The organism is Rugamonas rubra, from assembly GCF_900114705.1.
Classification (GTDB): domain Bacteria; phylum Pseudomonadota; class Gammaproteobacteria; order Burkholderiales; family Burkholderiaceae_D; genus Rugamonas; species Rugamonas rubra.
In genome coordinates this window covers 111415-169085 of record NZ_FOTW01000007.1, presented here as the reverse complement: position 1 = coordinate 169085, position 57671 = coordinate 111415, and the positions used below count along the sequence as shown (strand labels likewise).

At 66.8% G+C, this 57671-nt stretch carries 45 protein-coding genes and 1 tRNA gene (2 of these 46 only partly in view); 28 read left to right on the top strand and 18 right to left on the bottom strand.

The window, feature by feature from the left end:
• The 4 genes from BM252_RS07090 to BM252_RS07075 all read left to right on the top strand — a co-directional run.
• Positions 1-1735, top strand: partial view of a TonB-dependent receptor plug domain-containing protein gene (locus tag BM252_RS07090; RefSeq protein WP_093385556.1) — the 3' portion only. It extends 590 nt beyond the left edge of the window; the window shows 1735 of its 2325 coding nt (coding positions 591-2325); the start codon falls outside the window, past its left edge; it ends in the stop codon at positions 1733-1735.
• A gap of 259 nt (positions 1736-1994) precedes the next feature.
• The gene (locus tag BM252_RS07085) at positions 1995-4019 is read left to right on the top strand and encodes a M13 family metallopeptidase (RefSeq protein ID WP_174900447.1); all 2025 of its coding nucleotides are present in this window, start codon (positions 1995-1997) and stop codon (positions 4017-4019) included.
• Positions 4020-4160: 141 nt separating this feature from the next.
• Entirely contained in the window at positions 4161-6239 is a 2079-nt protein-coding gene (locus tag BM252_RS07080) for a M13 family metallopeptidase (RefSeq protein ID WP_093385551.1), read from the top strand.
• A 111-nt stretch (positions 6240-6350) separates the two neighbouring features.
• Complete coding sequence (locus BM252_RS07075) at positions 6351-8423, top strand: M13 family metallopeptidase (protein WP_093385548.1); 2073 nt, start codon at positions 6351-6353, stop codon at positions 8421-8423.
• Between the two features lie 340 nt (positions 8424-8763).
• Here the strand turns inward: BM252_RS07075 and BM252_RS07070 are convergent, their stop codons facing one another.
• Positions 8764-9309 carry a c-type cytochrome gene (locus tag BM252_RS07070; RefSeq protein WP_093385545.1) on the bottom strand — a complete coding sequence of 182 codons (546 nt, stop codon included), beginning with the start codon at positions 9307-9309 and terminating at the stop codon, positions 8764-8766.
• Between the two features lie 199 nt (positions 9310-9508).
• Between BM252_RS07070 and BM252_RS07065 the strand changes: the two genes are divergently transcribed.
• Positions 9509-9584 (top strand) — tRNA-Arg (locus tag BM252_RS07065).
• A 197-nt stretch (positions 9585-9781) separates the two neighbouring features.
• Here the strand turns inward: BM252_RS07065 and BM252_RS07060 are convergent.
• From BM252_RS07060 to BM252_RS07055, 3 genes are all read right to left on the bottom strand, one after another.
• A complete protein-coding gene (locus tag BM252_RS07060) occupies positions 9782-10078 on the bottom strand; it encodes a helix-turn-helix domain-containing protein (protein ID WP_093385543.1) in 297 nt (98 codons plus the stop codon).
• A gap of 65 nt (positions 10079-10143) precedes the next feature.
• Positions 10144-10572, bottom strand: a complete 429-nt coding sequence (locus BM252_RS29945; protein ID WP_139236328.1) for a hypothetical protein — start codon at positions 10570-10572, stop codon at positions 10144-10146.
• 322 nt (positions 10573-10894) lie between these two features.
• Positions 10895-11488, bottom strand: a complete 594-nt coding sequence (locus BM252_RS07055; protein ID WP_139236326.1) for a DUF1444 domain-containing protein — start codon at positions 11486-11488, stop codon at positions 10895-10897.
• Between the two features lie 281 nt (positions 11489-11769).
• Here BM252_RS07055 and BM252_RS07050 point away from each other — a divergent pair, with 281 nt between their 5' ends.
• Both BM252_RS07050 and BM252_RS07045 read left to right on the top strand, forming a co-directional pair.
• Positions 11770-13704: a hypothetical protein gene (locus BM252_RS07050; RefSeq protein ID WP_093385538.1), complete on the top strand. Its 1935-nt coding sequence runs from the start codon at positions 11770-11772 to the stop codon at positions 13702-13704.
• On the top strand, positions 13701-15341 hold the full coding sequence (locus BM252_RS07045) for a PEP/pyruvate-binding domain-containing protein (protein WP_245774140.1): 1641 nt from the start codon (positions 13701-13703) through the stop codon (positions 15339-15341). Before BM252_RS07050 ends, BM252_RS07045 begins: the two co-directional genes overlap by 4 nt.
• A 57-nt stretch (positions 15342-15398) precedes the next feature.
• Here the strand turns inward: BM252_RS07045 and soxR are convergent, their stop codons facing one another.
• Positions 15399-15869 carry a redox-sensitive transcriptional activator SoxR gene (gene soxR / locus BM252_RS07040; protein ID WP_093385536.1) on the bottom strand — a complete coding sequence of 157 codons (471 nt, stop codon included), beginning with the start codon at positions 15867-15869 and terminating at the stop codon, positions 15399-15401.
• 93 nt (positions 15870-15962) lie between these two features.
• On the opposite strand from soxR, the gene BM252_RS07035 reads away from it, so the two are divergent.
• On the top strand, positions 15963-16313 hold the full coding sequence (locus tag BM252_RS07035; protein WP_093385533.1) for a hypothetical protein: 351 nt from the start codon (positions 15963-15965) through the stop codon (positions 16311-16313).
• Positions 16314-16329: 16 nt separating this feature from the next.
• Here the strand turns inward: BM252_RS07035 and BM252_RS07030 are convergent, their stop codons facing one another.
• From BM252_RS07030 to BM252_RS07010, 5 genes are all read right to left on the bottom strand, one after another.
• Positions 16330-17502 carry a hypothetical protein gene (locus tag BM252_RS07030; RefSeq protein ID WP_093385531.1) on the bottom strand — a complete coding sequence of 391 codons (1173 nt, stop codon included), beginning with the start codon at positions 17500-17502 and terminating at the stop codon, positions 16330-16332.
• A 138-nt stretch (positions 17503-17640) separates the two neighbouring features.
• Positions 17641-18663 carry an aromatic ring-hydroxylating dioxygenase subunit alpha gene (locus tag BM252_RS07025; protein WP_093385528.1) on the bottom strand — a complete coding sequence of 341 codons (1023 nt, stop codon included), beginning with the start codon at positions 18661-18663 and terminating at the stop codon, positions 17641-17643.
• Positions 18664-18782: 119 nt separating this feature from the next.
• Positions 18783-19868, bottom strand: a complete 1086-nt coding sequence (locus tag BM252_RS07020) for a BMP family ABC transporter substrate-binding protein (RefSeq protein WP_093385526.1) — start codon at positions 19866-19868, stop codon at positions 18783-18785.
• 49 nt (positions 19869-19917) lie between these two features.
• Positions 19918-20775, bottom strand: a complete 858-nt coding sequence (locus BM252_RS07015; protein ID WP_093385523.1) for an outer envelope protein — start codon at positions 20773-20775, stop codon at positions 19918-19920.
• Between the two features lie 299 nt (positions 20776-21074).
• Positions 21075-21878, bottom strand: a complete 804-nt coding sequence (locus tag BM252_RS07010) for a GntR family transcriptional regulator (RefSeq protein ID WP_093385521.1) — start codon at positions 21876-21878, stop codon at positions 21075-21077.
• A 337-nt stretch (positions 21879-22215) separates the two neighbouring features.
• Here BM252_RS07010 and BM252_RS07005 point away from each other — a divergent pair, with 337 nt between their 5' ends.
• From BM252_RS07005 to BM252_RS06985, 5 genes are all read left to right on the top strand, one after another.
• Positions 22216-23835 (top strand): ABC transporter ATP-binding protein, encoded by a 1620-nt coding sequence (locus BM252_RS07005; protein ID WP_093385518.1) that lies wholly within the window; start codon positions 22216-22218, stop codon positions 23833-23835.
• The gene (locus BM252_RS07000) at positions 23822-24946 is read left to right on the top strand and encodes an ABC transporter permease (protein WP_093385515.1); all 1125 of its coding nucleotides are present in this window, start codon (positions 23822-23824) and stop codon (positions 24944-24946) included. The genes BM252_RS07005 and BM252_RS07000 overlap by 14 nt, the downstream gene beginning before the upstream one ends.
• Entirely contained in the window at positions 24943-25866 is a 924-nt protein-coding gene (locus tag BM252_RS06995; protein WP_093385512.1) for an ABC transporter permease, read from the top strand. Before BM252_RS07000 ends, BM252_RS06995 begins: the two co-directional genes overlap by 4 nt.
• A gap of 243 nt (positions 25867-26109) precedes the next feature.
• Positions 26110-27819 carry a methyl-accepting chemotaxis protein gene (locus tag BM252_RS06990; RefSeq protein ID WP_093385509.1) on the top strand — a complete coding sequence of 570 codons (1710 nt, stop codon included), beginning with the start codon at positions 26110-26112 and terminating at the stop codon, positions 27817-27819.
• A gap of 93 nt (positions 27820-27912) precedes the next feature.
• Positions 27913-28206 carry a 2Fe-2S iron-sulfur cluster-binding protein gene (locus BM252_RS06985; RefSeq protein ID WP_093385927.1) on the top strand — a complete coding sequence of 98 codons (294 nt, stop codon included), beginning with the start codon at positions 27913-27915 and terminating at the stop codon, positions 28204-28206.
• A gap of 110 nt (positions 28207-28316) precedes the next feature.
• On the opposite strand, the gene BM252_RS06980 is transcribed toward BM252_RS06985, so the two are convergent.
• Positions 28317-28619 (bottom strand): hypothetical protein, encoded by a 303-nt coding sequence (locus tag BM252_RS06980; protein WP_093385930.1) that lies wholly within the window; start codon positions 28617-28619, stop codon positions 28317-28319.
• A gap of 155 nt (positions 28620-28774) precedes the next feature.
• Between BM252_RS06980 and BM252_RS06975 the strand changes: the two genes are divergently transcribed.
• Positions 28775-29044, top strand: coding sequence for a ubiquitin family protein (locus BM252_RS06975; RefSeq protein ID WP_093385507.1), 270 nt, complete (start codon positions 28775-28777; stop codon positions 29042-29044).
• A 1-nt stretch (position 29045) separates the two neighbouring features.
• Positions 29046-30134, top strand: a complete 1089-nt coding sequence (locus BM252_RS06970; protein ID WP_093385504.1) for a sialidase — start codon at positions 29046-29048, stop codon at positions 30132-30134.
• A gap of 130 nt (positions 30135-30264) precedes the next feature.
• Here the strand turns inward: BM252_RS06970 and BM252_RS06965 are convergent, their stop codons facing one another.
• Positions 30265-30897 carry a TetR/AcrR family transcriptional regulator gene (locus BM252_RS06965; RefSeq protein ID WP_093385502.1) on the bottom strand — a complete coding sequence of 211 codons (633 nt, stop codon included), beginning with the start codon at positions 30895-30897 and terminating at the stop codon, positions 30265-30267.
• 143 nt (positions 30898-31040) lie between these two features.
• On the opposite strand from BM252_RS06965, the gene BM252_RS06960 reads away from it, so the two are divergent.
• The gene (locus BM252_RS06960) at positions 31041-32066 is read left to right on the top strand and encodes an MBL fold metallo-hydrolase (RefSeq protein WP_093385499.1); all 1026 of its coding nucleotides are present in this window, start codon (positions 31041-31043) and stop codon (positions 32064-32066) included.
• Between the two features lie 84 nt (positions 32067-32150).
• Here BM252_RS06960 and BM252_RS06955 read toward each other — a convergent pair whose 3' ends face one another.
• The gene (locus BM252_RS06955) at positions 32151-32429 is read right to left on the bottom strand and encodes a hypothetical protein (RefSeq protein ID WP_245774138.1); all 279 of its coding nucleotides are present in this window, start codon (positions 32427-32429) and stop codon (positions 32151-32153) included.
• A 299-nt stretch (positions 32430-32728) separates the two neighbouring features.
• Positions 32729-35236: a TonB-dependent receptor gene (locus tag BM252_RS06950; RefSeq protein WP_245774137.1), complete on the bottom strand. Its 2508-nt coding sequence runs from the start codon at positions 35234-35236 to the stop codon at positions 32729-32731.
• 256 nt (positions 35237-35492) lie between these two features.
• Here BM252_RS06950 and BM252_RS06945 point away from each other — a divergent pair, with 256 nt between their 5' ends.
• The 6 genes from BM252_RS06945 to BM252_RS06920 all read left to right on the top strand — a co-directional run bounded on the left by BM252_RS06945 (position 35493) and on the right by BM252_RS06920 (position 43384).
• On the top strand, positions 35493-36500 hold the full coding sequence (locus BM252_RS06945) for a LacI family DNA-binding transcriptional regulator (protein WP_093385497.1): 1008 nt from the start codon (positions 35493-35495) through the stop codon (positions 36498-36500).
• 130 nt (positions 36501-36630) lie between these two features.
• The gene (locus BM252_RS06940; protein ID WP_245774136.1) at positions 36631-38964 is read left to right on the top strand and encodes a glycoside hydrolase family 65 protein; all 2334 of its coding nucleotides are present in this window, start codon (positions 36631-36633) and stop codon (positions 38962-38964) included.
• Between the two features lie 10 nt (positions 38965-38974).
• The gene (gene pgmB, locus BM252_RS06935; RefSeq protein WP_093385492.1) at positions 38975-39658 is read left to right on the top strand and encodes a beta-phosphoglucomutase; all 684 of its coding nucleotides are present in this window, start codon (positions 38975-38977) and stop codon (positions 39656-39658) included.
• 173 nt (positions 39659-39831) lie between these two features.
• Positions 39832-41100, top strand: coding sequence for an MFS transporter (locus BM252_RS06930; RefSeq protein ID WP_093385489.1), 1269 nt, complete (start codon positions 39832-39834; stop codon positions 41098-41100).
• 10 nt (positions 41101-41110) lie between these two features.
• Complete coding sequence (locus BM252_RS06925; protein ID WP_093385486.1) at positions 41111-42121, top strand: substrate-binding domain-containing protein; 1011 nt, start codon at positions 41111-41113, stop codon at positions 42119-42121.
• Between the two features lie 81 nt (positions 42122-42202).
• A complete protein-coding gene (locus tag BM252_RS06920) occupies positions 42203-43384 on the top strand; it encodes an ATP-binding protein (protein ID WP_093385484.1) in 1182 nt (393 codons plus the stop codon).
• 142 nt (positions 43385-43526) lie between these two features.
• Here BM252_RS06920 and icmF read toward each other — a convergent pair whose 3' ends face one another.
• Both icmF and BM252_RS06910 read right to left on the bottom strand, forming a co-directional pair.
• Positions 43527-46832 carry a fused isobutyryl-CoA mutase/GTPase IcmF gene (gene icmF / locus BM252_RS06915; protein ID WP_093385482.1) on the bottom strand — a complete coding sequence of 1102 codons (3306 nt, stop codon included), beginning with the start codon at positions 46830-46832 and terminating at the stop codon, positions 43527-43529.
• A gap of 191 nt (positions 46833-47023) precedes the next feature.
• Positions 47024-50608, bottom strand: coding sequence for an indolepyruvate ferredoxin oxidoreductase family protein (locus BM252_RS06910; protein ID WP_093385479.1), 3585 nt, complete (start codon positions 50606-50608; stop codon positions 47024-47026).
• A gap of 374 nt (positions 50609-50982) precedes the next feature.
• Between BM252_RS06910 and BM252_RS06905 the strand changes: the two genes are divergently transcribed.
• Complete coding sequence (locus tag BM252_RS06905) at positions 50983-51258, top strand: hypothetical protein (RefSeq protein WP_093385477.1); 276 nt, start codon at positions 50983-50985, stop codon at positions 51256-51258.
• A 4-nt stretch (positions 51259-51262) separates the two neighbouring features.
• Positions 51263-51787 (top strand): helix-turn-helix transcriptional regulator, encoded by a 525-nt coding sequence (locus BM252_RS06900; protein ID WP_093385474.1) that lies wholly within the window; start codon positions 51263-51265, stop codon positions 51785-51787.
• Positions 51788-51814: 27 nt separating this feature from the next.
• Here BM252_RS06900 and BM252_RS06895 read toward each other — a convergent pair whose 3' ends face one another.
• On the bottom strand, positions 51815-52750 hold the full coding sequence (locus BM252_RS06895) for a LysR substrate-binding domain-containing protein (protein ID WP_093385471.1): 936 nt from the start codon (positions 52748-52750) through the stop codon (positions 51815-51817).
• 140 nt (positions 52751-52890) lie between these two features.
• On the opposite strand from BM252_RS06895, the gene BM252_RS06890 reads away from it, so the two are divergent.
• The gene (locus BM252_RS06890; protein ID WP_093385468.1) at positions 52891-54111 is read left to right on the top strand and encodes an HD-GYP domain-containing protein; all 1221 of its coding nucleotides are present in this window, start codon (positions 52891-52893) and stop codon (positions 54109-54111) included.
• Positions 54112-54132: 21 nt separating this feature from the next.
• Here BM252_RS06890 and BM252_RS06885 read toward each other — a convergent pair whose 3' ends face one another.
• Entirely contained in the window at positions 54133-55176 is a 1044-nt protein-coding gene (locus tag BM252_RS06885; protein ID WP_093385465.1) for a GGDEF domain-containing protein, read from the bottom strand.
• Between the two features lie 523 nt (positions 55177-55699).
• On the opposite strand from BM252_RS06885, the gene BM252_RS06880 reads away from it, so the two are divergent.
• The 3 genes from BM252_RS06880 to BM252_RS06870 form a co-directional block, all read left to right on the top strand.
• Positions 55700-55894, top strand: coding sequence for a Flp family type IVb pilin (locus BM252_RS06880; protein ID WP_093385463.1), 195 nt, complete (start codon positions 55700-55702; stop codon positions 55892-55894).
• A gap of 63 nt (positions 55895-55957) precedes the next feature.
• Positions 55958-56488: an A24 family peptidase gene (locus BM252_RS06875; protein WP_093385460.1), complete on the top strand. Its 531-nt coding sequence runs from the start codon at positions 55958-55960 to the stop codon at positions 56486-56488.
• Between the two features lie 110 nt (positions 56489-56598).
• Positions 56599-57671: the 5' portion of an ATP-binding protein gene (locus BM252_RS06870; protein WP_245774135.1), read on the top strand. The gene runs 307 nt beyond the window's last position; 1073 of the gene's 1380 nt are visible here — the first part of the coding sequence; its start codon is at positions 56599-56601; the stop codon falls past the right edge of the window.

Below are 57671 nucleotides of genomic sequence, written 5' to 3'. Positions count from 1 at the left end.
CGGCTACCAGCAGAAGGACTACCAGCTCAAGCTGACCGACTCGATCGAGCAGGGCCGCCACGCCCCCAACGTCTCGCTGACCGCGCCGCTGAAGGTCGGCGCGGCGACGCTGCTGCTGTCCGGCTCGATCTTCGAGAACCGCCAGCACGACCAGGGCCAAACCTACAACCTCGACAGCGACGCCGCCGGCGTCGCCCACAAGGAGCAGACGCTGCGCGACGAAAGCGGCCGCACCGGGCGCGGCATCCACTTCACGCCGCGCCTGTCCTACAAGTTCGACAACGGCGACACGCTGAACTTCCAACCCTTCCTGATGAGCCTGCGCAGCGACGGCCACAGCAGCAGCGCGCTGAGCCAGGGCGGCGCCGTGCCGCCGGCCTGGTTGCGCCCGCCGGAGTACAGCCTGGCGCACAGCGACGCGCACAGCAGCATGAGCTTCCTGCGCGGCTTCGGCAACTGGATCCACAAGTTCGAGGGCGCCGCCAAGCTGGACGTCAAGTTCGGCTTCGGCACCGGCCACAGCAGCAACGACTCGCTGCGCCAGCAGTACGACGCCAGCGGCGTGCTGCTCGAGCGCTTCCAGGACAGCGACAGCACGCGCGACCGCAGCTTCAGCACCGGCGGCAAATACACCGCGCCGCTCGGCCGCGACCATTCGCTGGCGGCCGGCTGGGACGTCGAAAGCGCCCACCGCAGCCAGACCAAAACCTCGCTCGACAAGAACGGCCTGCCGCAGTTTTCCGACTCCGGCGACAACCTCAGCGCCGACACCCGCCGCCTGGCCGTGTTCGCCCAGGACGAGTGGGACATCACGTCGCAGTGGGCCGCCTACTTCGGCCTGCGCTGGGAGGGCATCCGCACCACCAGCAGCCGCGCCGGCGGCGACGTCAGCAACAGCAGCAGCGTGTTCAGCCCGCTGCTGCACGGTGTCTGGCGCATTCCCGGCCACGAAAAAGACCAGCTGCGCGCCAGCCTGACCAAGAGCTACAAGGCGGCCAGCGTGCAGGACCTGATCGCGCTGCCGGCGCTGTCGCACTGGATCGGCGACCCGACCCGGCCCGACCGCATGGGCAACCCGGACCTGAAACCCGAGCTGGCCACCGGCCTCGACCTGGCCTACGAGCACTACCTGGGCCGCAGCGGCATCGTCAGCGTCAGCGGCTTCGTGCGCGACATCGACAACCTGATCCGCCGCAGCCTGAGCCAGCAGCAGATGGCCGACGGCCTGCACTGGGTGTCGCGGCCGGAGAACGTCGGCCACGCCCGCACCAGCGGCGTCGAACTGGAGGCCAAGTTCCAGCTGGCCGATTTGTTCGAGGACGCGCCGGCGCTCGACTTGCGCGCCAACTATAGCCGCTTCTGGTCGCGCGTCGACGGCATCCCCGGCCCCAACAACCGGCTCGACCAGCAGGCCAAGCAGACCGCCAACCTGGGCCTGGACTACCGCATGAAGGGCCTGCCGCTGACCCTGGGCGGCAGCTTCAACTGGACCCCGGCGACTACCGTGCAGACCAGCGCTACCCAGGTGGTCGACAGCGGCCGCAAGCGCGCCGTGGACCTGTACGGCCTGTGGAAGTTCAACGGCCAGACCCAGTTGCGCGTCTCGGTCAACAACCTGCTGGCCGAGGACTCGCTGGGCGGCAACGTGGTCACCACCAACGGCCTGAGCCAGCTGGCCAACACCGAAAACCAGACCTTCCGCGTCTGGAGCGTCAAGCTCGAAACCAAGTTCTAAGCCGCCGTCCCGGCGGCCGCGGCGCCGCAAGAAAACCCACAGGCGAAATCGAGGGTCAGACCCTAGGGTCTGACCCTGGGGGCCGCCCCCGCCCCGCCGCCACCGAGGCCGGCCGCGCCGGCGGCCTCGGCAAATTTGCCCACCCCGCCGCTGGCGCGCCCGCGCCCACCATGCTACAGTCGCAAACCATTCCCGGGGCCGGCCGACCGTCCGCCCCTGTTACCATGCCCCATAAGGACATCCAGTGAAACGACATCTGATGAGCACCCTCACCCTCGGCCTGCTGACGGCCTTCGCCCACGCGGCCGAACCGAGCACCCCGGCGCTGTCGTCCGGCATCGAGACGCAGTACATCGACCCGGCCGTGCGCGCCCAGGACGACTTTTTCCTGCACCTGAACGGCCAATGGCTGAAAAGCGCCGAGATCCCGGCCGACAAGTCCAGCTGGGGCTCCTTCGCCAAGCTGCGCGACGACACGCTGCCGCAACTGCGCGCCATCGTCGAGGCGGCCCAGCAGGACAAGAACAAGAAGGCCGGCAGCGACGCGCAGAAGATCGGCGACTTGTACGCCAGCTTCATGGACGAGAAAAAACTCGACAGCATGGGCATCAAGCCGCTCACCGGCGAACTGAGCGCGATCCGCTCGCTGAAGGACAAGAAGGGCCTGCCGGCCTTGATCGCCCACCTGGCGCAGATCGGCGTGCCCGGCCCCTACGGCGTCTACGTCAGCCAGGACGCGCGCGAGTCGACCAAGTACGCCGTCGGCATCAGCCAGGGCGGCCTGGGCCTGCCCGACCGCGACTACTACCTGAAGAAGGACGACGCCAAGCTGGTCGCCGTGCTGGCCAAGTACCAGGCCCACGTCGAGACCATGCTCAAGCTGGCCGGCGACAAGAACGCCGCCGCCAGCGCCCAGGCCGTCGTCGCGCTGGAGACCGCGCTGGCCGAGGTGCAGTGGACCAAGGTGGAGAACCGCGACCCGGTCAAGCGCTACAACAAGATGGCGATCGACAAGCTGGCCGAGCTGGCCCCCGGCTACGACTGGAAGCACGCGCTGGCCGCCGCCGGCGTGGCCAGCAAGACCGACTACGTGATCGTCAACCAGCCCAGCTACCTGGCCGCGCTCGACAAGCTGATGGCGCAGACCGAGCTGTCCAGCTGGAAGGCCTACCTGGAGTGGAAGCTGGTGCGCGACGCCGCGCCCTACCTGTCGAAACCCTTCGCCGACGCCAACTTCGCCTTCTACGGCACCGTCGTCTCCGGCGTCACCGAGCAGGAGCCGCGCTGGAAGCGCGGCGTGCACCTGGTCGAGTCGGTGCTGGGCGAAAGCCTGGGCAAGCTCTACGTGGCGCAGCACTTCCCGCCCGCGCGCAAGGCGCGCATGGAGGCGCTGGTGAAGAACCTGCTGGCGTCCTACCAGCAGAGCATCGACACGCTCGACTGGATGAGCGCGGAAACCAAGAAGGAGGCCCAGGCCAAGCTGGCCAAGTTCACCCCGAAGATCGGCTACCCGAACAAGTGGCGCGACTACTCGCGCCTGGCGATCAGCCGCGGCGACCTGGCCGGCAACACGCTGCGCGCCGCGCACTTCGAGTACCGGCGCATGGTCGACAAGCTGGGCAAGCCGGTCGACCGCGAGGAGTGGGGCATGACGCCGCAAACCGTCAACGCCTACTACAACTCGGGCAAGAACGAGATCGTCTTCCCGGCCGCGATTTTGCAGCCGCCGTTCTTTGACGCGCGCGCCGACGACGCCGTCAACTACGGCGCCATCGGCGCCGTCATCGGCCACGAGATCAGCCACGGCTTCGACGACAAGGGCAGCCAGTCCGACGGCGACGGCAACCTGCGCGACTGGTGGAGCAAGGCCGACCGCGCCAACTTCAAGGCCAAGACCGACGCCCTGGTCAAACAGTACAACGGCTACAGCCCGCTGCCCGGCTACCACGTCAACGGCGAGCTGACCCTGGGCGAGAACATCGCCGACAACTCCGGCATCGCCATCGCCTACAAGGCCTACAAGCTGTCGCTGGGCGGCAAGGCGGCGCCGGTGATCGACGGCCTGACGGGCGACCAGCGCTTCTACATGGGCTTCGGCCAGGTCTGGCGCAGCAAGATGCGCGAGCAGCAGCAGATCGTGCAGATCAAGACCGACCCGCACTCGCCCGGCCAGTTCCGCGCCAACGGCACGATGATGAACCAGAACGGCTTCTACGAGGCCTTCGACGTCAAACGGGGCGACAAGATGTACCTGGCGCCCGAACAGCGCGTCATCATCTGGTGATCGCCGGAACCGGTAGATAGCAAAAACCAACAAAAAAGCCACCTAGCGTGGCTTTTTTGTTATTCCTGCGTTTCAGCCATGATAAAGTCGCCGCGTTGGCGAGGACTTGTCCACTTGCCATTCATCCGGGAGAGAAGAAAAGTGAAAGCACATCTATTGAGCGCCCTGACGCTGGCCCTGCTGGCCGGCGCCGTCGGCGCGGCCGACGCGGCCGACACCCCCGCCGCCGCCATCGGCACGCCGGCCGCCGCCGCGCCGCGCTCCGGCATCGCCATCGAGAACATGGACCCGGCGGTGCGGGCGCAGGACGACTTCTTCGTCAGCCTGAACGGCAAGTGGCTGGCCCACACGGCGATTCCGTCCGACCGCTCCAGCTGGGGCGCCTTCGAGAAGCTCGACGACGACACCAAGCCGCAGCTGCGCGCCATCATCGAGCGCGCCGCCGCCGAGGCCGGCGGCCACGCCGCGTCCGGCTCGGACGCCCAGCGCATCGGCGACTTCTACGCCAGCTTCATGGACGAGGCCCGCCTCGAGCGGCTCGGCCTGGAGCCGCTCAAGGAGGAGCTCGAGCGCATCGACGCGGTGCAGGACAGGCGCGACCTGCCGGCCCTGATCGCCCACTTCAACCGCTACGGCATGGGCGCGCCCTACGCCTTCGGCGTCCACCAGGACAACAAGGACTCGACCAAGTACGTCGCCGACATCGGCCAGTCCGGCCTCGGCCTGCCCGACCGCGACTACTACCTGAAGAAGGACGACGCCAAGCTGGCCAAGATCCTCGCCCAGTACGAACGCCACATCGAAAAAATGCTGACGCTGGCCGACAACGCCACGCCGGCCGCCGACGCCAAGGCCATCGTCGCGCTGGAGACGGCGCTGGCCCGGGCGCAGTGGACCCAGGTGCAGCTGCGCGACCCGGTCAAGGCCTACAACAAGGTCGCGCTCGACAAGCTGAACGCGCTCACCCCCGGCCACGACTGGGCCGGCTACCTGGCCGACACCGGCCTGGCCGGCAAGGTCGACTACGTCATCGTCGCCCAGCCCAGCTACCTGAAGGGCGTCGCCGCGCTGCTGGCGAAGACCCCGCTGGCCGTCTGGAAGGCCTACTTCCAGTGGCATCTGCTGCACGACAGCGCGCCCTACCTGAGCAAGGCCTTCGTCGACGAGAACTTCGCCATGTTCCACACCGCGCTGCGCGAGGTGAGCGAGATGGAGCCGCGCTGGAAGCGCGGCGTCAACGCCACCGACGGCGCGCTCGGCGAGAGCCTGGGCAAGCTGTACGTCGAGGCGCACTTCCCGGCCGAGCGCAAGGCGCGCATGGAGGCGCTGGTGAAGAACCTGCTGGCGGCCTACCAGGGCAGCATCGCCACGCTCGACTGGATGAGCCCGGCGACCAAGAAGCAGGCCCAGGCCAAGCTGGCCAAGTTCACCACCAAGATCGGCTACCCGAGCAAATGGCGCGACTACGCCGAGCTGGAGGTGCGCCGCGACGACCTGCTGGGCAACGCCATGCGCTCCGCCGAGTTCGCCTACCAGCACGAGTTGGCCAAGCTGGGCAAGCCGATCGACCGCGCCGAGTGGGGCATGACGCCGCAGACGGTGAACGCCTACTACAACCCGGAGATGAACGAGATCGTCTTCCCGGCCGCCATCCTGCAGCCGCCGTTCTTCGACGCCGAGGCCGACGACGCCGTCAACTACGGCGGCATCGGCGCGGTGATCGGCCACGAGATCAGCCACGGCTTCGACGACCAGGGCGCCCAGTACGACGGCGACGGCAACCTGCGCGACTGGTGGAGCAAGGCCGACCACCAGCAGTTCGCCGCCAAGAGCCAGATGCTGGTCAAGCAGTACAGCGCCTTCAGCCCGGTCAAGGGCTACTTCGTCAACGGCGAGCTGACCCTGGGCGAGAACATCGCCGACAACTCCGGCATCGCCATCGCCTACAAGGCCTACAAGTTGTCGCTGGGCGGCAAGGCGGCGCCGGTGATCGACGGGCTGACCGGCGACCAGCGCTTCTACATGGGCTTCGCCCAGGTTTGGCGCAGCAAGGTCCGCGAGGCCCAGCAGATCGTCTACCTGAAGAGCGACCCGCACGCGCCGGACCAGTTCCGCGCCAACGGCACGGTGCGCAACCAGCCGGGCTTCTACGACGCCTTCGGCGTCAAGCCGGGCGACAAGATGTACCTGCCGCCGAAGGAGCGGGTGCAGATGTGGTAGCGCCGGCCCGAGGCGCCGGCTGCCACGGCGGCGCCAATATGCTACAGTGCCAGACGGGCCAAAAGTCCAAGGTTTCATACCTTTTTCGTTATAAACAATGGGGATAATTCTGTGAATCGTTACTTGTTAAGTGCCTTAACCCTCAGCCTGATCGCAGGCTACGCCGGTGCCGCCGACCAGGCCGCCGCTCCCGCACCGGTCAGCGCCAACGCCGCCGGCGCCAAGATGGTGTCGGGCATCGCCACCGAATACATCGAGCCGTCCGTGCGCGCGCAGGACGACTTCTTCACCCACCTGAATGGCAAGTGGCTGGCCAACACCGAGATCCCGGCCGACAAGTCGAGCTGGGGCTCCTTCGCCAAGCTGCGCGACGACGTCCAGCCGCAGCTGCGCGCCATCATCGAGGGCGCCGCCAACGCGCCGTCCAAGACCGCCGGCTCCGACGCCCAGCGCATCGGCGACTTCTACGCCAGCTTCATGGACGAGGCCCGCCTCGAACAGCTCGGCCTGACGCCGTTGAACGGCGAACTGGCCAAGGTGGCCGCGCTGAGCGACAAGAAGCAGATCCCGGCGCTGATCGCCCGCTTCAACCAGCTGGGCTTTGGCGCGCCGTACAGCTACGGCGTGCACCAGGACAACAAGGATTCGACCAAGTACGTCGCCGACCTGTACCAGGACGGCCTGGGCCTGCCCGACCGCGACTACTACCTGAAAAAGGACGACGCCAAAATGGCCGACGCGCTGGCCAAGTACCAGCTGCACGTGGCCAAGATGCTGACCCTGGCCGGCGACGCCAACGCCGCCGCCTCGGCCAAGGCCATCGTCGCGCTGGAAACCGAGCTGGCCAAGATCCAGTGGAGCAAGGTCGAACTGCGCGACCCGGTCAAGGCCTACAACAAGGTCGACGTCGCCAAGCTGGGCGAGCTGACCCCGGGCTACGACTGGGCCGCCTACCTGAAGGACACCGGCGTCGCCGGCAAGGTCGGCTACGTGATCGTCAGCCAGCCGAGCTACTTCAAGGGCTTCAACGAGGTGCTGGCCGCCACGCCGCTCGACAGCTGGAAGGCCTACTTCCAATGGCAGGCGATCCGCGCCAGCGCGCCCTACCTGTCGAAGGCCTTCGTCGAAGAGAACTTCGCCTTCTACGGCACCGTGCTGAGCGGCGTGACCGAAATGCGGCCACGTTGGAAGCGCGGCGTCAGCGTCACCGAGGGCGCGCTGGGCGAGAGCGTCGGCAAGCTGTACGTCGAAGCCCACTTCCCGGCCGAGCGCAAGGCGCGCATGGAAGCGCTGGTGAAGAACCTGCTGGCCTCGTACAAGACCAGCATCGACAAGCTCGACTGGATGAGCCCGGTCACCAAGAAGCAGGCGCAAGCCAAGCTGGCCAAGTTCACCACCAAGATCGCCTACCCGAACCACTGGCGCGACTACTCGAAGCTGGAAGTGTCCAAGGACGACCTGCTGGGCAACGTGCTGCGTTCGCACCAGTTCGACTACAACAAGGAACTCAACAAGCTGGGTAAACCGATCGACCGCGAAGAGTGGGGCATGACGCCGCAAACGGTGAACGCCTACTACAACCCGGAGATGAACGAGATCGTTTTCCCGGCCTCGATCCTGCAGGCGCCGTTCTTCGACGCCAACGCCGATGACGCGGTCAACTACGGCGCCATCGGCGGCGTGATCGGCCACGAGATCAGCCACGGCTTCGACGACCAGGGCGCCCAGTACGACGGCGACGGCAACCTGCGCGACTGGTGGACCAAGTCGGACCACAAGAACTTCGAGAAGAAGACCAAGATGCTGGTCAAGCAGTACGGCGAGTTCAGCCCGCTGCCGGGCTACAAGGTCAACGGCGAGCTGACCCTGGGCGAGAACATTGCCGACAACTCCGGCGTGGCGATCGCCTACAAGGCCTACAAGCTGTCGCTGAAGGGCAAACCGGCGCCGGTGATCGACGGTTTGACCGGCGACCAGCGCTTCTTCATGGGCTTCGCCCAGGTATGGCGCATGAAGATGCGCGAACCGCAGCAGATCGTGCAGATCAAGACCGATCCGCACTCGCCGGGCCAGTTCCGCGCCAACGGCACCATGCGCAACCAACCTGGCTTCTACAGCGCGTTTGGTGTCAAGGAAGGCGACAAGATGTACCTGGCGCCGAAAGACCGCGTCATCATGTGGTAACAGCCTGGCCTGGCCGTTTCGCGGCTAGCTGAGGAAAATGAAAGGGGGCCGCACGCTGTGCGGCCCTTTTTTCGTGGGCGCGGCCGGCGCGGGCAATGTCGGCCGCGCCGGCGCACGACAGCACTGGAAGGGCGGCACCGGCACGGCGGCGGCACGGCGGCCGCTGGTGGTGCGCGCTGGCCCGCCGGCGTCCGGCGTCCGGCGTCCGGTATTCGGTGCTGGCAAGCGTCGCTGTGGCGCCGTCTGGCCGCGCCGCAGCGGGACGCAAAAAAACCCGCCGGCTTGCGCGAGCGGGTTTATCGTTTTGGCGCCGATCGGATCGGCGCCTGGCGGGACAGGCTTACTTGGTCGCCGCGGCGCCGTCGGCGGCCGCTGGAGCCGGCACGGCCGGTTCCTTGAACTTGGCGCCGGCGCTGTTGGCCAGGTAGACCACCACGCGGGCCACTTCGACGTCGTCCAGGTCCGGGTTGCCGCCCTTGGCCGGCATGGCGCGGATGCCTTCGACGGCGTGCTTGAGCAGGGTGTCGTAGCCTTGGGCGATGCGCGCCGACCAGCCGCCGGCGTCGCCGAACTTCGGTGCGCCGGCGGCGCCGCTGGCGTGGCAGGCGGCGCAGACGGCGGTGTAGACGGCCTCGGCCGATTGCAGCACTTTCGGACCGCTCGCGTCCTTCAGGGTGAAACCCTCGTTGGCGACCGGGCTCAGGCGCGCGGCGATGGCGTCGGGCGTCTGGCTCTCGGAGCCGGCGCCGACCAGCTTGTCGGCCGTCACGTATTGGACCAGCAAAATGATGCCGATGACGGTGATCGCGAAGAAGCCGATGACGGCCGCGACCAGTTGTTTAGGCGTTCTGATGGCGGATTCGTGTTCGTTGTGTGCGTCGCTCATGATTTCCTTAATACAGGTTTCGAAGCTGGGACCGAGCGAGACAGCCGTTTTGCATGTTGGTTTGCAAACCCTCGCCAAACCCGCGATTATAGACTCAAAAACCCCTTCTTGGAATGTGGTTGCCCAGCAATACGACACTTTTCATGGACGGCGGGGGCGAAAGACGGTATCCTTCGTTTCACTTCAAGTAGTTCCCCGCGCGGCTGTAGCTCAGTGGATAGAGTATTGGCCTCCGAAGCCAAGGGTCGCTGGTTCGATTCCAGCCAGCCGCACCAGTTTTCCCCATGTAAATCAAATACTTAAGCCTTGCATTGCTGCGCGATGTGACGTCTTATAGTGCCTGTTTGGCGCATTCACTGTGCCAAAACCGTATCGTCAGACACCACCATACACGAGCCACCTTTCTAGCTCAGGAGCAACTGCGTCTGGCGATATGTTCTGGACGGCGATTGGTCCCGGCAAGCCGTCTTGTTCATGCCGCCTGCAGTTTTTTGATTTCTTTCTCGATTAATTTCGGATTCTGCTCGATGAGCGCGAGAAGGGTTCTTGCCGGACCTTCCGGCTGACGAATCCCTTGCTCCCAATTTTTGATGGCAGCTGCCGAGAAGCCAAAACGACTGGCAAATTCACTTTGCGACAATCCGATTTTCGCTCGAAGTTTTTTCACATCGATGAGCGGAGGGGCGACTTCAGTCGTCTTTAGATCGATCTCGCCACGTTCAAACGCCAGGACCTCGTTCAAGGATTTGTTCAGAGTCTTTGCATCCATAATAATTCGTCCTAAAAATACAAATAAGAGTGGCTAATGGAAGCTAGTCGGGGCTTCTGCGTGATCTAGTGCCAACCGAGAAATTCGTCTTTGCAATACTCCCATAGCCACTTTAAACCTCGCTTTACCACAACAATCAGTAGCCCTCTACTCAAAAGACGTAGCGTTTTACGTAGGGCAGTGATTTCCTCATCCGTCGGTGGAGTGCTTGGCTTTGTCGGCGGCGGAGAATCGTCATCGTCTTTTTCGATATCCAGCAGGTAAATCTTCAGAAAACTTGGGGCAATCGCGTAGTAGATGACGCAGCCTGCATAGCAAATTTTCAGGAGTCCAGGCAAGTCACTCACGGGCGAACCGCAGGTTGGATCGTCGGCGAGGAGAAATCGCAGCGCCTTCAGTTCCATTGCATTTAACAAGCGAGAAGACTGCCGTTCGAATTCCGTCGCTTCGACGAACAGTATGGGATGTCTGTCAGCTGGGCGAGGCAGCTTCATGGCTGGACTTTCCTTAGCTATCTTCGATCATACGCCATTGGCGTAGTACGTCAACGACGTCTCAGGTTAGCATGTCGGGGCGGCGATTGATTGTTGCTTCTCAAGCGTGTTCGCCGACACGCCGCTACGGGCTCACTTCGCGTGGCGAGGATGCCGCTACTCAAGCAGTCGTTCAGCCAGACGCGCTAGCACCCGTTCGAGGAGCACGGGATCAACAGTTTGACGTGGTGTCGGGCTCATTCTCCCGCTAGTGGGTTTAGTCGGCGTGGTGGGCACCGGCGAAGCCGCCGCTGCACCGCTCCCGGGTTGTTGCGACGGGTTTTCAGTGGGCGTTGAAGAGCGACCAGCCGTCGCCGTTGCGCCGCATGAGCTGGGTGGACAGGCGGTGGGCGTCGTCCTGCTCGTCGAAGAATTCGCCGGTTTGCCGGGCCAGCGCCGCCGTCGCCGCTGGGTTGGCGCCGTCGCACAGCAGGATGCGGTCGCGCCGTGGCACGGTGGCCAGGATGGCGCCGGCGAAGTTCGGCTGCATGCGCTGCCAGACCTCGTCGAGCAGCAGCAGCGTCGCCTCCAGCTCGCCGCCGGTGTGGGCCAGGCCGCAACCGTCCTTGGCGAAGAACTGCGGTTGCGGCATCGCCCGGCGCAGGTTGGCGCGGCCCAGCTCGGCCAGCTCGTCGCCGATCACGCCGGCCTCGCGCAGCATGGCCGGCGTGGCCATGACGAAGCCGTCGGCCAGGTCGAAGGCGTAGGTGACCAGCAGCTCGCCGCACAGCGGCGTGGTGCAGGGCCATTGCTCCTGCGGCACGCCGGCCTGGCGCAGCGCGTCGATGAAATGGACGTGTTTGATGCGCGGTTGCAGCTGCTCGCGCCGCAGCGAGGGCGTTTGGCGGGCGGCGGGTTTCTTCAAGAATCCAAACATGTTCATTCTCCGGGTGGTGGGAGTGCTGGCGCTGCTACCGAGTTGTTAAAAACAATATTAATATTGCAATTGTATGATGTCGTTCAGATGCTCTTTTGTCAACAAGTATATCCAAGCGTGCGCATCGTCGTTCGCCGTTTTCCGCTAGCCGCTTTCCCGCCGGCAGAACGTGATCTATATCAATCCGACGGCAATCTCCGCCGATTCCTCGCGGCGTGTAACGCGCCCGTCACGGCGCGCTGCAACAATCAACAGTCCGGCACAGCCAAAGGGGAAGCGAGATGTTGAAGGAAGACGTCGTCGAATCGATAGGCGAGGCGGGGCTGCTGCTGCCCACTCGCATCAAGGCGGCGCTGGCCGCCAACGACCGGCTCAAGCTGCGCTTGTCGGTGGTGCAGGCGGCGATCCAGCACGCCGAGCATCCCAAGCGCGGCGCGCTCGACCTGTCGCGCGAGCAGGCCGCCGCCGGCCTGCGGGAGGCCTGGATGGACGAGATGCTGGCCTCGGCGGCGCGCGGCGGAGAGATGGTCTTCCTGCCCGGCCTGCCGCTGCTGTGCCGTGGCGCCGCCGCCGACCTGGCGGCGATGGCCAAGGCGCTGGGCGAGGGCGAGGCCGCTAGCGCGCTGCGCCAGCGCGCCGCCCACTGGGTCGAATGGCTCGACGCGGTGCAGGACGAGTCGCTGTCGAACGAGGACGTGGCCCGGCTGACGCGGGGCGACCGCGACCACGGCGACGGCGTGCACCTGGTGGTGATGGACATGCACAAGCAGCTCAACCGCGTCGCCGCCGCGCTGGCCAGCGAGGAGGTCGACGGCGCCCACACCTGGAACCTGGCGGCGCCCGACCGCGCGCTGGTGGCCGCCTTCATGCGCGGCCTGCACCGCACCGCCGGCCTGAAGTTCGACCATCCCGGCCTCGACACGGCGGCCACCCGCGACGGCGCGCGCCTGCTGCTGCAGAACGACATCGGCACCAACGACGCCCACGTGCTGGTGATGCACGTCGCCGACTTGAACATCACGCTGACCTACTCCGACCTGCACCAGAGCCGCTTCGAGTTCTTCCGCGAGCTGCTGGCCGCGCAGGGCGCCAGCTGGTCGGTGGTCGAGCCGCGCGTGACGCCGGGCCTGAACATGGGCGCCGCCTACTTCGTCGGCACCGCCAGCTTCGCCTGCGCCGACGCCGACGGTGTCGCCCGCACGCTGCAGGAGGTGGGCGCGCGCATCGTCTTCCTGATCGACTGGAACCGGGCGCGCAAGCGCCTGCAGCTGTTCGTCTCCAAGCCCGCCGCCATCGCCGTGCTGAACGCCGCCGCCGCCCTCGAGGTCGGCCACATGGCCTGGCTCAAGGCGGGCGGCGAGAAGTTGATGTACTCGGTGATGCAGGCGGTCGGCGACGGCATCTTCCGCCTGGGCGACCGGCTCGACGGCGTGCTCGGCGAGACGGCGGCGCAGCAGTTCCTGGTCGACGCCCTGGCCCTGGCCAGCCGCGCGCTGCTGGACGGCCGGCCGCTGGCGCAGATCGAGGACGAGACGCGGGTGCTGCTGACGCGCCAGCTGCGCGACTGGGCCAGCGAGTTCGAGCTGGCCGGCGAGCACGCCGCCTACTGCCACGAGCTGGCGATGGCGCTGCGCGACCTGCTGGCCCACGGCGGCGGCGCGCGCGAGGCGGCCGCCGCCGCGCTGCGCGCCAAGAACTGGGAGCGCCGCGCCGACGACCTGGTCGAACAGGGCCGCGCCGCCGCCAAGCGGCACCAGCGCTGGGGCCAGTTCGCCCACCTGCTGGCGCTGGCCGACGACGTCGCCGACGAGCTGGAGGAGGCGATCTACCTGCTCGCCCTGATCGTCGAGGAGCACGAGGACGCGCTGCGGCACGGCGTGCGCCAGGCGCTGCAGCCGCTGGCCGAGGGCGTGCTGGAGGCCTGCGAGAACTATGTCAAGGCGCTGGCGTTGGCCGCCACGCTGAGCCACGGCGCCGAGATGGACTCGTCGGACGCCTTCCTCGACGCCACCTGGCGCGTGGTGCTGGCCGAGCGCGCCTGCGACGAACAGTTGCGCGCCGCCCGCCGGCTGATCCTCAAGGAGCTGTCCAAGGCCGCCGAGATGACGCTGGCCGGCGACCTGGCCGGCACCATCGAGCGCGCCTCCGACGCGCTGATGGTGGCCAGCTTCGCGCTGCGCGAGGTGGTGCTGGCGCGCACCGGGGCGGTGGCGTGAGCGCCTGGCGCGCCGAGGCGCCGCCGGACGGCAGCGCCGCCGCCGGCGTCTACCTGATCGGCTGCGGCGCCGCCGCCGACAACGACAACAACAACAACGACAGCGACACGGCCGCCGCGCCGACGCCGGCGCAGGTCGGCTTCAAGGCCTACAACCTGCTGCGCATGGCCGAGCTGGGCCTGCCGGTGCCGCCGGCCTTCGTGCTGGGCACCGGCTTCTGCGCGCCGCAGCGGCGCGCCCAGGCCGGCGACTGGCGGCCGGCGCTGCGGCGCCTGGAGGCGGCCAGCGGGTTGGGCTTCGGCGACGCGCGCCGGCCGCTGCTGCTGTCGGTGCGTTCGGGTGCGCCGGTGTCGATGCCGGGCATGATGGAGACGCTGCTCAACGTCGGCCTGAGCGAGCGCACGCTGCCCGGGCTGGTGGCGCAGACCGGCAACCCGCGCCTGGCCTGGGACGCCTACCGGCGCCTGGTGGCCTGCTTCGGCGAGGTGGTGGCGCAGGTGCCGGCCGCCCTGTTCGAGGCCGAGCTGGCGCGCCTGGCCGGCGGCCGCGACGAGCGCGAGCTCGACTTCGCCCAGCTGCGCGAGCTGACGCGGCGCTTCCTCGCCGTCTACCGCGACGCCACCGGCACGCCCTTCCCGCAGGAGCCGGACGAGCAGCTGGGCCGCGCCGTGGCGGCGGTGTTCGACTCCTGGCAGGCGCCGCGGGCGCGCGACTACCGCCGCCTCAACAATATCGACGACGCCGTCGGCACCGCCGTCACGGCGCAGGCCATGGTGTTCGGCAACGCCGGCGGCATGTCCGGCGCCGGCGTCGGCTTCTCGCGCGACCCGGTCAGCGGCGCGCCGGCGCTGTGGCTCGACTTCCTGTTCAACGCCCAGGGCGAGGACGTGGTGTCGGGCCGGCGCAGCGCGCACGGCCACGAGGCGCTGGCCGGCGCCCTGCCCGAGGTGTGGGACCAGCTGGGCGCCGCCGCGCGGCAAATCGAGCGGGCCTTCGGCGACATGCAGGACTTCGAGTTCACCGTGCAGCGCGGCCGGCTGTTCATGCTGCAGGCGCGCGCCGGCAAGCGGTCGGCGCGCGCCGCCGCGCGCATCGCCCTCGACCTGTTCGACGAGGGCGTGATCGAGCGCGCCGAGGCCTGCCGCCGCACCGCCGGCCTGGACGAGCAGGCGCTGACGCTGCGCCGCGTGGCGGCGGCGGACGGCGCCGCGCCGCCGGCCATCGCCAGCGCCAGCGTCGCCGGCGGCGGCGTGGCCAGCGGCGCGATCGCCCTCGACGAGGCGCGCGCCCGTGCCGAGCGGGCCGCCGGCCGCGCGGTGATCCTGCTGCGGCGCGACGCCGAGACGGCCGACATCGGCGCGCTGGCGCTGGCCGACGGCCTGCTCACCGAGCGCGGCGCGCGCACCTCGCACGCCGCCGTGGTGGCGCGGCAGATGGGCAAGGTCTGCCTGGTGGCCTGCGCCGGCCTGCGCATCGACGAGGCGGCGCGCCAGGTCACGCTGGGCGGGCTGGTGCTGCGCGAGGGCGAGCTGATCACCCTCGACGGCAACGAGGGCCTGGTCTACGCCGGCGCCGTCGGCCTGGTCAGCGAGCGGCCGCTGGAGCTGCTGGCGCGCCTGGCCGACCTGCGCGGCTGAGCGGCCGGGCGCTTGAGTGGCCGGACGGCCGGGCGCGGCCGGCACCGCCGGCTTGGCTCAATCGGCCAGCTCCGACTCCAGCCAGACCGGCCCCGGCCCCTGCGCCGCCAGGGTGTCGGCCGGGTTGCGCAGGCGGCAGCGCTCCAGCGACAGGCAGCCGCAGCCGATGCAGTCGTCGAGGTTGTCGCGCAGCCGCTCGAGCATGCCGATGCGCTCGTCGAGGCGGGCGCGCCAGGCCAGCGACAGCCGGGTCCAGTCGTCGCGCGTCGGCGTGCGGCCGTCGGGCAGGGCGCGCAGCGTCTCGGCGATCTCGGCCAGCGGCACGCCGACCCGCTGCGCGGTGCGGATGAAGGCGACCCGGCGCAGCACGTCGCGCGGGTAGCGGCGCTGGTTGCCGGCCGTGCGGCTGCTGTGGATCAGGCCCTCGGCCTCGTAGAAGTGCAGCGCCGAGACGGCCACGCCGCTGCGCTTGGCCACCTCGCCCACGCTCAAGACGTGCTTGATGCCTTCGCCACACTGCTGTTCCATCGTCGATGCCTCCTTGAATCCGCGCTTGACATCAATCTTACTTGAGGTTTTACACTGGGTCCAGTTGCGCATCCACTTCAAGAAAGGCATCGTATGCTGAAGAAATTGGCCAGGCCGTCGACGACGCTGTTCCGTGTCGACAAATTCATCGTCCCCGCCGCCGCGCGCGACGAGTTCCTCGACCAGGTCAGCCGCACCGGCGCGCTGCTCGGCACGCTGGCCGGCTGCCTGCAGAGCCACATCCTGGAACAGGCCTCGCGCTCGGGCGAGGTGAGCATCGTCACCATCGTCGAGTGGGACCGCGCCGAGTCGATCGAGCAGGCGCGCGCCGAGGTGCGCGCGATGCAGCGGCGCATGGGCGTCGACCCGCAGGAGATGTTGGCCCGCCTGGGCATCCGCGCCGACATGGCCAGCTACAGCCCGGTGGACCAGGCGCGCGGCTAGTTGACGGGCGGCGGGCCTAGCGCTCGGCGCCGCAGACCAGCGCGAGGGCACGGGCGCAACCGTCGTAGTCGAGCGCGGCCAGTTGCTCGACCGCGCGCAGCAGGCCGGCGGCGCGGCCGGCGGCGTCGTCGTCCGGGCGCAGGCCCAGGCTGCTGCGCACCTGCACGTAGGCCGAGTGTTGGAACTCGTCGAGCACCTGCTCGTGCGGCATCTGGCCCAGCTCGGCCAGGCGCTGGCGGGCGTGGCACTGGAACACCTCGTCGCCCAGCTTGGCGGCCATCGCCTCGACCATGTCGAGGCAGCCGATCTCGTGGCCGCCCAGGTGCAACTGGCGGAACACCTGCGCCGCGTGGGCCAGGAAATACAGGTCCTGCGCCTGGCAGTTCAGCGTGCGGCCCGAGGTCAGCGCCTGGAACAGGTGCTCGGCGCGGGCCGGCGCGTTGACCATCTCGGCCTGGAAGGCCAGATACACCTCCAGCACCTTGAACTGCAGCCAGTACGGCGAGTGCGGCCCCAGCATCATCTTTTCCAGCGCGGCCAGGCTGTTGCGGTGCAGGCCGATCTTCGATTGGTAGGACAGCTGCATCTCCAGCTGCGCCGCCTTCAGGTAGGGGCCGAGCGGCAGCGCCTGGGCGTCCTGCAGCAGGTAGTTCAACTCCTGGTGCATGCCGCACTTGAGCAGCAGGCGCGGATACTCCTGCCAGTAGGCGTTTTGCAGCGTCACCGCCGCGTTGCCCAGGCGGTCCATGGCGCACAGCTCGGCCAGCGTCGCGCCGATGCCGTAGCGGCGTTGCAGCTCGCCCTGCTCGTGCGCCCGCTGCGGCGCCAGTTGCTGGTACAGCGCGGCGGCCTCGCCGGTGCGCTCCTGCCAGCGCTCCAGGCGGATCAGGTTGATCCACGGCTGGATCACGTTGAGCAGTTGCTGCGGCTGGCCGGCGGCGGCCTGCGCCTGCCAGAAGCGGATCTGCGCGTCGCACAACTGGCGCGCGGCGTCCAGGTTGCCGCGATAGGCCTCCTGCAGGGCCAACAGGTTCAGCTGCTGCGGCAGCTCGTCGACGGCGCGCGCGCGCACCGCCGGCAGCAGGTCCTGCAGCACCTTGCGACGCCAGCCGGACAGCGGGGCGCGAATCAAACGGTCGGCCGGTACGATCAGCGGTTGGTAAAAAGCCGGGGCAATGTGGGCGGTCATAATGAGCCAGGTTGTACGCCGACTGCGGGCGGAGAGAAACACGCACCTGCGCGTGTAGACGCCCCGATTTGACCATGCCGCCAAGCTTGCCGTAACTGTCACTTCTGCGAGGATGGCGCCCGGCCGGCCGGCCGCCCCTCAGTCGGCGCGCAGCACGCCGTAGCGCAGGCCGCTCTCCTTCAGGTAGGCGCGGTAGGCCAGCGACATGCGGTCGCACACCACCGACACCTCGGCGCCGGGGATCAGCGGCAGGCGCTGCGGGCGCTGGCTCTCCAGGATCGGCTGGTCCTGCAGGAAGATGGTGTCCTGGAACTGGCGCAGCGCCTCGTCGCTGGAGATGAAATCGTCCAGCGCCAGGATGATCCAGACCCGCGTGCTGGTTTCCGTCAGCGGCTGCAGGTGCAGGCTGATGGCCTCGCGCACGCCGCCGGCCGACTGCTTGGTCAGCACCGCCGTCAGCGGGCGCGGCACGCGGTAGGTGTAGTCGATCTCGGCGCCGCCGCTGGCGGCCTTGCTGGCCTGCGGCTGCCAGGCGCGGCACTGCACGGCGCGCACGCCACGGCCGTATTCGGCGTCGTCGAATTTTTCCACCGTGTAGTCGGCGATGGCGGCGCGCTGCTGCTCGCCGAGGATGCCCTCGTGGACGAAGGCGAAATGGGCCATGTCGAGGAAGTTCTCGACGATGCGCGGCGCGCTGCTGCGCACCTCGTAGGGGCCGCAGAACACCTTGCGCAGCGCCGGGTCGGCGTATTCGGGCAGCGGCGGTGGCGCGCCGCCGGCCGCGCCCAGGCAGACCCAGACCAGGCCGTAGCGCTCCTGCACCGCGTAGGTGGCCACCTGGGCCTTCAGATTGGCCTCGCCCAGCTCGGGCAGGGCGGGAATGTGCTGGCACTTGCCGGCGCTGCCGAAGCGCCAGCCGTGGTAGGCGCAGCGCAGGCCGTCGCCCTCGACGCGGCCGATCGACAGCGGCGTGCCGCGGTGCGGGCAGCGGTCCTCCCAGGCGTGCAGCTGGCCGGCCTGGTCGCGCCACAGCGCGACGGCCTGGTCGAGCAGTTGCAGCGCCTGCACGGCGCCGGCCTCGACGCGCGCGGCGACGGCGACCGGCAGCCAGTCGTTGAACAGCACGGGGTCGTGCTGCGGGATGTTGGGAATGGTGTCCATGGTCTCGGCCGGTGGCGGGTGGAACGGAACGGCCCGTTGCGCCGGCGCGCCGCCCCCTTGCGGAGGCGGCGGCGCCGACGGCACGGGCCGGGATGGAGCCGCTGCGGTGGCGCGCTCGCTTACTTCGGAATGCTGCCGTCGACGCCCTGCACGTAGTAGTTCATCGACAGCAGCTCCTTCAGCGGCAGGACGGCGCCGGCGGCCACCTTGATGGCGCCCGACTGGTCCTTGATCGGACCCTGGAAGGGATGGAATTTGCCGCTGATGATCAGCGCCTTCTTCTCCTCGAAGATCTTGGCCGCCTCGGCCGGCACCACCGGATTGAGCGGCGACATCTTGACCATGCCCTCCTGCAGGCCGCCGCGCACCTCGCCGGTTTTCCAGGTCTTCGCCATCACCGCCTTGGTGGTGTCGATGTAGAAGCCGCCCCAGTTGTTGGTGCTGGCGGTCAGGTGCGCCTTGGGCGCGAACTTGAGCATGTCGGAATCCCAGCCGAAGGCGTACACGCCTTTTTCCTGCGCCACCTGCAGCGTGGCCGGCGAGTCGGTGTTCTGGTTGAGCACGTCGACGCCCTGGGCGATCAGCGTCTCGGCGGCCTGGCGCTCCTTGGCCGGGTCGTACCACGAGTTGACCCAGATGACCTTGGTTTTGATGGTCGGGTTGACGCTCTGCGCGCCCAGCGTGAAGGCGTTGATGTTGCGGATCACCTCGGGCACGGGGAAGGAGGCCACCACGCCCAGGCTCTTCGACTTGGTCATTTTGCCGGCCACCACGCCGAGCAGGTAGGCGCCCTCGTACATGCGGGTCTCGTAGACGCCCATGTTCTTGCCGGTCTTGAAGCCGGTGGCGTGCTGGAACACCACGTTGGGGAAGGCCTTGGCCACCTTTTCGGTCGGGTTCATGTAGCCGAAAGAGGTGGTGAAGATCAGCTGGTTGCCGTCGGCGGCCAGCTTGCGGATCACCCGCTCGGAGTCGGCGCCCTCGGGCACGTTCTCCACGTAGGTGGTCTTGATCTTGGCGCCGAGCGCCTTTTCCAGCGCCAGGCGGCCCTGGTCGTGGGCGTAGGTCCAACCGGCGTCGCCGACCGGGCCGATGTAGATGAAGCCAACCTTGAATGGCTCCTCGGCGTGGGCGGGAACGGCGGCGGCCAGGCCCAGGGTGGCGGCGATGGAGGCGAAGGCGAGCAGTGTGCGGCGGTTCAACATGGGTCTTCCCTTTCAGTTGGAGAGCCCGGCGCGGCGCCGGGCGTGAGGATCAGAAATGGTATTCGGCGCGGATCATCGGGGTCTTGGCGGTGGCGCCCGGGTTGCCGTGGTCCGAGTTGCCGAACTTGTTCTTCCAGTACTGGTACTCGAGGCCGACCTTGAAGGTGTTCTTGCCGGCGCCGACGGCAGCGCTCAGGTCGTACATGATCTGCATGTCGATGTTGGTTTCGCTGGCGGTGTCGCCGCCGAACTCGTTCTTGCCCTTGCTGCCGATGAAGTTGGCGAAGCCCTCGAAGGACAGCGGGATGCCGACGTTGAAGGGGATGCCCCAGGCCGCCGTCAGCATCGGGTGCACCTTGTAGCTGTAGCGCGGCGTGGCGGTCTGCGAGAAGGTGCTGTAGGGCGCGTTGCTCTCCCACAGGGCGAACAGGCTGACGTCGAGGAAGCCGGGCACGTCGAGCATCAGCGTGGGGCCGGCGACGACCATCCGCTTCTTCGAGTTGTAGCCGGCGTCGGTCTTGGTGTTGTAGTCGAAGCCGGCGGTGGCGCCCAGGCCGCGCACCGGACCGGCGGCGAACGACTGGCCCATCACCTTGCCCAGGTCCAGCGTGTGGCGGTAGACCACGTAGGCCTCGTGGGCGCCGCTCTTGGCGCCGGCCGACGAGGGGTCGGCGTCGTCCGACATCAGCAGGTCGACGTTGAGGAAGTTCTTGCCGTACTTGTAGCCGCTGGCGCTGGTCAGGTTGACGATGCTCTTGCTGATGTCCTTGGTGTTGAACGGCTCGGCGTACTTGGTGCCGTAGCGGTAGCCGATCGAGGTGTCGCTCCAGTCGGCGGCGTGGGCCGCGCAGCCGCAGGCGGCCAGAAGGGTCAGGGCAATGCCGTGTTTCAGCAGTTGTGGTTTCATGCAAACTCCCAGTCAGGTTGGTCTAGTTATAAGATTGCTTTGGTGCTAAAAGAACTTGGTTGAATCCAATTCCCGATAACGATTGGATTCAATCTTGATGGACATCTCTAGCAAATTACAGGCCACGTGGCGCCGTGGCCGTCTAAAACACCGTTGTTTCACTCTGTGGGCGAGCGCTTTTCCGGTTGCCGCCGCGGCGCCGCGCGCCTTGCCCGGGCTGGCCGCGCGCACCATCCGGGGGCCGCGCGGGCGGGCACTTCCCCGTGTTGGTGCGGCCGGCGCGAAGTGTATGCAATGTTCTACAGGCCGGCCAGCGCCTCGGCCAGGTTGATCTTGCGGCCCGGCTCGCCCAGCCGCAGGCGCCCCTCGATCTCCAGCAGGTGGTGCTCGATCAGCGCGCAGGCCTGCTCCGCCTTGCCCTGTTCGATCAGCGTCATCAACTCCTTGTGCTCGTCGTTCTCGCACATCGAGGCGCCGGGGCTCTCGTACAAGGCGATGATCAGCGAGCAGCGCGACACCAGCTCGCCCATGAAGCGCAGCAGCACCTGGTTGCCGGCCAGCTCGGCCAGCAGCAGGTGGAACTCGCCGCCCAGCCTGATCCAGCTGGCGCGGTCGCCGGTGCGGCGCGCCTGGTCCTCCGCCTCCAGCGCCTGGCGGATCTGCTGCAGCGAGGCCGGCGTGCGGTGGCGTATCACCAGCGGCACGATCTCGCGCTCGAGCGCGCGGCGCGCGGCGAAGATGTCGCGCGCCTGCTCCGGCGTGGGCGAGGCGATCACCGCGCCACGGTTGGGCCGCAGCTCGATGATGTGGTCGTGCGCCAGCCGTTGCAGCGCCTTGCGCACGGTGGTTCGGCTGACCCGGTACAGCTCGCAGAAGTCGGCCTCGCCCAAGTGGGTGCCGGGCGGCAGGCGGTGGCTCATGACGGCGTTGACCACGGCGCGGTAGATGCGCAGGTCGACGGCGGTGGTGCCGCGCTTGAGGCGCGCGCCGCTGTTGGCGGCGGCGCCGTCGGCGCCCGCCAGTGTCGTCGCGGCGCCGGCGGCGGTTGTGGCGGCGGCCTTGCGCTTGCCCGGTGGGGCCGGCGCGGTGGATGGCTTGCTCATGTTGCGTTCTCCAGAGTCGGTCGCGGGACTGGCCCGCTGCGGCGGGTAGGCAGCGGGTGTGTGAACAACACATAAAGCAGGATTCGTGCTCACATTGTGTACGAAAAATTCGCCACCCTGCGCATCGGTGGCGCGTTTTTGCACATTTATGGTGAGTTGCTGTGGTTTATTTGGTGCGCTTTTGTACACAAGTTCGCCAAAAGCGGGCGCCGCCGCGCGGCGCGGGGGTATGCTTGCTGGCTGCAGCCGCAAATTTTCATGGCATGCAAATTGCGTCTGTCATTGGAAGAAATGAACTGTGCATTTGTATACAAATTGACGATGGAGGTAACGCCCGATGAATCACGACGCGGTCCCACCGCAGCCCCAGCGCGCCGAACCGCGCCTGCAGCTGCTGGGCATCTCCAAGATCTACCCGTCGGTGGTGGCCAACGCCGAGGTCAACCTGACGGTGATGCCGGGCGAGATACACGCCGTGCTGGGCGAGAACGGCGCCGGCAAGAGCACGCTGATGAAGATCATCTACGGCGTCACCAAGCCGGACGCCGGCGAGATCATGTGGGAGGGCAAGCAGGTGCACATCCACTCGCCGTCGGACGCGCGCAAGCTCGGCATCGGCATGGTGTTCCAGCACTTCGCCCTGTTCGAGACCTTGACCGTGGCCGAGAACATCGCCCTGGCGCTCGACGAGAAGAGCACGCCGGCCCAGCTGGCGCCGCGCATCCGCGCCGTGTCCGAGCAGTACGGCCTGCCGCTCGACCCGCAGCGGCGCATCCACAGCATGTCGGTGGGCGAGCGCCAGCGCGTCGAGATCGTGCGCTGCCTGCTGCAGTCGCCGCGCCTGCTGATCATGGACGAGCCGACCTCGGTGCTGACGCCGGACGCCGTGCTCAAGCTGTTCGAGTCGCTGCGCCGGCTGGCCAGCGAGGGCGTCAGCATCCTCTACATCAGCCACAAGCTCGACGAGATCCAGGCCCTGTGCGACCAGGCCACCGTGCTGCGCGGCGGCCGCGTCTCCGGCACGGCGGTGCCGCGCGAGGAGACGGCGCGCTCGCTGGCCGAGCTGATGATCGGCCGCGAGCTGCCCAGCTGCCACCTGACGCCGCGTGAACCGGGCGCGGTGCGGCTGGCCATCGGCCCGCTCAGCGTGGCCAGCGACGACCCCTTCGGCACGCATTTGCAGGACGTCGCGCTGGAGCTGCGCGGCGGCGAGATCGTCGGCATCGCCGGCATCTCCGGCAACGGCCAGCAGGAGCTGTTGAAGGCCATCTCCGGCGAGCTGCCGCTGGCCGACGCCGGCGCCATCCGCATCGACGGCGCGCCGGCCGGCCGGCTCGACGCGGCGGCGCGGCGCCAGCTCGGCCTGTGCTTCGTGCCGGAGGAGCGGCTCGGCCGCGGCGCCGTGCCCGACCTGTCGCTGGCCGACAACGCGCTGCTGACCGGCTACCTGCCGGCCGGCGCCACCGGCATGGTCAAGCGCGGCCTGATCCAGCGCGGCGCGGTGCGCGACTTCGCCCGCGCCGTCATCGCCCGCTTCAACGTCAAGTGCGGCGGCGCGCAGTCGGCCGCCGCCAGCCTGTCCGGCGGCAACCTGCAGAAGTTCATCGTCGGCCGCGAGATCGCGCTGGCGCCCAAGGTGATGGTGCTGGCGCAGCCCACCTGGGGCGTCGACATCGGCGCCGCCATGCTGATCCGCCAGGCCATCATCGACCTGCGCGACCAGGGCGTGGCGGTGCTGGTGCTGTCGGAGGAGCTCGACGAGCTGTTCATGATGAGCGACCGCATCGCCGTGCTGGCCAAGGGCCGCCTGTCGCGCGCGGTGCCGGCGGCCGGCACCAACATCAACCAGATCGGCGTGTGGATGAGCGGCGATTTCGACCACGTCCACCACGACGACCAGGACCACCACGGCCAGGCGCTACCGGCCAAGCAAGGAGCAGCCCATGTCACGGCTTGAACTACGTCCCGAACCGTCGCGCGCGATGATGCTGGCCTCGCCGCTGATCGCGGCGGCGGCCATGCTGCTGAGCGGCTCCGTGCTGTTCTTCTTCCTCGGCCAGGAGCCGCTGCACGCCTTCTACATCTACTTCGTCAAGCCGGCCACCACGCTGTACGGCGTCGGCGAGCTGCTGCTCAAGGCGACGCCGCTGATCCTGTGCGGCGTCGGCCTGGCGATCGGCTTCCGCGCCAACGTCGCCAACATCGGCGCCGACGGCCAGCTGACCATGGGCGCCATCGCCGCCGGCAGCGTGGCGCTGTACTTCGACGACGTGCAGGCCGGCTGGCTGCTGCCGCTGATGATCGTCGCCGGCGCGCTCGGCGGCATGGCCTGGGCGGCCATCCCGGCGCTGCTGCGCACCCGCTTCAACACCAGCGAGATTTTGGTCAGCCTGATGCTGGTCTACGTCGCCTACCTGTACCTGAGCTATCTGGTGCACGGCCCGCTGCGCGACCCGGCCGGCTTCAACTTCCCGCAGTCGAAGATGTTCAACGAGTCGGCCACGCTGCCGCTGCTGATCGAGGGGCTGCGCATCAACGCCGCCTTCCCGCTGTCGCTGCTGGCGGTGGCCGGCGCCTGGTTCTTCTGCAGCCGCACCTTCGCCGGCTACCGCATGCAGGTCAGCGGCATGGCGCCGGCCGCCGCCGCCTACGCCGGCTTCAGCGAGCCGCGCAACGTCTGGGCCGCCTTCATGATCAGCGGCGCGCTGGCCGGCATCGCCGGCGTCGGCGAGGTGGCCGGCCCGCTGGGCCAGCTGCAGCCCTCGGTGTCGCCCGGCTACGGCTTCGCCGCCATCATCGTCGCCTATGTCGGCCGGCTGCATCCGGTCGGCGTGTTCCTGTCGGCGCTGCTGATGTCGCTGCTCTACATCGGCGGCGAGTCGGCGCAGATCGAGCTGCAGCTGCCGTCGGCCATCACCGGCCTGTTCCAGGGCCTGCTGCTGTTCTACCTGCTGGCCGCCGACCTGTTCATCCACTACCGCTTCAAGCCGCGCAAGCGCGTCGTGCCCAAAGCCGCCGCCTTGGCAAGCGCCGCCGCCACCATTCCCGCCGGAGAGACCGCACCATGAATCCAGAACTGTTGATCGCCTTCCTGGCCAGCACCGCCGGCGCCGCCACGCCCTTGATCATGGCCTCGATGGGCGAGCTGGTGACCGAGCGCTCCGGCGTACTCAATTTGGGCATCGAGGGCATGATGCTGGTCGGCGCCGTGGTCGGCTTCGCCGTCACGCTGGGCACCGGCCAGATCACCCTGGGCCTGCTGGCGGCCATGCTGGCCGGCCTGGGCATGGCGCTGATCTTCGCCTTCCTGGTGCTGACGCTGCAGACCAACCAGGTGGCCACCGGCCTGGCGCTGACCCTGTTCGGCATCGGCCTGTCGGCCTTCCTCGGCCGCGGCCTGGTCGGCCAGACGGTCGACCCGCTGCCGCACCTGCACTTCCCGCTGCTGTCCGACATCCCCTTCGTCGGGCCGCTGCTGTTCCGCTTCGACAGCATGGTCTACGCCTCGCTGCTGCTGGTGGCGGCGATCGCCTGGATGCTGGCGCGCAGCCGCCTCGGCCTGATGATACGGGCGGTCGGCGAGTCGCCCGACAGCGCCCACGCCATCGGCTTCCACGTCATCGGCCTGCGCTACGGCACGGTGATGTTCGGCGGCGCCATGGCCGGCCTGGGCGGCGCCTACCTGTCGCTGGCGCTGACGCCGATGTGGGTCGAGGGCATGACGGCGGGGCGCGGCTGGATCGCCCTGGCGCAGGTGGTGTTCGCCACCTGGAAGCCGCGCGGCGTGATGCTGGGCGCCTACCTGTTCGGCGGCGTCACCGTGCTGCAGTTCCACGGCCAGGGCTTCGGCCTGGCCGTGCCGTCGGAGTTCCTGTCGATGCTGCCCTACCTGGCCACCATCGTCGTGCTGGTGATCATCTGCCGCAATCCGCAGACCATTTTGCTCAACAAGCCGATGTCGCTGGGGCAGAACTTCCGCGCCGACTGAGGACGGGGGAGGCGCGCGCGCCTCCCATTTTCTTGTGGCTAGCAAACCACAATCTGCCGCAATGCAACATTTGGAGACATTCCAGCAATTCTGTCCTGCTACACTGGTTTCATGCTGCGGTTCCTTCCGCACGACGGCGCCCTCCAGCCGCTGCCGTCCACCTTGTAGCGACCCCCAATCCCCGGCTCGCGTATCGATATTGTTTTTCGTTTGTCCTGTATTCCACATTGAAGGAAAGCGGCAATGCGCAACAATTCCCCGGTCACGCAGAACGAGTACGTGTTAATCGACGGCAAAACCATCGTGTCGACGACGGATTTGCAGGGCAACATCGACTACGCCAACCCCTACTTCATCGAGGTCAGCGGCTTCACCGAGCAGGAACTGATCGGCGCGCCGCAGAACATCCTGCGCCACCCGGACATGCCGGCCGAGGCCTTCGCCGACCTGTGGCGCACCATCAAGGACGGCATGCCGTGGACCGGCATGGTGAAGAACCGCTGCAAGAACGGCGATTATTATTGGGTGCTGGCCAACATCACGCCGGTGATCGAGCAGGGCCGGCCGATCGGCTACATGTCGGTGCGCACCAAGCCCAGCCGCGAGCAGGTCAAGCAGGCCGGCGCCGCCTACGACGAGATCCGCCAGGGCAATCCGCGCGGCCTGCGCATCGTCAACGGCCGCGTCGAGCAGAGCGGCGTGCTGGCGATCCTGGCCGGCTGGCGCAAACTGTCGCTGGCGCGCCACATCGGCCTGAACGCGGGTTTGATCAGCCTCATGATGGCGCTCTGCGCCGTCGCGCTGTGGGACGTCCACGGCACGAGCGGCAAGGCGCTGCACGCCTGGCTGAGCGGCGTGGCCGGCCTGGCGGCGCTGATGACCCTGTATTTTTGGAGCAGCCTGTACAACCACGTCGTGCTGCCGCTGCGGCGCGCCACCGGCGCCGCCCGCCAGATGGCCGGCGGCGACCTGACCGGCGAGATCGTCATCGAGCGCGACGACGAGGTGGGCCAGCTGCTGGCGGCGCTGCGGCAGATGAACGTCAACCTGCACAGCATCATCAGCGACGTGCGCAGCAACTTCGCCGAGATCACCGTCGCCACCGGCGAGATCGCCACCGGCAATATGGACCTGTCCGGCCGCACCGAGTCGCAGGCCTCCAGCCTGCAGCAGACCGCCGCCAGCATGGAGCAGCTGACCTCCAACGTGCAGCAGAGCGCCGGCAGCGTGGCGCGCGCCAACGAGCTGGCCGGCAGCGCCTCGCGGGTGGCCAAGGCGGGCGGCGACATCGTCTCGCAGGTGGTGCTGACGATGGGCGACATCAGCGACTCGTCGCGCAAGATCCTCGACATCATCGGCCTGATCGACGGCATCGCCTTCCAGACGAATATTTTGGCGTTGAACGCCGCCGTCGAGGCGGCCCGCGCCGGCGAGGAGGGCAGGGGCTTCGCCGTGGTGGCCAGCGAGGTGCGCGGCCTGGCGCAGCGCTCGGCCACGGCGGCCAAGGAGATCAAGGGATTGATCGACATGTCGATCGCCAAGGTCAACGCCGGCACCGCGCTGACCAACAGCGCCGGCGCCACCATGAGCGAGGTGATGCAGTCGGTCGACCGCGTCACCCAGGTGATGGACGAGATCTCCAACTCGACCAGCGAGCAGAGCCAGGGTATTGGCCAGGTCAACGACGCGGTGATCCAGATCGACGACATCACCCAGCAGAACGCGGCGCTGGTGGAGCAGGCCGCCGCCGCCGCCGGCAACCTGGAGCAGCAGGCGCGCCATGTGGAACAGGCGATGGCGGTGTTCAAATTGAAGTCGCAGGCGCGGACGGCGCCGGCCGGTGTGGTCCAGGTGGCGCGTGCGCCGTTGGCCGGCCTGCCGCTGCTGCGCCGGCCGGCCCTGCCGGCGGCCAAGGTGGTCAGCCTGCCGCGCCGGGTCAAGCAACTGGCGTAGGCGGCGCCACGGCGGAGGCGGCCGGCCACTGCGCCGGCCGCTTTGGTTTACCATGTCGTTTCCGATGACCGCATTGAAACGATATAAACGATGATGACAGTTCTACGCCGCGTCGCCATCGAGGACAAGGATTGGGTATTCGACACCGACAACAGCCAGTCGCTGCTGCTGGCGGCGCAGGCGGCCGGCATCCGCCTGCCGAGCTCCTGCCGCAACGGCACCTGCCGCACCTGCCTGTGCCAACTGGCCGGCGGCAGCGTGCGCTATTTGATCGAGTGGCCGGGACTGAGCCTGGACGAGAAGCGCGAGGGCTACATCCTGCCCTGTGTCGCGCTGGCCGAGTCGGACTTGGTGTTGCGGGTGCCGGCGGCGCGGCGTATCGAGTAGCGGCGGCCGGTGCGGCGCGGCGGCGCGCGCTGGCGCCGTCGCGCGCTTCGGTGGCGGCGGCTGCTGCGCCGGCGTCGCCAGCTGCGCCGGCGTCGGCACTGGCCCGGGCGTCAGCGCTTGCGCAGGCGGCTCAGCAGCGCCTCGGCGCTGTCGCTCAGCGGCACGCCGTGCTGGCGCAGCAGTTGCACGTTGAGCACCAGGTTCTCCAGCACCAGCTTGGCCGCCACGGCCAGCAGCGACAGGCGCTTGTCCTCCTCGCTGAAGTTCTCCATGGCGTCGGCCATCTCGCACAGGTGGTTGGCGATCAGGCCGCGCAGCTCCTGCTCGTTGAACGGCAGGTCGGCGAAATCGATCGGGTCCTCCCGCTCCACTTCCTGCATCAGCAGTTCCAGCTCCTGCGGGGTAATTGTCATGTTGTGCTCCGGTGGTTCGCCCGCTTCCATTCTAGCGGTAACGCCGCCTGTGCGTGTGGCAAGCGACCGTGTCGGCCTGACAATCTTACTTTTTTGAATCGTGCCGCGCGCGCGATCAGGCGCGTTAGAATCGACACTTCGGAATCGGAGGGGCGATGGCGCAACTGATCTTCACCCAGCAACTGGGCCGCTTCCTGCCGGTGCCGCAGGTGAGCACCGACGCCGCCGACCTGCGCGCCGCGCTCGACGCCGCCTTCGCCGGCCAGCCCCGGCTGCGCGGCTACGTGCTCGACGAGCAGGGCCATCTGCGCCAGAACGTGGTGGTCTTCATCGATGGCAAGCGCAGCCGCGACCGCGCCCTGCTCGACGACGCGCTGGCGCCCGATTCACAGGTCTACATACTGCAAGCACTCTCTGGAGGCTGACATGAGTACACGCGCTTACCTCGGCACCCGCAAGGGCCTGTTCGAGCTGGACCAGGTGAAGGGCCAGTGGCAGCTGGGCGCCAGCCACTTCCTCGGCGATCCGGTGTCGATGCTGTTGGTTGACCCGCGCGACGGCAGCCTGTACGCCGCCCTCAACCTGGGCCACTTCGGCGCCAAGCTGCACCGGCTCGACGCCGGCGCCAAGGAGTGGAGCGAGGTGGCGGCGCCGGCCTATCCGGCCAAGCCGCCGGACAGCGCGGACCCGGTCGAGTGGAAGCTCAAGCAGATCTGGTCGCTGGCCGCCGGCGGCGCCGACCAGCCCGGCGTGCTGTGGGCCGGCACCCTGCCCGGCGGCCTGTTCCGCTCGGCCGACCGGGGCGAGTCGTGGCAGCTGGTCGAGTCGCTGTGGAACATGGCGGAGCGCGCCGAGTGGCAGGGCGGCGGCTACGACGTGGCGGGCATCCACAGTATCTGCGTCGACCCGCGCGACAGCCGCGCGCTGCTGGTGGGCGTGTCCACCGGCGGCGCCTGGCTCAGCACGGACGGCGGCGCCAGCTGGTCGCCGCGCGGCAAGGGCATGAAGGCCCGCTACATGCCGCCGGAACTGGTCGACCGGCAAACGGCGCAGGACCCGCACCGCATCGTCCGTTGCGAGGCCATGCCGGACCGCCTGTGGTGCCAGCACCACTGCGGCATCTGGCGCAGCGACGACAACGGCGCCAACTGGATCGAGGTGACGGCGCCGCTGTCGAGTTTCGGCTTCGCCGTGGCGGTCCATCCGCTGCAGGGCGACACGGCCTGGTTCGTGCCGGCGGTGGCCGACCAGCAGCGCATCCCCGTCGACGCCGCGCTGGCCGTCAACCGCAGCAGCGACGGCGGCGCCAGCTTCACCACCCTGCGCAGCGGCCTGCCGCAGGAGCGCTGCTACGACCTGGTCTACCGCCACGGCCTGGCGGTGGGCGCCGACGGCAGCGCGCTGCTGATGGGCTCGACCACGGGCGGCGTGTGGTTGTCGTCCAACGGCGGCCAGCACTGGCAGACCATCTCCACCACCATGCCGCCGGTGTACGCGGTCTGCTTCGCCGATTGAGGCAATCCCCCGTCCCCCGGGGTCAGCCCCCGGGGTCAGTGCCGACATTCGGACATTCACCACATGAATGTCCGAATGTCGGCACTGACCCCGCTTGCTGGTTTGGCGGTCGGCCGGGCGCGGAGCGGGTTCAGGCGTAGTAGGCGAGGAACATGTCGACCGCCGTCTCCACCACTTGGCGCTGCATGGTCGGCGGCAGCGGCGGCTGGCCCATGGTCACCTGCGGCCAAAAGGCGAAGGTCTTCAACTGGCCCTGCAGCAGGGTGGCCGAGAACAGCGGATCGGCCTTGAGTAGCTTGCCGTCGGCCTGGGCGGCACGCAGCCAGGTGGTCACGCCTTCCTCCTTGTCGCTCAGGCGTGCCACCATGTCCTGGGCGCGCGCGGGCGAGTGGATGGTTTCGGCGATGGCCACCCGGGCCAGGTCGAGGAAGTAGCCGTCCTGTAGCAGCGCCATCTTCTGCGACATCAACTCCAGCAACTGCTCGCGCAGCGGCACGCCGGCGCGGTAGGCGATCGCCATCAAGGCCGCGCTGCTGTCCCACAACTGGTGCAGGATCTGGGCGAACAACTCGTCCTTGCTGGGGAAGTGGTTGTAGACGGTGCGCTTGGACACGCCGGCGCTGGCGGCGATCTTGTCCATGCTGGTCGCCTCGAAGCCGTTGGCGCGGAATTCGGCGATGGCGGCGGCGACGATGGCGTGGCGCTTGCGGTCGGTCAGGCGCGAGGCGGCAGGGGCGGCAGGGGCGGGGGGCGAAATAGACATGCAAGTATTTTACACCGGGTAGTTTACTTTTCCAAAAATAGAAACTACACTGTGTAGTGTACATTGTGCGTTTAAACTCAACCGAAACGGCATCGATCTTGCGCCTATCCCGCCTCATCCTGACCCTTGGAGCCCTGCTCGTCATGAACACCACCGCTATTTCCGCCGACAATGTCGGCGTCCTGACCACGGCGCATCAGCGCGACGGCAAGTACCGCAACCCGGTCGCCATGCACAAGATCGGCTTCGCCAAATCGCTGGGACTGATGGTGCGCTTCCTGTTCAACAAGCCGGCCGACACGGTGCCGAGCAAGCCCATCCCCGTGCAGACGGTGACCAAGAAACAATTGTTCGATGCGCCAGACAATAGTTTATTCCGTCTCGGCCATTCGACCATGCTGCTCAAGCTCAGCGGCCAGTTTTGGCTGACCGACCCGGTGTTTTCCGAGCGCGCCTCGCCGGTGCAGTGGGCCGGGCCGCAGCGCTTCCACCAGCCGCCGATCAGCATCGACGATTTGCCGCCAATCACCGGCGTGATCCTGTCGCACGACCACTACGACCACCTCGACTACGCCGCCGTGCTCAAGCTGGCCGCCAAGACCGAGCACTTCATCTCCCCCAACGGCGTCGGCGACACCCTGATCGAATGGGGCATCCCGGCCGGCAAGGTGCATCAGCTGGGCTGGTGGCAGAGCAAGCGGGTGGCCGGGTTGAAGCTGGTGGCGACGCCGGCCCAGCACTTTTCCGGCCGTGGCCTGTTCGACGGCAACAAGACGCTGTGGGCCTCCTGGGTCATCGAGGACGGCGACACGCGCGTCTTTTTCAGTGGCGATAGCGGCTATTTCAAGGGATTCAAGGAGATCGGCGACAAATACGGTCCCTTCGACCTGACCATGATCGAAACCGGCGCCTACGATCCGCAGTGGCCGGATATTCATATGCAACCGGAAGAGACGATGCAGGCCCACATCGATTTGCGCGGCAAGGTGCTGCTGCCCATCCATAACGGCACTTTCGACCTGGCCTTGCACGCATGGAACGAGCCGTTCGAGCGCATCGTCGCGCTGGCCGGTGCACGGGGGCAAACGCTGAGCACGCCGGGCATCGGCAGCGCGCTCGACCTGAAGCGGCCGGCGGCGGGGGAGCAGTGGTGGTTGCAGGCGCTGTAGCGCGCCTGACTATTTAGGGTCAGACCCTAGGGTCTGACCCTGGCTCGGCGGTGCCAGCGCCACCACAACATCGCGGCAGTACGCTCAGGCGGTGATGTTGATCAGTCGGCCCAGGGTCTCGCCCCGGGCGTTGATCTGCGGCTTGGCCTGGGTCAGCTCGGCCGGCAGCTTTTGCTGCGACACGGGGGGATTTTGGATGGCCCTGTCGAGCCGGATGGCCGGCGCGGCGGCCGGCGCGGTCTGCTGGGCCTGACGGCTTTGTGTCTGGGTCTGGGCCAGGTCCTCCTTGTCCTTGACCAGCTGCTGCTGGCTTTGCTCCAGCCGGCTGGCGTCCTGGTTGACGCGCGACTGGTCTTGCTGCACCAGCCTCTCGGCCTGGGCAATCGATGCTTGCAGACTACTTATGGACGTTACGGAAACCACAGTCATCACCTCAGCCAAATTCCGCCCGGGCACACCAAGTTGACGGGCGCGACGGTGCGGATCGAAATCAATCAAGTGCAGCTTCAGCGTAGGCCATAAAGCGCTTGGACGCCAGAACTTTCGTGCAGTGTTGATAATGCTACTTGTGTTTTCGGAAATAAAAAAGGGCAAGGCCGACTACGCCTTGCCCGCAAAGGGACTCTGTTTAGTAAGCGCTCACTCGCGCCACAACTTCCTGTTTAGAAGCGATACAGCAGTGAAGCCTCCACCGAGCGGCCGAACAGCGGACGCGCGTTGATCGGGCCGCTGCCGCCGGTGGTCAGGCGCGAATTGCCTTCGGTCAGGCCGAGGGCGTTGTTGACGTTGCTGGCGTTCAGGCGCAGCTCGATCTTGTCGCCCAGCGAGGCCAGCACGCCCAGGTCGATGGTGCGGTAGGACGGCAGGTATTGCTGGTTGGCCTGGTCGGCGTAGCGCTCGCCGATCGAGGTGTAGGTGCCGTACAGCTTGACCGAGTTGTTGTCGCCGAAGGGGATGCGGTAGGTCGGCGTGAAGCGGAACTGCAGCTTGGGCTGGCGTTGCACGGTGTTGCCGGCGGTGGCCGGGTTGTCGCGGTATTCCGACTTCTGATAGTCGCCCGTCAGGCTCAGCTGCAAGTTGGCCAGCGGACGCAGCGCCAGTTCGAACTCGACGCCGTTGCCCTTGGAGCCGCTGACCGAGTTCAGCGTGGTGCCGTTGGCGAGGATCTGCGAGAAGGCGATGCCGTCGAATTCCGTGTGGAAGGCGTTGACATAGGCGCTGTAGAACGAGTTGGCGGTCTTGAAACCGATCTCGTACTGGCTCACCTTGGGCGTCGGCAGGACGCTGCGGTCGTTGGCGGCGGCCTGGCTGCCGGCGCCGCGCAGATCGTCGAAGGAGACGAAGGTGTGGCCGCGGTTGGCGCGCACGAAGACGCTGGCGTCCTTGCTCAGCTTGTAGTTGCCGCCGATGGTGAAGGAGTTGGCGCTGTCCTTGCGGTCGATGAAGGTGTTCGAGCCGTTCGGCATCGAGGTGCCGTTGTTGTAGACGGTCAGCGGGTTGTTGTCGGTATCGCCGGACATCAGGTTGGAAATCGTCGCGCTGACGCGCTGGCGCTCGTGGCGCACGCCGGCGTCGACCTTGATACGGTCGTTGATCTTCCACTCGTCGGAGACGAAGACGGCGGTGTTGTTGCCGTCGTAGGAGGCGACCGGGGCGTAGAAGACGTTGCCGTCGGTGCCGTTCTTCGAGACGACGACGCCGTTGTCCAGGGTCACGTTGATCAGGCTGGCGTTCGGTACGGCCGTCATCAGGTGGCTGTTGCCCAGATACCAGACGTCGCGCGAGGAGTAGTCGGCGAAGTAGCCGCCGACGGTGACGGTGTTGTCCTTGCCCACTTCCTTGCTGACGCGCAGTTCGTCGGTGAAGGAACTGAGCTTCTTCTCGACCGCCCACAGGCCGGCCTGCACCACTTGCTGGTCGGCCGCCACATTGCCGCCGTGGACGAAGGTGGTGTTCGCCGAGGTGGCCAGCTTGCCGCCGGCCGCCGCCACCACGGCGGCGTTGCTGTTGGCCGATTTGATGGCGGCGGCGGTGTAGTCGGCCATGCTCAGCGGGTTGTTGCCGGTGAACATGGCGTTGGTGTTGAGGTCGCCGCTGAAGTGGTTGAACTTGTTCGATACGCTCCAATCGCCGATCTTCTGGTCGAAATTGGCGCCGAAGACGGTGGCTTTGAGGCCGCGTCCGTCGCCCAGGTCCTTCGTCAGCGTCTTGCCGGGAGCCGCCTCGATGGTGTAGTTGCGCATTTCGCCGCTGACCAGGGTGCCCTTCAGCGGGTCGAAGCCGGGGAAGGCCGAGATGGTGTGGCCGTTGTTGCTGGAGATCAGAGGCACGCCGGTGTAGAAGGCGTTCTTGTCGTCGGTGTTGCGGGCGTAGATGGTCAGCTCGCCCTGGTCCAGCTTGCGGGTCAGGGTGGCGGTCAGCTGGTGGCCGTCGTCGGCCGGGAACTGGGCGTCGCGGATGCCGTCGGTTTTGCGGTAGAAGCCGCCGATGGAGCCGTACCAGCCGTCGCTGATCTTGCCGCTATAGAACATGTCGACGCGCCGCAAGCTGCCGGTGCCGGTGGTGAAGCGCACCGTGCCCTCCGGCGTGTCGCCGCCCTGTTTCAGCAGGAAGTTCATGGTGGCGCCGGGCTGGCCGTTGGAGAAGATGGTGCTCGGGCCGCCGCGCAGCACTTCGACGCGCTCGATGGTGTCGTCGAGGCGGAAGGCGGACGAGCCCTCGAAGAAGGACAGGGTCGGCGGCGGGAAGATCGGGTTGCCCATCATCTGCACGGAGACGAAAGGCGAATCGCTACCGGAGGGGAAGCCGCGCACCTCGATGTTGGCGCCCGACTGGCCGCCGGTCGATTCGGCGTAGACGCCGGGCACCAGCTTCATGATGTCGGCGGTGCTGCTCGGCGCGGCCGACTTCAGCTGTTCTTCGCTGGCGGTGGTGATCGAGAAGGCCGAGTCGATCTTGCGCACGCCACGGGCGCCGGACACGCCGGTCACCACGACTTGCTGGATTTCCTTGGCGACGGCGTCGCTGGCCGGGACCGCCGCCGGCGCTTCGTTGGCGTTCTGCGCCTGCGCTTGGTTGATCAGGGTCAGTACCGCGAGCGTGACTGAGGACAGTAGGAACTTGTTCTGGCTTTTCATGTGCTTGGCTTTCTCTTTTTTGGTATGAATCATGTCGTCTCCTGGACAGTGTGCCACCTTCCAATTCACCGCAAGGCAGTTCCATCCCCATCTTCCGCCTGGCTGACACCGGGTCTTTCCTGGCCGCCGAAGCCGTCTTGCGGATTTGGCGGAAAGCAGAAGATTGGCCATTGAAACAATAAATGATATCGATGTCAATTGAATTGTTATCGATGTCATCAAATGCGCCACACGCAAAAAACCTGTCATAATGCGTGCGCAAACCCCGTTTCCAACCTAAGAGCCATCAATGCCATCGAACAAGATTAACGTGCGTAAAAGCGACTCGGCGCTGACGATGGAGGACCTGGCCAAGCTGGCCGGCGTCTCCAAGATCACCGTCTCGCGGGCGTTGCGCGATAGTCCGCTGGTCACGCTGGAAACCCGGGAAAAGGTGCGGCAGATCGCCAGCGAGCAGGGCTACCGCCTCAACATCAGCGCGCGCAATCTGCGCATGCGGCGCAGTTATTCGGTCGCCGTTGTGGTGGAAATGACACCCGTGCGCGGCCGGCCGATGTCCGACCCCTATCCGTTGGAGTTGTTGGGCGGCATTACGCAGGAGCTGACCACGGCCGGCTACAGCGTCGTGCTGACCTCCAAGCAATTGATGGACACGGCGCCGGTGCAGGGCGCCGACGGCCTGATCCTGCTCGGCCAGGGCTCGCACGGCGAGGCGGTGCGCACCCTGCAACTGACCGGCATGCCGCTGGTGGTGTGGGGCGCGCCGGAGGCCGGCGCCGACTACATCGTGGTCGGCAGCGACAACCGCAAGGGTGGCATCAGCGCGGCCGAGCGCTTCATCGCGCAGGGCCGCAAGAAGCTGGTGTTCCTCGGCGATGTGGACCACGCCGAGGTGCAGGAGCGCTGCGCCGGCTTCATCGACGCCATGGGGGGCCTGGCGATGGTGCACATCGTCCGGCCCAAGGCCTTCACCTTCGAGGCCGGCTTCGACAGCATGTCCGCGCTGCTGAAGAAGAAGGGCGCCAGCTTCGACGGCGTGTTCGCCGCCAGCGACCTGCTGGCGATGGGCGCGATCCGCGCGCTGGCGGAAAAGAACCTGCGGGTGCCGGAGAACGTGTCCGTCATCGGCTACGACGATACGCCCGGCGCGGCCAGTTTCGTGCCGCCGCTGACCAGCGTGCACCAGTATCTGCGCGACGGCGGCGTGTTGTTGGCCAAGAAGATGCTGGGCCTGATCGAAGGCGAGGCGGTGACGTCGGAGATGTTGCCGACCACCTTGATGGTGCGTCAGACCTAGTCCGCTGGCCACCCCAGAAATCATTTCCACCTGATGTAAAAAACCAACAGAAAAAATGCCGGCCACGGGTCCGATCCCGAATCCAAACCGGTTTGAGATACAAGAATACGCTCTTTTAAAGGAATCCATCGTGCAGTCGTCCGACCGTCCCCAACATACCTTCCCCCTCGAAGCATGGTGCATTCGGGAAACTTCCTTCGACACGGCCTCGCATTTCCTCGACGAGACCCTGTTCGCGCTGGGCAATGGCTACATCGGCCTGCGCGGTTCGCACGAGGAGGGCTACAGCGGCCCGGCCGGCACCTCGCTCGACGGCACCTATTTGAACGGCTTCTACGAGTCGGAAGCGATCCACTATCCCGAGGCGGCCTATGGCCTGGCCAAGACCAACCAGTTCATGCTGAACGTGCCGAACGCCAAGGGCATCGCGCTGTGGCTGGAGGACGAGCGCTTCGACCTGCTCGAAGGCAAGCTGGACCGCTACGAGCGCAGCCTGGACTTCCGCACCGGCATCCTGCTGCGCACACTGGAGTGGACCTCGCCGCAGGGCCGCCGCGTGGCGGTGACCAGCCGCCGCCTGGTCAGCTTCGACGACAAGCATCTGTTCGCCATTGAATACGAGGTGGTGGCGCTGAACTTCTCCGGCCGCGTGCGGCTGGTCTCCAGCATCGACGGCGCGGTGAAAAACATCGAGGCGGGCGACGATCCGCGCGTCGGCTCGGCCGTGTCCGGCCAGTCGCTGCGTGTGGTCGATTCGCAACTGGGGCCGAACTTCTCGGCGCTGGTGCAGCGCACCAGCAACAGCGGCTTCATGCTGGTCAGCGCGGCGCAGACGGAATTGCGCGGCATCTACGAGCTGAGCCAGACCCGCAGCGAGCAGCGCCTGGAGCAGACCTACACGGTGGCCGCGCTGGAGGGCGAGGCCGTGCGCCTGTGCAAGTTCGGCTGCTACTACTCGTCGCGCGACTATCCCGAGTCGGAATTGATGGCGCGCGCCAAGGAAACCTTGGCGCTGGCGCAAGGGCAGGGCTTCCGCGCGCTGGCCCAGGCGCAGGAGCAATACCTGGCCAACTTCTGGCAGCAGGCCGACGTGCAGATCGCCGGCGACGACGCGCTGCAACAGGGCATCCACTTCAACCAGTTCCACCTGCTGCAATCGGTCGGGCGCGACGGCAAGACCAACATCTCGGCCAAGGGCGTCACCGGCGAGGGCTACGAGGGCCACTACTTCTGGGACACGGAGATCTACATCTTCCCGTTCTTCCTCTACAGCAAACCCGAAATCGCCAAGAAACTGTTGGAGTACCGCTACGCCGGCCTGGCCAAGGCGCGCGAACGGGCGCGGCAGATGTCGCACGCGGTCGGCGCGCTGTATCCCTGGCGCACCATCGCGGGTGAGGAATGCTCGGCCTACTTCCCGGCAGGCACCGCGCAATACCACATCAACGCCGACATCGCCTATTCGATCAAGCTGTACATGGAGGCCACCGGCGACCTCGACTATTTGATCCGCTACGGCGCCGAGATCGTCTTGGAGACGGCGCGCATCTGGATCGGCCTGGGCTGCTACGACCGCGCCGGCCGCTACTGCATCAACCAGGTGACCGGACCGGACGAGTACACCGCCCTGGTCAACAACAACTACTACACCAACGCGATGGCGCAGATGCACCTGAACTTCGCCGTCGCCATCGCCGAGCAGTTGCAGGCCGAGCATCCGGCCGAGTACGCCCGCATCGCCGCCCTGGCCGGCCTGGACGCCGCCGAGCCGGCCGAATGGCGCCGCGCCGCCGCGCTGATGTTGCTGCCATACGACGAGGCGCTGCAAATCCACGCCCAAGACGACAGCTTCCTGTCGAAGAAGAAATGGGACTTCGCCGCCACGCCGAAGGAAAACTACCCGCTGCTGCTGAACTACCACCCGATGGTGATCTATCGCCACCAAGTGTGCAAACAGGCCGATGTGGTGCTGGCGTTGCTGTTGCTCAGCGAGCAGTTCACGCTGGACGACAAACGCCGCGATTTCGACTACTACGAGGCGGTAACCACCCATGATTCGTCGCTATCGTCGTGCATCTTCAGCATCATCGCCTCCGAGGTGGGCTACCACGACAAGGCCTATGACTACTTCATGGAGACCGCGCGCCTCGACTTGGACGACACCCACGGCAACACGCACTACGGCGTGCACACCGCCGCCATGGCCGGCACCTGGATGGGCGTGGCCTACGGCTTCGCCGGCATGCGCGTGTTCGACGGCGCGCTGCACTTCGCGCCGACCCTGCCCAAGCAGTGGCAACACTACACCTTCAAGATCCACTTCCAGGGCGCTTTGCTGGAGGTGCGGGTCGAGCCGGCGCGGGTGGAGTACCGCCTGCTGCAGGGCGAGACCTTGGGATTCCACCACCACGGCGAGCGCATCGAGATGACGCTGGCCACCCCTGTGCAATCGCGCAGCCATTGAGAGAGCCATCATGAGCACATCGCGTTTTAAAGCCGTTATCTTCGACCTCGATGGCGTCATCACCGACACCGCCCACTACCACTACCTGGCGTGGAAGCGCATGGCCGAGCAGCAGGGCGTGTATTTCGACCACGCCTTCAACGAGCAGTTGAAGGGCATCGACCGGATGGGCTCGCTGGAGCTGATCCTGGCGGCCGCCGGCCGCCTGTACACGCTGGAGGAGAAGCTGGCGCTGGCCGACAGCAAGAATCTGCACTACCAGGAGCTGATCACCGGCATGACGGCGGCCGACCTGCTGCCGGGCGCGGTCGCCGCGCTTGATGCGGTGCGCGCCGCCGGCTTGAAGATCGGCCTGGCCTCGGTCAGCAAGAACGCCTTCACCGTGCTGGACCGCCTGGGCATCCGCGACAAGTTCGACTACGTGGTCGACGCCGCGCTGATCGCCCGTGGCAAGCCGGACCCTGAGATCTTCCTCAAGGCCGCCAGCGAGCTCGGCGTGGCGCCGGCCGACTGCCTCGGCGTCGAGGACGCCGTGGCCGGCGTGGCCGCGATCAAGGCGGCCGGCATGTTCGCGCTGGGTGTCGGCCTGGTGTCGGTGTTGACCCAGGCCGACCTGGTGATCGCCGGCTTGGATGGGTTCGACCTGGCGGTACTGCAACAGGTGCCGGTGCGTTTGCAAACCCCAGCGGCGTAACCCCGGGGTCAGACCCCGTACGGGGTCTGACCCCAGCTTTGGCTTCGGGGTAAATATCAGCGTCCCCGGCGCCTTGATTACGTGACGCTCGGGGTGGACCACAGGTCGCACCCCGAAAAAACAGTTCCAACCACAAAAAATAAGAACAAAAATGAACACCATCCGGAGACAGCATGAAAAACCAGCGCATCCTCTTTGCCTTATTCCTGATCTACTTCGTCTTTGCGATCCTGCTCAATAGCGTCGGCACCGTCATCCTGCAGGTGATCGGCAACTACGGCGTCAGCAAGTCGGGCGCCAGCGTGCTGGAGGGCTTCAAGGACTTGCCGATCGCCATAGTGTCCTTCCTCGTCGCATCCTTCCTGCCCCGGCTCGGCTACAAAAAGTCGATGTTGATCGGCCTGGCCATCGTCAGCCTGGCCTGCACGGCCATGCCCCTGCTGCCCAGCTTTCTGACCACCAAATTGTTGTTCCTCTGCGTAGGCGTGGCCTTCGCGCTGGTCAAGGTGTCGGTGTATTCCACCCTGGGCCTGGTCGCCGCCGACCGCAAGCAACACGCCAGCCTGATGAACCTGCTGGAGGGCTTCTTCATGGTCGGCGTGCTCAGCGCCTACTGGGTGTTCGGCTACTTTATCGACTCCAGCGACCCCAAGTCGTCCAGCTGGCTGCAGGTGTACTGGGTGCTGGCGCTGCTGTGCGCGCTGACCTTCGCGCTGCTGCTGTCGACGCCCTTCAACGAGGACCGCGCCACCCTGCCGCCGGCGCGCGGCATCGCCGGCGACTTCGCCGCCATGCTGCAACTGTTTTTCAAGCCGCTGGTCTGCGTGTTCGTCATCACCGCCTTCCTCTACGTGCTGATCGAGCAGAGCGTGGGCACCTGGTTGCCAACCTTCAACAACGAGATCCTCAAGCTGCCGGCAGCGATGAGCGTGCAAGTGACCAGCATCTTCGCCGCCTGCCTGGCCATCGGCCGCCTGTCGGCCGGCGTGCTGATGCGCCGCCTGAACTGGTATCCGGTGATGAACGCCTGCGTCGTCGGCATGGCGGCGATGGTGCTGCTGGCCCTGCCGCTGACCCACGATGTTGTGGCAGATCCACACATCAGCTGGTCGACGGCGCCGCTGGCCACCTTCCTGTTTCCGCTGATCGGCCTGTTCATGGCGCCCATCTATCCGGCCATCAATTCGGTGATGCTGAGCTCCCTGCCAAAACATCAACACTCCGCCATGACTGGGCTGCTGGTGATTTTTTCGGCACTCGGCGGCACCACCGGCTCGCTGATCACCGGTTATGTATTCGGCAACTTCAGCGGTCATTTCGCCTTCTACCTGACTCTGGTTCCCATCTCTATCGTCTTGATTATGTTGTATTTTTTCAAAAATGCGGTGAACCACAGTGAGGGGGAATTTGATGGCTCGGCTATAATCAGTAGTCAACATTGATCGCTTCTCCATGAATCTCAAGAGTCTTGCCAACCTGCTGGGTATCTCCAAAACCACGGTGAGCCGTGCTTTGAACGGTTATCCAGAGGTGAACGGACGCACCCGCGAGCGCGTGGTGGCGGCGGCCAAGGCGGCCGGCTACCAGCCCAATCCGATGGCGCGCAGCCTGGCCGTGGGCCGCACCAACGTGTTCGGCATCATCTATCCGCTGCTGCCCACCGACTTGGGCGACCCGATGTTCCTCGACGTGGTCGGCGGCATGTCCGAGGCGCTGGAGCTGGCCAAGATGAACCTGATCATCGCGCCGGTGTCGCCGCAGAACGAGCAGCCGTCCTACCAGCAGATCGTGCGCGGCCGCCGCGTCGACGGCCTGGTGGTCGGCCGCACGTTGGTGCACGACGAGCGCATCGCCTACCTGAGCAAGAGCGGCTTCCCCTTCGTCGCCCACGGCCGCACGGTGATGAAGGCGCCCTACGCCTGGTTCGACTACGACAACGCGGCCGGCATCAAGCTGGCGCTGGACTGTTTGCTGGGGCAGGGCCACCAGCGTATCGCCCTGCTCAGTGCGCCGCTCGAACTGAATTTTGCCGCCCAGCGCAAGGACAGCTTCGTCGCCGCCATGAACGCGGCCGGCTTGGCCGTCGATCCGCGCTACTTGATCCCCGACACGCTGGACCGCCGCACCGGCTACCAGGGCATGCAGCAGTTGCTGGCCTGTTCGCCCCGGCCGACGGCGGTGATCGTCGACAACCACCTGTCCGGCGTTGGCGCCGTGCGCGCGTTGTTGGATGCGGGCGTGACGATCGGCAAGGAGATTTCCGTCATCGTCTGGGGCAGCATGGCCGACACGCTGGCCGGCTCCAACGTCACCACCATCGACCAGCCCGAGCCGCGCCGCGCCGGCGCGCGCATGGTCGAGATGCTGCAGGCCATCATCGACGGCACCCCGCCGGGCGAGTTGCACGAACTGTGGCAGCCGGTGTTGCTGCCGGGCGAGACGGTCGGGCCCTGCCTGGGCTAGACGCCGGCTTCGACCACGCGCCGCAGCGCTTTACAATGGATTACAATGAACCATTGTAATTACAAGCGATGGCGGTAATCCATGGTAAATCCCACTGTTGAGATCGACTGGCACTATCCGCGCACGGCGCTGGCGCAGGGCTATCTGGATACCTTGCGGGCGGGATTGATCTCGTCGCTGGTGCTGTTCGCGCCCCGCCGCAAGGGCAAGACCGAGTTCCTGCTGGACGATCTGTTGCCGGCGGCCGAGGCGGCGGGCTATCTGACCGTGTATTGCAGCATGTGGCAGAACCGTTCCGATCCGCTGGCGGCCCTGTTGGCCGCGCTGGCCGAGGCGGCCAAGCCGAAGACCCTGGGCGCCAAATTGCAGCACCGCCTGCTGCGCCCGTTCAAGAAGACCAGCCTGGAATTCGAGCTGAGCCACGTCGGCAAGGTCAAGGCGGAGGCCGAGTTCAACGCCAAGGACGGCGGCAGCCAGGCCCAGTTGCAGCGTCTGCCCGAGCTGATCGACAGCGTGGTGGCCGCCTCCAAGGGCAAGGTGCTGATCGCCTTCGACGAGATCCAGCATTTGGCCAAGCCGGAGTTCCAGGAGCTGGTAGCGGCCCTGCGCACCACGCTGGACGTGCGCAAGAAGACGGTCAAGACCATCTTCACCGGCTCGTCGCGCAACCGCTTGCAGATGATGTTCAGCCAGATCAAGGCACCGTTGTTCCAGTTCAGCCAGAGCACCGACTTCCCCGAGCTGGACGCCGGCTTCGTCGCCTTCATGGCAGGCGCGTTCAAGCAGGCCACCGGGCGCGAGCTGGCGCTGGAGCAGGCCAACGCCGCTTTTCTGGCGCTGGGTAGCACGCCGGGCTTGTTCCATGACGCGGTGGAGCGGGTGATGAAGATGGGCGGGGTGGACATCGCCGGCGTGGCGCAGGGTGTGTTGGCGGAGGCGCGCGAGGCGTCCGGTTATGCGCAGCGGCTGATGGAGATGCGGCCGTTGGACCGCGAGGTGATCCGCGTCATCGTGGCGCGCGCGCCCTTGTACACGGACGAAACGCGCACCAGGTTGGCGTTGGCCATCGGGCTGGGGGGCGAGCCGCTGTCGGCGCGCCAGGTGCAGGTGGCCGTCGAGCGACTGCTGGCCGAGCAGATCATCTACCAGGCCGCGCGCGGGGTGTATGAGATCGAGGACCACCAGCTGGGCGAGTGGCTGATGGCGGCGCCGCGGATGATGGGCGCGGGCGATATCGAAGGCGATGAGCCGTTGGCGCCTTGACTGGCGGAGCGAACCCCAACCGCTCTTTTCGGCTGAGCGGCGGTCGGCTGATCCAGGGTCAGACCCTCAGGGTCTGACCCTCAATGCCCGTCGCTGACTCGCCAGCGACGGGAAACGGGCATCGTAGCAGGCGCGCAGAACTTTACATGTTGCGGCGGTATTGGCCGCCGACCTCGAACAACGCCGTGGTGATCTGCCCCAGCGAGCAGACGCGCACGGCGTCCATCAACTTCTCGAACACGTTGGCGTTGTCGATCGCGGCCTGCTGCAGCGCCGCCAGCACTTGCGGTGCCTCGGCCGCGTTGCGGGCGTGGAAGTCGTCGAGGCGGGTCAGCTGCGACTGCTTCTCGTCGTCGGTGGAGCGGGCCAGTTCGATCTTCTGCGGCGTGTCGTTGGCCTTCGGATTGCGGAAGGTGTTGACGCCGATGATGGGCAGGGTGCCGTCGTGCTTCTGGTGCTCGTACAGCATCGACTCTTCCTGGATCTTGCCGCGCTGGTAGCCGGTCTCCATCGCGCCGAGCACGCCGCCACGTTCGGCGATGCGTTCGAACTCCTGCAGCACCGCCTCCTCCACCAAATCGGTCAGCTCGTCCATGATGAAGGAGCCCTGGTTCGGGTTCTCGTTCTTGGCCAGGCCCCACTCGCGGTTGATGATCAGCTGGATCGCCAGCGCGCGGCGCACCGACTCGTCGGTCGGCGTGGTGATCGCCTCGTCGTAGGCGTTGGTGTGCAGCGAGTTGCAGTTGTCGTAGATGGCGATCAGCGCCTGCAGCGTGGTGCGGATGTCGTTGAAGTCGATCTCCTGCGCGTGCAGCGAGCGGCCGGAGGTTTGGATGTGGTACTTGAGCTTCTGGCTGCGGTCGTTGGCGCCGTACTTGTCGCGCATGGCCACGGCCCACAGGCGGCGGGCGACGCGGCCCAGCACGGTGTATTCCGGGTCCATGCCGTTGGAGAAGAAGAACGACAAATTCGGCGCGAAGTCGTCGATGTGCATGCCGCGCGCCAGGTAGGCTTCGACGAAGGTGAAGCCGTTCGACAGCGTGAAGGCCAGCTGCGAGATCGGGTTGGCGCCGGCCTCGGCGATGTGGTAGCCGGAGATCGACACGGAGTAGAAGTTGCGCACCTCGTGGTGGACGAAGTATTCCTGGATGTCGCCCATCACCTTCAGCGAGAACTCGGTCGAGAAGATGCAGGTGTTCTGCCCCTGGTCTTCCTTGAGGATGTCGGCCTGCACGGTGCCGCGCACGTTCTGCAGCACCCAGGCGCGGATCTTGGCCGCCTCGTCGGCGCTCGGCTGGCGCTTGTTCTCCTCGGCGAACTTGTCAACCTGCTGGTCGATGGCGGTGTTCATGAACATCGCCAGGATGGTCGGTGCCGGGCCGTTGATGGTCATCGACACGGAGGTGCTCGGGCTGCACAGGTTGAAGCCGTCGTACAGCACCTTCATGTCGTCGAGCGTGGCGATGGAGACGCCGGAGTTGCCGACCTTGCCGTAGATGTCGGGCCGCAGCGCCGGGTCGGCGCCGTACAGGGTGACCGAGTCGAAGGCGGTCGACAGGCGCTTGGCGTCCATGCCGGTGGAGACCAGCTTGAAGCGGCGGTTGGTGCGGAAGGCGTCGCCTTCGCCGGCGAACATGCGGGTCGGGTCCTCGCCCTCGCGCTTGAAGGCGAACACGCCGGCGGTGAAGGGGAAGGAGCCGGGCACGTTCTCCAGCATCAGGAAGCGCAGGATCTCGCCGTGGTCTTCGTAGCGCGGCAGGGCTACCTTGCGGATTTTGGTGCCGGACAGGGTGTGCTGGACCAAACGGGTGCGGATTTCCTTGTCGCGGATCTTGACCACGTAGTCGTCGCCGGCGTAGGCGGCCTGCATGTCCGGCCATTGCGCCAGCAGCTTCTTGGCGCCGCCGTCCATGGCGGCGTCGCGCTCGGTGATCAGGTCGTCGAAGTCGGCGTGCTTTTGCGCCAGCGCCAGCATGCGCTTGGCTTCGGACAGTTGCTGGCGTTCGCGCGCCAGCACCACCTGCTTGCGGGTGAACTTGTGGTAGCCGCGCACGGTGTCGGCGATCTCGGCGAGGTAGCGGGCGCGCGCCGGCGGCACGATGACGTGCTTGCCGCTGGAGTATTTGACGTCGACGGTGGGCAGCTTGCCGGTCTTGGCCGGCAGGCCGAACTGGGCCAGCTTGGGCAGCAGGCCCTGGTACAGCGCGGTGACGCCGTCGTCGTTGAAGCGCGACGCCTGAGTGCCGTAGACCGGCATTTCGTCGGGCCGCTTGCTCCACAGTTCGCGGTTGCGCTGGTACTGCTTGGCGACGTCGCGCAGCGCGTCGAGCGAGCCTTTGCGGTCGAACTTGTTGATGGCGATGAAGTCGGCGAAGTCGAGCATGTCAATTTTTTCGAGCTGCGAGGCGGCGCCGAATTCCGGCGTCATCACGTACATCGACACGTCGACGTGCGGCACGATGGCGGCGTCGCCCTGGCCGATGCCGGAGGTCTCGACGATCACCAGGTCGAAGCCGGCCACCTTGCAGGCGGCGATCACGTCGGGCAGCGCCTGCGAGATCTCGGAGCCGGCCTCGCGCGTGGCCAGCGAGCGCATGAACACGCTGGCCTTGCCGTTCCACGGGTTGATGGCGTTCATGCGGATGCGGTCGCCCAGCAGCGCGCCGCCGGACTTGCGCCGCGACGGGTCGATCGAGATGATGGCGATGTCGATGGCGTCGCCCTGGTCGAGGCGGATGCGGCGGATCAGTTCATCGGTCAGCGAGGACTTGCCGGCGCCGCCGGTGCCGGTGATGCCCAGGGTCGGCACGGCCAGGCCGGCGGCCGCTTCGAGCAGCTCGGCGCGCAGCGCGGGCGTGGCCTTGTCGTTCTCCAGCGCGGTGATCAGCTGGGCCAGCGGGCGGTGGCGTTCGGCGATGTCGGCCGCGCCGGCGCCGGCGCAGGGAAGCAGAGGCGCCAGCGTGGTCGGCGAATACTGCGACAGGTCGATGTCGCATTGCTGCACCATCCATTGGATCATGCCCACCAGGCCCATGCGCTGGCCATCCTCGGGGCTGAAGATCTTGGTCACGCCGTAGGCATGCAGGTCGGCGATCTCGTCGGGCACGATGACGCCGCCGCCGCCGCCGAACACCTTGATGTGGGCGCCTCCGCGCTGGCGCAGCAGGTCGATCATGTACTTGAAGTATTCGACGTGGCCGCCCTGGTAGCTGGAGATGGCGATGCCCTGCACGTCCTCGGCCAAGGCCGCCGTGACGACCTCGTCGACCGAGCGGTTGTGACCCAGGTGGACCACTTCCACACCGTTCGACTGCAGGATGCGGCGCATGATGTTGATCGAGGCGTCGTGGCCGTCGAACAGCGAGGCGGCGGTGACAAAGCGGACTTTGTTGGCCAGCTTGGGCTGTTCGGGCGCTGCGGCGACTTTTGGTGCGGAGAGGTCGTTCATGGGTGTCCTTGTTGTGCGTGCGCGGTCTGGGGCGGATTCTAAGTTATATGACGTTAACGTTAACGTCAAGAAGAACTCGGCGAGCTCAGACGGCGAAAATTGTTCTTTACTCAACCCCCCGGGCGGAGGCGGGGGGCTGACCCCGTCCGGGGTCAGACCCCTTTTTGCGGGGTGCGGGGTGCGCTGGCGCCTCAGGCGGCGTGCTGGCTGCCACCGTCGATGGCCGCCTGCAGGCGCGCCTTCTCGGCGTGGAAGGTGGCGACGGCCTTTTCCTTGACGTGGCCGAAGCCGCGCACTTTTTCCGGCAGGTTGGCCAGGTCGACCGCCTGACTGTGGTTTTCCGGCGTCAGTTTGCCCAGCAGGCCCTCGACCATCTGGCGGTACTCGACGATCAGGGCGCGTTCCATCTTGCGCTCCGCGCTGTAGCCGAAGATGTCGAAGGTGCCGCCGCGCAGGCCCTTGGCCTTGGCCAGCAGCTGGAAGGCGCGCCACATCCACGAGCCGAATTCGGCCTTGACCAGGTGGCCCTTGGCGTCTTTCTTGGCGAACAGCGGCGGCGCCAGGTTGAACTTGACCGAGAAGTCGCCCTCGAACTGCTGCTTGAGCTGCTCGACGAAGCGGCCGTCGGTGTACAGGCGCGCCACCTCGTACTCGTCCTTGTAGGCCATCAGCTTGAAGTAGTACTTGGCGACGGCGGTCGACAGCTTGTTGCCCAGTCCGAGCGCGCTCTCCTTGGCGCGCACCTGGCTCACCAGCGCCTCGTAGCCCTCGGCGTAGGCGGCGTTCTGGTAGGCGGTGAGGAACTCGACGCGCTTGTTGATGACGTTTTCCAGACTCTGTGGCATCTGCACCACGATGGCCTGGGTCGGCGTGGCGATCTTCTCGACGCGCTTGAAGTCGACGGCGGCGCGGCGGCCCCACAGGAAGCTCTTCTTGTTGGAGGCGATGCCGACGCCGTTCAACTCGATGGCGCGCAGCAGCGACGCCTCGGTCAGCGGGATGCGGCCCTTCTGCCAAGCGTAGCCGAGCATGAACAGGTTGGCGGCGATCGAGTCGCCCATCAGCGCGGTGGCCAGCTTGGTGGCGTCGATGAAGTCGGCGCTGTTGTGCTCGGCGGCGCCGACCGATTCGCTGATCAGCGCGCGCACCTCGTCGACCGGGTACTGCCAGTCGGCGTTCTGGGCGAAGGTGCCGGGCGGCTGCTCGTGCAGGTTGATGACGGCCATGGTGCGGCCGGGACGCATCTTCGAGACGGCGTCGGCGGCGCCGGCGGTGAGCATGTCGCAGCCCAGCACCAGGTCGGCCTCGCCGGTGGCGATGCGCTGCGCGCGCAGGTGGGCCGGGGTCTTGGCCACCTTGACGTGGGAGGTGACCGAGCCGTTCTTTTGCGACATGCCGGTCATGTCCAGCACCGAGGCGCCCTTGCCTTCGAGGTGGGCGGCCATGCCCATCAGCGCGCCGACGGTGATCACGCCGGTGCCGCCGATGCCGTTGATGAGGATGTTGTAGGGCTGTTCGCAGTCCGGCAGCGTTGGCTCGGGCAGGGCGCCGTAGCCGTCGTCCTCGTTGTTTTTGGTGACGCCGGTCTTGGTCTTTTTCAGCGCGCCGCCTTCGACCGTGACGAAGCTCGGGCAGAAGCCCTTCACGCAGGAGTAGTCCTTGTTGCAGGACGACTGGTCGATGGTGCGCTTGCGGCCGAACTCGGTCTCCTTCGGCAGGATCGAGGTGCAGTTGGATTGGATGCCGCAGTCGCCGCAACCCTCGCAGACGGCCTCGTTGATGACCATGCGCTTGGCCGGGTCGGGGAACTCGCCCTTTTTGCGGCGGCGGCGCTTCTCGGCGGCGCAGGTCTGGTCGAAGATCAGCACGGAGACGCCGCCGACTTCGCGCAGCTCGCGCTGCACCGCGTCCATGTCCTTGCGGTCGTGCAGGCTGACGATGGCCGGCAGCGCCGAGCGGTCGGTGTAGCGGTTCAGGTCCTCGGTCACCAGGGCGATGCGTTTGACGCCTTCGGCCGCCATCTGCTGGGCGATCATCGGCACCGAGGTGATGCCGTCGACCGGCTGGCCGCCGGTCATCGCCACCGCGTCGTTGTAGAGGATCTTGTAGGTCATGTTGACCTTGGCCGCGACGGCGGCGCGGATGGCCAGGTAGCCGGAGTGGAAGTAGGTGCCGTCGCCCAGGTTCTGGAACACGTGGGGGATCGTCGAGAAGGCGGCCTGGCCGATCCACGGCGCGCCCTCGCCGCCCATGTGGGTGGTGAGCTTGTTGAACTCGGGGTAGATCGAGGTGGCCATCACGTGGCAGCCGATGCCGGCCAGCGCCAGGCTGCCCTCTGGCACCTTGGTCGAGGTGTTGTGCGGGCAGCCGGAGCAGTAGAAGGCGGGGCGGAAGGGCGTGTTGATGGCCTTCTTCAGCACGGCGTCCTTGGCGTCGAGGAAGCTCAGGCGGGCCTTGATGTGGTCGCAGGTGACCGGGTCGGAGATCAGCCGCTTGACGCGGCTGGCGATGACGCGCGCCACCTGCGAGACGGAGAAGTCGGCCTTCGAGGTGAGCAGCCATTCGCCGCGCGGCGCGACCCACTCGCCCTTTTCGTCGAACTTGCCGATGACGCGGGGGCGCACGTCGTCGCGCCAGTTGTACAGCTGTTCCTTCAACTGGTACTCGACGATCTGGCGTTTCTCCTCGACCACCAGGATCTCGTCGAGGCCCTGGGCGAACTCGCGCACGCTGTCCGGCTCGAGCGGCCAGGGCATGGCCACCTTGAACAGGCGCAGGCCGACCTTGGCGGCCATCTCCTCGTCGATGCCGAGCTCCTCGAGCGCCTCGAGCACGTCGAGGTAGGACTTGCCGGAGGCGATGATGCCCAGCTTGGCGTCCGGGCTGGTGATGGTGGTGTGGTTGAGCTTGTTCTCGCGGGCGTAGGCCAGGGCGGCGTAGATCTTGTAGTCCTGCATCAGCGCTTCCTGGTTGCGCGCCTGCTGGCCCAGCGGAATGCTCGACAGGCGGGCGTTCAGGCCGCCCTCGGGCATGACGAAGTCCTGCGGGATCTTGACCTCGACGCGGAACGGGTCGGCGTCGACCGAGGCGGAGGACTCGACCGTGTCGGCCAGCGCCTTGAAGGCCACCGTGCAGCCGGAGAAGCGCGACATGGCCCAGCCGTGGATGCCCAGGTCGAGGTACTCCTGCACGTTGCAGGGGTAGAGCAGGGGGATCATCGAGGCGGAGAACAGGTGGTCGGACTGGTGCGGCAACGTCGACGAGTAGGCGCCGTGGTCGTCGCCGGCCACCAGCAGCACGCCGCCGAGCTTGGCTGTGCCGGCGTGGTTCATGTGCTTGAAGACGTCGCCGCAGCGGTCGACGCCGGGGCCCTTGCCGTACCACATGGCGAAGACGCCGTCGTACTTGGCCTCGCCGATCAGGTCGACCTGCTGCGAGCCCCAGACGGCGGTGGCGGCCAGGTCCTCGTTGACGCCGGGGACGAACTGGACGTGGTGGCGCTCCAGGTGCTTCTGCGCCTTCCACAGCGTCTCGTCGAGGCCGCCCAGCGGCGAGCCGCGGTAGCCGGAGATGAAGCCGGCCGTGTTCAGGCCGGCGGCCAGGTCGCGCTGGCGCTGCATCATCGGCAGGCGCACCAAGGCCTGGATGCCGGAGAGGAAGATGTCGCCGGTCGTGGCGGTGTATTTGTCGTCGAGGCTGACGCTGGTCAGGCGGTCGGGGGCGGTCCCATCGTCTCGGGCGGACGTTGCTGGGCCGTGTGCCGTGGTATCGGGCATGGCTGTCTCCAAATGGTGTTCAGATCGCGCCCAGGCTTGGGGAGCGCCGGGTAGGCGCGCCAGGCTAGGGCCATAAACCGCTTTTTTTAGCGGTGTTGCAGACATTTTAGGCTTAAAAAATCCGCTGTGGCGGCCAGTGTACGGCCAGGTTGACGTATACGGAAATACCGTTCGGCGATGGGGGTATAAGAATAAATGATGGCCACGGCGAAGCCGGCCCTGTCTGAGCTGGGGCAAGGCCTGCGCGAGCTTTGCGGTGCAGACTGAAGGCGGGAATTGTGCTGCCGAGCGAGGGTGGAGGGCGCAACAACAGCATGAGAAAGTTCGGTTGTCACTTGACAACCGAAAGACAATGAACTACGCTGGAGGTAAGGATGGCACGAAGCTCACACCCCAACAAGGAAATCGAGGCGGCGCTGCGGCACGCCGAAGCCAACGGCTGGCAGATCAAGGTGGGCGGCAGTCATGCCTGGGGGCGGATTTTATGCCCCTACAACAATGACGAATGCCGTTGCGGCGAATTTTGCATCACCAGCATTTGGAGTACGCCCAAGAACAGCGGCAATCATGCCCGCGCGATTCTGCGGGTGGTGAACAACTGTAGTGAGCAGGTGCAATTGAAGGCACCTCGTCTAAAAAAAGTGGAGTGACGCCATGGACTACATCTTTACGCTGAAGTACCAACTGTCGGCCAACGACGACGATCTGGACGGCATCGTCGAGCGGCTGGGCGCCGGCGGCTGCGACGACGCGCTCATCGGCGTGGGCCAACCGGGCCGCATCGCCATGGAATTCACCCGCGAGGCCGCCAGCGCCGGCGAAGCCCTGATCAGCGCCCTGAGCGACGTCAAACGCCTGCTGCCGGAGGCCAAGCTGATCGAGGCGGCGCCCGATTTCGTCGGCCTGAGCGACGTGGCCGAAGTCATGGGCATGACGCGGCAGAACATCCGCAAACTGATGGTCAAACACAGCGCCAGCTTCCCGCCGCCGGTGCACGAGGGCAGCGCCGCCGTGTGGCATCTGGCCGATGTGCTGGCTTGGTTGAAGGCCAAGGGGGCCTACCAGATCGCGCCCGGCGTGGCCGAGGTCGCGGCGACGGCGAAACAAGTCAATCTGGCCCGGTCGGCGCCGCAGCTGGAGCCGGCGCTGCAACGGCAAATGCGGGCCTTGCTGGCCTGAACACGCCGGCGGCCCGGCCGCCGCGCGCTATGCCGGCAGGGCCGTCGCGCCCAGCCACACGCCGCCGGCGCACAGTTCGGCGCTGACCTGCTGCACCAGCCGGCCGACGGCCGCCGCCGCGTTGGTCAGCGGGATGTTCTTCGGGGCGCACAACACCACCGTGCGCGAGATGGCCGGCCGCTCGATGGCCTGCGACACCAGCGCGCCGCGCTCCAGTTCGGCCAGCAGCGGCGCCGCCGGCAGGATGGTGGCGCCCATGTCGGCCAGCAGGGCCGACTTCAAAATCGCGATGGAATTGATTTCAATGACGTTGGCGGTCGACAGGCCGGCGGCGCGGGCCACGCTTTCGATGCGCGGGCGCACGCCGTGCTGCAGGCCGGGCAGGATCAGGGTGGCCGCCAACGCCTGCTCCAGGGCTATGCTGCCGCCCGGCCTGGCGAAGACCGAGCCGGCGCGGCAGATGTAGCGCAGCTCCTCCTCCACCAGCGGGGTGCAGGCGAAGGGGCCGAGCTGGCCGTCGTCGAGCAGCACGGCGAGGTTGACGCGGCCCGATTTGAGCTGCTCGGCCAGGTTGCCGGTCAACTCCTCGGTCAGCTGCAGGGTGATCTCCGGGTAACGCTCGCGCGCCGCCATCAGCAGCGGCAGCGCCAGCGCGCCCGAGATGCTGTGCGGCAGGCCCAGCGTGACGCCGCCCGAGGGCCGCTCGGCCGACTGGGTGACGGCCGACTTGGCGTCGGCCACCTGCTTGAGGATGGCCTGGGCGTGCTCGTAGAAGACCTTGCCGGCGTCGGTGCTGAGCACGCCCTGGGCCGAGCGGTGCAGCAACTGGGCGCCGAGCTCCTGCTCCAGCTGGCGCAGCTGCTGGCTCAGCGCCGGCTGCGCCACGTGCAGCACCAGCGCGGCGCGCGACAGCGAGCCGTGGTCGACGATGGCGACGAAGTAGCGGAGTTGGCGCAGTTCCATGGGCGGGCGGGGCGGGCCGGTGTGGCCTAAGAGTGGACGGGAAACATCTGTTGACGGAGCAAAATTAGTCCTAGTGGAAACTGTTTGCTATACTCATTCTAACAAGATCCGTCGTTCCAGCCTTATTCGTAGGTGTTTCTATGCTCAAGAAAGTTGACTCGTCGCAGCTGAAGGTTGGCATGTACATCCACGATTTGAGTTGCGACTGGATGACCCACCCCTTCGTGCGCAACCGTTTCCTGCTCAGCAGCGAGGAGGAGATCCGCAAGATCGTCAACGCCGGCATCCACGACGTCGTCATCGACGCCGGCAAGGGGCTCGACGTGCAGGACGCGCCCACGCTGGACGAGGCGCAGGAGGCGACCGAGCGCGAGCTGACGGCGCTGGCGGCCAAGCCGGTGGTGGTGACCCGGGTCTCGCTGGGCGAGGAGATGGCGCGCGCGACGCAGATCCGCCACCAGGCCGCGACCCTGGTGCGCACGGTGATGCGCGACGCCCGGCTGGGCAAGGCGATCGAGCTCGACCAGGTGCAACCGGTGGTGCAGAACATCACCGAATCGATCCTGCGCAACCCCGGCGCGCTGGTCGGCCTGTTGCGCATCAAGAACAAGGACGACTACACCTTCCTCCACTCGGTCAGCGTGTGCACGCTGCTGGTGGCGTTCTGCCGCTCGCGCGGCATGGCCGCCGAGCTGACCCACCAGGCCGGCCTGGGCGGCCTGCTGCACGACACCGGCAAGGCGCTGGTGCCGGACGCCATCCTCAACAAGCCGGGGCCGCTGACGGACGAGGAGTTCGCCGTCATCAAGCGCCATCCGCAGGACGGCCACGCCATCCTGTTGAAGTCGCCCGAGGTCGGCGCCATCCCGCTCGACATCACCCTGCACCACCACGAGCGGCGCGACGGCAGCGGCTATCCGGACAAGCTGGCCGGCGACGCGATCAGCGAATTGGCGCAGATGGCGGCGATTGTCGACGTCTACGACGCGATCACCGCCGACCGCTGCTACCACAAGGGCATGTCGGCGGCGGCGGCGCTGCGCAAGATCTACGAGTGGAGCAAGTTCCACTTCAACCCCCACTACGCCCAGGAGTTCATGCGCTGCGTCGGCATCTATCCGGTCGGCACGATGGTGATGTTGGAGTCGGGCCGGCTCGGCGTGGTGGTCGAGCCGCACGAGACCAACCTGCTGGCGCCCAAGGTCAACGTGTTCTTCAACACCAAGCAGAACCTCTACATCAAGCCGGAGACGGTCGACCTGTCGCGCGGGCTGGGCTTCGGCGGCGGCGACAAGATCGTCGGCCACGAGTCGGCCGCCAAGTGGAACGTCGACCCGATGCGCTTCCTGACGCTGGCCTGAGGTCGGCGTCGTTTCCCTCGCTTAGAAGAATTCGGCGGTGTCGTTCGATTCGACGGTGCGCAGCTGGCCGCCGGAGACCAGCTCGTCGTAGTGGCAGGCCAGGTTGCGGCCGTGGCTCTTGGCGTAGTACAGCGCCTGGTCGGCGCGGCCGAGGATGATCACCGGCGCCTCGAAGGCGCTGATGCTGACGAAGCCGACGCTGACGGTGACCCGGCCGACCTGGGGGAAGTCGTGCTGCTCGACGTTCATGCGGAAGCGGTCGATGATCTTCTTGGCGTTGTTGAGCGTGGTCGAGCGCAGCAGCACGACGAACTCCTCGCCGCCGAAGCGGAACACCCGGTCCTGGGCGCGGAAGGAGGAGGTCAGCAGGTTGGCGATGAGGATCAGCACCTCGTCGCCGTACAGGTGGCCGAACTTGTCGTTGACCAGCTTGAAGTGGTCGACGTCGACCACCGCCAGCCACTGCTTCTCCTGGTCGGAATGGTGGCGCCGCTCCGGCTCGCCGGGCAGGTTCAAGGCGTCCTGCTCGGTGCTGGCGGCGAGCATCTTGGCCAGCTGGTCGTCGAAGGTCTTGCGGTTGAGCAGGCCGGTGAGCGAGTCGCGCTCGCTGTAGTCGAGCAGGTTCTGGAAGTTGCGGTAGACGCTGACGATGCCGCCGATGACGTGGATGGTGTCGCTGGTGTAGGGCGTCGGGTTGACGATCTCGAGGCAGGTGTCGGCCTTGTCGCCGAGCCAGATGGGCAGCCACAGGGTGTGCTCGCCGGCCGCGTTGGCGACGTCGGCGCTGGTCTCGTGGCGGGCGATGCAGGCGGCCAGGGCGGGGAAGTTGCTGATCGGCTCGCCGGGGCTGGCCGGATCCGGATTCTCCTCCATGCGGGCCGGCTGGCCGGCCGTGATGATGGCGCGCGGACGCACGAACATCTTGCCGCGCACCATGGCCAGGCTGAGCACCCGCGTCTGACTGGCACGGGCAAGCTCCTGCACCGCCGAGATCACCGAGATATCGAGCATCGTGTGATCGCGGTGGCCGGTCATGTCCACCATGTGTTTCAGTAGGGAATCCATTTTCTTCTCTGGAAAAAAATCACACAAGCATTGTGCCGAGCCACGTTCCGTTCACGCCTATCACCCTATTGCCCGCTGTTTTACCGGTGATGGTAAGGCGCACTGTGAAGCATTGCACGGGGCCTTTCCAAAGAACAGTCAAGTAGGATAATGGCTTTTTGCATTATAGGCAATTCATGTGTGCAAAAAAAAACATTTCAGCCATTGCCACGCCCATTTTTGCCACAAGCCAGGCGCAACGGGCGGCCCAATCGAGCGTACCCGCCAAGCAGCCGTCGCAGTTTGACATAAGCCAGCGGCGCTGTCTGCGCGCGGCGCGAGATCGGCGTATTCCGCCCAAAAATGGTTCCGTGTGGAAAACTTGCGCAACGTCAATTTCGGTTTCTCGGCAGACTTTATAGTGGATTCAATGGCGCAGCGATAGCGATGCAAGCCAGGCGGCGGCAGGGTTTGTGTGGCGCGCCAGGGGGAAAGCCAGAGTCTTCCACTGAGTTGTCTTTCAATTACTTATTAGGGGTCTGTCATGAACACACTGATTGCAGCAGCAAAAGAGTTTGGCCGCGATGAAGAGGGGATCACCGCCATCGAGTACGGTTTGATCGCGGCACTGATGGCGGCCGCCATCGCGGCGGCGCTGGCCCCGGTGAGTGCCGGACTGTTGGCCCGCTTCCAAGCCATCGCCAACAGCTTGACGCCGGCAGCGCCGGCAGCGCCCTGAACCAGCTCGACCTTCCGGCGCGCAAGGCGCCGGAAGGTCGGCTTTGAAAAGGTGGAGATCATTATGTTGAACGCGATCGAAGTGATTCTGCTCTGCATCGTCGCGCAGGCCGCCGTTACCGATCTGGCTGTGCGCAAGATTCCGAACGTGCTGGTGCTCGGTGGCTTGGCGCTGGCCTTGATCCTGCATCTGCTGATCGGGCCGCGCTGGGCGCCGGCGACGCACTGGCTGGCCGGCATCCTGGCCGGCTTTTTTTTGTTCCTGCCCCTCTACCTGCTGCGCGGCATGGCCGCCGGCGACGTCAAGCTGATGGCGATGGTGGGCGCCTTCACCGGGCCGTGGGCGGTGTGTTACATCGCCATGCTGACCTGCCTGTTTGGCGGCCTGATGGCGCTGGGCATCATGGTCGCGCGCGGGCGCTGCCGCCAGGGCCTGGACAACATGTGGGCCATGAGCAAGCCCGTCCTGCTGCGCCTGTTGGGCGTTCCCCTGCGCCGGGTACCATTGGCGCCCTGCGCCAGCGTCGGCGGCATGCCCTACGGCGTGGCCATCGCGCTGGGCACTTTCTGCTTTGTGGCGTTGACACACCACTGAGCCCGGCACGGGGCGCACTTTGTTGCTTATCAATATACGCCAAGAAATCGACCGATAAGATCTATTCCTGAGCGAAACAAATCGGCCTCAGGAACGACCCGGGAGCAATCATGCTAGAGCTTGAATCCACCCTGTCCGGCATGCCGCCGGAAGCGGTCGCCGCATGCGACTCGGACGCCCTGCCGCCGCTGCCGCCACAGGCTAGGTCGGTGCGCGACACCGGGCTCGAGCTGCAGCTGCTGGTCGAGCTGCTGGCCAAGACCATCCTGGTCGGCGGCAGGAGCCACCTGGCCATGCTCACCGGCAAACTGCGCCTGTCGATCAACGTGCTGCGCGAGGTGCTCGACTTCATGCTCGCCGAACAGCTGGCCGAGGTGGCCTGGCGCGGCGACTCCGACATCGACGTGCAATACCAATTGACCACGGCCGGCAAGCAGCGCGCCGCCGGCTATCTGGAGCGCTGCCCCTACGTCGGGCCGGCGCCGGTGACGCTGGAGGCCTACCGCGCGATGGTGGCGCGCCAGGCCGAGCAGGCGCCGCGCGTGACGCCGGACGACCTGGCCGCCGTGTTCGCCAACGACGGCCTGGCGCCGGCGCTGCGCGAGCGCCTCGGCGCCGCCATGTACGCGCGCCGCTCTATCCTGTTGTACGGGCCGCCCGGCAGCGGCAAGACGGCGCTGGCGCGCAAGCTCGGCGAGCTGGTCGAGGGCCTGGTCGCGCTGCCCTACGCCATCGTGGTGGGCCAGGAGATCGTCGCGCTGCACGACCCGGCGCAGCACCTGCCGCCCGGGCCGCGCCACGCCCAGCAGCTGCGCCTGGCCGGCGAGCGGCGCGGCGGCGACCCGCGCTGGGCGCTGTGCCAGCGGCCGCTGGTGGCGCTGGGCGCCGAGCTGGGCCTCGACATGCTCGAGCTGCAGCGCGACGGCTACAGCGGCTGCTACCGCGCGCCGCCGCAACTGAAGGCCAACCACGGCATCCTGCTGGTCGACGACCTGGGCCGCCAGCGCGTCGCCGCCGCCGACCTGTTGCGCCGCCTCAGCGAGGCGCTCGACCAGGGCCAGGACCAGCTGTCGCTGCAGGGCGGCCACCGTTTCACCGTGCCGCTCGACGTGGCGCTGGTGCTGGCCACCAGCCTGGCGCCCGAGGCGCTGCTGGACGCCTCGGCGCTGCGCCGGCTGGGCTA

Excerpts from the sequence above, each read along its gene's own strand:
- BM252_RS07035 (WP_093385533.1), top strand. The coding sequence starts at position 15,963 with ATGCTGAAGAAATTGGCCAGGCCGTCGACGACGCTGTTCCGTGTCGAC.
- BM252_RS06900 (WP_093385474.1), top strand. The coding sequence starts at position 51,263 with ATGGACTACATCTTTACGCTGAAGTACCAACTGTCGGCCAACGACGAC.
- BM252_RS06930 (WP_093385489.1), top strand. The coding sequence starts at position 39,832 with ATGAAAAACCAGCGCATCCTCTTTGCCTTATTCCTGATCTACTTCGTC.
- BM252_RS06920 (WP_093385484.1), top strand. The coding sequence starts at position 42,203 with ATGGTAAATCCCACTGTTGAGATCGACTGGCACTATCCGCGCACGGCG.
- BM252_RS07015 (WP_093385523.1), bottom strand. The coding sequence starts at position 20,775 with ATGAAACCACAACTGCTGAAACACGGCATTGCCCTGACCCTTCTGGCC.
- icmF (WP_093385482.1), bottom strand. The coding sequence starts at position 46,832 with ATGAACGACCTCTCCGCACCAAAAGTCGCCGCAGCGCCCGAACAGCCC.
- pgmB (WP_093385492.1), top strand. The coding sequence starts at position 38,975 with ATGAGCACATCGCGTTTTAAAGCCGTTATCTTCGACCTCGATGGCGTC.
- BM252_RS06925 (WP_093385486.1), top strand. The coding sequence starts at position 41,111 with ATGAATCTCAAGAGTCTTGCCAACCTGCTGGGTATCTCCAAAACCACG.
- BM252_RS06970 (WP_093385504.1), top strand. The coding sequence starts at position 29,046 with ATGAGTACACGCGCTTACCTCGGCACCCGCAAGGGCCTGTTCGAGCTG.
- BM252_RS06975 (WP_093385507.1), top strand. The coding sequence starts at position 28,775 with ATGGCGCAACTGATCTTCACCCAGCAACTGGGCCGCTTCCTGCCGGTG.
- BM252_RS06950 (WP_245774137.1), bottom strand. The coding sequence starts at position 35,236 with ATGATTCATACCAAAAAAGAGAAAGCCAAGCACATGAAAAGCCAGAAC.
- BM252_RS06880 (WP_093385463.1), top strand. The coding sequence starts at position 55,700 with ATGAACACACTGATTGCAGCAGCAAAAGAGTTTGGCCGCGATGAAGAG.
- BM252_RS06885 (WP_093385465.1), bottom strand. The coding sequence starts at position 55,176 with ATGGATTCCCTACTGAAACACATGGTGGACATGACCGGCCACCGCGAT.
- BM252_RS07085 (WP_174900447.1), top strand. The coding sequence starts at position 1,995 with ATGAGCACCCTCACCCTCGGCCTGCTGACGGCCTTCGCCCACGCGGCC.
- BM252_RS06965 (WP_093385502.1), bottom strand. The coding sequence starts at position 30,897 with ATGTCTATTTCGCCCCCCGCCCCTGCCGCCCCTGCCGCCTCGCGCCTG.
- BM252_RS29945 (WP_139236328.1), bottom strand. The coding sequence starts at position 10,572 with ATGAAGCTGCCTCGCCCAGCTGACAGACATCCCATACTGTTCGTCGAA.
- BM252_RS06990 (WP_093385509.1), top strand. The coding sequence starts at position 26,110 with ATGCGCAACAATTCCCCGGTCACGCAGAACGAGTACGTGTTAATCGAC.
- BM252_RS06910 (WP_093385479.1), bottom strand. The coding sequence starts at position 50,608 with ATGCCCGATACCACGGCACACGGCCCAGCAACGTCCGCCCGAGACGAT.
- BM252_RS07060 (WP_093385543.1), bottom strand. The coding sequence starts at position 10,078 with ATGGATGCAAAGACTCTGAACAAATCCTTGAACGAGGTCCTGGCGTTT.
- BM252_RS07050 (WP_093385538.1), top strand. The coding sequence starts at position 11,770 with ATGTTGAAGGAAGACGTCGTCGAATCGATAGGCGAGGCGGGGCTGCTG.
- BM252_RS06895 (WP_093385471.1), bottom strand. The coding sequence starts at position 52,750 with ATGGAACTGCGCCAACTCCGCTACTTCGTCGCCATCGTCGACCACGGC.
- BM252_RS06985 (WP_093385927.1), top strand. The coding sequence starts at position 27,913 with ATGACAGTTCTACGCCGCGTCGCCATCGAGGACAAGGATTGGGTATTC.
- BM252_RS06945 (WP_093385497.1), top strand. The coding sequence starts at position 35,493 with ATGCCATCGAACAAGATTAACGTGCGTAAAAGCGACTCGGCGCTGACG.
- BM252_RS06890 (WP_093385468.1), top strand. The coding sequence starts at position 52,891 with ATGCTCAAGAAAGTTGACTCGTCGCAGCTGAAGGTTGGCATGTACATC.
- BM252_RS07000 (WP_093385515.1), top strand. The coding sequence starts at position 23,822 with ATGTCACGGCTTGAACTACGTCCCGAACCGTCGCGCGCGATGATGCTG.
- BM252_RS06875 (WP_093385460.1), top strand. The coding sequence starts at position 55,958 with ATGTTGAACGCGATCGAAGTGATTCTGCTCTGCATCGTCGCGCAGGCC.
- BM252_RS06980 (WP_093385930.1), bottom strand. The coding sequence starts at position 28,619 with ATGACAATTACCCCGCAGGAGCTGGAACTGCTGATGCAGGAAGTGGAG.
- BM252_RS07055 (WP_139236326.1), bottom strand. The coding sequence starts at position 11,488 with ATGTTTGGATTCTTGAAGAAACCCGCCGCCCGCCAAACGCCCTCGCTG.
- BM252_RS06905 (WP_093385477.1), top strand. The coding sequence starts at position 50,983 with ATGGCACGAAGCTCACACCCCAACAAGGAAATCGAGGCGGCGCTGCGG.
- soxR (WP_093385536.1), bottom strand. The coding sequence starts at position 15,869 with ATGGAACAGCAGTGTGGCGAAGGCATCAAGCACGTCTTGAGCGTGGGC.
- BM252_RS06995 (WP_093385512.1), top strand. The coding sequence starts at position 24,943 with ATGAATCCAGAACTGTTGATCGCCTTCCTGGCCAGCACCGCCGGCGCC.
- BM252_RS07020 (WP_093385526.1), bottom strand. The coding sequence starts at position 19,868 with ATGTTGAACCGCCGCACACTGCTCGCCTTCGCCTCCATCGCCGCCACC.
- BM252_RS07010 (WP_093385521.1), bottom strand. The coding sequence starts at position 21,878 with ATGAGCAAGCCATCCACCGCGCCGGCCCCACCGGGCAAGCGCAAGGCC.
- BM252_RS07005 (WP_093385518.1), top strand. The coding sequence starts at position 22,216 with ATGAATCACGACGCGGTCCCACCGCAGCCCCAGCGCGCCGAACCGCGC.
- BM252_RS07025 (WP_093385528.1), bottom strand. The coding sequence starts at position 18,663 with ATGGACACCATTCCCAACATCCCGCAGCACGACCCCGTGCTGTTCAAC.
- BM252_RS06960 (WP_093385499.1), top strand. The coding sequence starts at position 31,041 with ATGAACACCACCGCTATTTCCGCCGACAATGTCGGCGTCCTGACCACG.
- BM252_RS07030 (WP_093385531.1), bottom strand. The coding sequence starts at position 17,502 with ATGACCGCCCACATTGCCCCGGCTTTTTACCAACCGCTGATCGTACCG.
- BM252_RS07070 (WP_093385545.1), bottom strand. The coding sequence starts at position 9,309 with ATGAGCGACGCACACAACGAACACGAATCCGCCATCAGAACGCCTAAA.